Origin of the sequence: Pyxidicoccus sp. MSG2, assembly GCF_026626705.1 — a bacterium.
In the GTDB taxonomy this organism is placed as follows: Bacteria; Myxococcota; Myxococcia; order Myxococcales; family Myxococcaceae; genus Myxococcus.
In genome coordinates, this window is record NZ_JAPNKC010000001.1 from 6,688,810 (window position 1) to 6,746,480 (window position 57,671).

At 70.4% G+C, this 57,671-nt stretch carries 42 protein-coding genes and 2 pseudogenes (2 of these 44 only partly in view); 24 read left to right on the top strand and 20 right to left on the bottom strand.

Annotation, left to right across the window (positions count from 1 at the left end):
- A protein-coding gene (locus tag OV427_RS26375; RefSeq protein WP_267858938.1) for a hypothetical protein crosses the window boundary here: on the top strand, nucleotides 1-2,813 show its 3' portion. The gene continues 1,759 nt to the left of window position 1, outside the view; the window shows 2,813 of its 4,572 coding nt (coding positions 1,760-4,572); the start codon falls outside the window, past its left edge; the stop codon is at nucleotides 2,811-2,813.
- A gap of 57 nt (nucleotides 2,814-2,870) precedes the next feature.
- Here OV427_RS26375 and OV427_RS26380 read toward each other — a convergent pair whose 3' ends face one another.
- Nucleotides 2,871-4,859, bottom strand: a complete 1,989-nt coding sequence (locus tag OV427_RS26380; protein WP_267858939.1) for a lysyl oxidase family protein — start codon at nucleotides 4,857-4,859, stop codon at nucleotides 2,871-2,873.
- A gap of 821 nt (nucleotides 4,860-5,680) precedes the next feature.
- A complete protein-coding gene (locus tag OV427_RS26385) occupies nucleotides 5,681-6,094 on the bottom strand; it encodes a hypothetical protein (protein WP_267858940.1) in 414 nt (137 codons plus the stop codon).
- A gap of 252 nt (nucleotides 6,095-6,346) precedes the next feature.
- On the opposite strand from OV427_RS26385, the gene OV427_RS26390 reads away from it, so the two are divergent.
- From OV427_RS26390 to OV427_RS26400, 3 genes are all read left to right on the top strand, one after another.
- Nucleotides 6,347-7,549 carry a serine hydrolase domain-containing protein gene (locus OV427_RS26390; protein WP_267858941.1) on the top strand — a complete coding sequence of 401 codons (1,203 nt, stop codon included), beginning with the start codon at nucleotides 6,347-6,349 and terminating at the stop codon, nucleotides 7,547-7,549.
- 130 nt (nucleotides 7,550-7,679) lie between these two features.
- A complete protein-coding gene (locus OV427_RS26395) occupies nucleotides 7,680-8,600 on the top strand; it encodes a hypothetical protein (protein WP_267858942.1) in 921 nt (306 codons plus the stop codon).
- A 166-nt stretch (nucleotides 8,601-8,766) separates the two neighbouring features.
- On the top strand, nucleotides 8,767-9,882 hold the full coding sequence (locus OV427_RS26400; RefSeq protein WP_267858943.1) for a serine hydrolase domain-containing protein: 1,116 nt from the start codon (nucleotides 8,767-8,769) through the stop codon (nucleotides 9,880-9,882).
- 21 nt (nucleotides 9,883-9,903) lie between these two features.
- On the opposite strand, the gene OV427_RS26405 is transcribed toward OV427_RS26400, so the two are convergent.
- Nucleotides 9,904-11,346 carry a pyridoxal phosphate-dependent decarboxylase family protein gene (locus OV427_RS26405; protein WP_267858944.1) on the bottom strand — a complete coding sequence of 481 codons (1,443 nt, stop codon included), beginning with the start codon at nucleotides 11,344-11,346 and terminating at the stop codon, nucleotides 9,904-9,906.
- 208 nt (nucleotides 11,347-11,554) lie between these two features.
- Between OV427_RS26405 and OV427_RS26410 the strand changes: the two genes are divergently transcribed.
- Nucleotides 11,555-11,791 (top strand): SelT/SelW/SelH family protein, encoded by a 237-nt coding sequence (locus OV427_RS26410; protein ID WP_267858945.1) that lies wholly within the window; start codon nucleotides 11,555-11,557, stop codon nucleotides 11,789-11,791.
- A gap of 78 nt (nucleotides 11,792-11,869) precedes the next feature.
- On the opposite strand, the gene OV427_RS26415 is transcribed toward OV427_RS26410, so the two are convergent.
- Nucleotides 11,870-13,543, bottom strand: coding sequence for a DUF1501 domain-containing protein (locus tag OV427_RS26415; protein WP_267858946.1), 1,674 nt, complete (start codon nucleotides 13,541-13,543; stop codon nucleotides 11,870-11,872).
- Entirely contained in the window at nucleotides 13,540-15,924 is a 2,385-nt protein-coding gene (locus tag OV427_RS26420; protein WP_267858947.1) for a carbohydrate-binding domain-containing protein, read from the bottom strand. The genes OV427_RS26415 and OV427_RS26420 overlap by 4 nt, the downstream gene beginning before the upstream one ends.
- A gap of 213 nt (nucleotides 15,925-16,137) precedes the next feature.
- On the opposite strand from OV427_RS26420, the gene OV427_RS26425 reads away from it, so the two are divergent.
- From OV427_RS26425 to OV427_RS26435, 3 genes are all read left to right on the top strand, one after another.
- The gene (locus OV427_RS26425; RefSeq protein ID WP_267858948.1) at nucleotides 16,138-16,458 is read left to right on the top strand and encodes a hypothetical protein; all 321 of its coding nucleotides are present in this window, start codon (nucleotides 16,138-16,140) and stop codon (nucleotides 16,456-16,458) included.
- A gap of 90 nt (nucleotides 16,459-16,548) precedes the next feature.
- Nucleotides 16,549-17,373 carry a 2,3,4,5-tetrahydropyridine-2,6-dicarboxylate N-succinyltransferase gene (locus OV427_RS26430; RefSeq protein ID WP_267863479.1) on the top strand — a complete coding sequence of 275 codons (825 nt, stop codon included), beginning with the start codon at nucleotides 16,549-16,551 and terminating at the stop codon, nucleotides 17,371-17,373.
- A 62-nt stretch (nucleotides 17,374-17,435) separates the two neighbouring features.
- Nucleotides 17,436-18,071, top strand: coding sequence for a cupin domain-containing protein (locus OV427_RS26435; protein WP_267858949.1), 636 nt, complete (start codon nucleotides 17,436-17,438; stop codon nucleotides 18,069-18,071).
- 13 nt (nucleotides 18,072-18,084) lie between these two features.
- Here the strand turns inward: OV427_RS26435 and OV427_RS26440 are convergent, their stop codons facing one another.
- Nucleotides 18,085-19,515 (bottom strand): ankyrin repeat domain-containing protein, encoded by a 1,431-nt coding sequence (locus tag OV427_RS26440; RefSeq protein WP_267858950.1) that lies wholly within the window; start codon nucleotides 19,513-19,515, stop codon nucleotides 18,085-18,087.
- 191 nt (nucleotides 19,516-19,706) lie between these two features.
- On the opposite strand from OV427_RS26440, the gene OV427_RS26445 reads away from it, so the two are divergent.
- From OV427_RS26445 to OV427_RS26470, 6 genes are all read left to right on the top strand, one after another.
- Nucleotides 19,707-20,279, top strand: coding sequence for a hypothetical protein (locus tag OV427_RS26445; RefSeq protein WP_267858951.1), 573 nt, complete (start codon nucleotides 19,707-19,709; stop codon nucleotides 20,277-20,279).
- A gap of 109 nt (nucleotides 20,280-20,388) precedes the next feature.
- Nucleotides 20,389-21,477 carry a succinyl-diaminopimelate desuccinylase gene (gene dapE, locus OV427_RS26450; protein ID WP_267858952.1) on the top strand — a complete coding sequence of 363 codons (1,089 nt, stop codon included), beginning with the start codon at nucleotides 20,389-20,391 and terminating at the stop codon, nucleotides 21,475-21,477.
- A gap of 2 nt (nucleotides 21,478-21,479) precedes the next feature.
- Nucleotides 21,480-22,619: a sensor histidine kinase gene (locus OV427_RS26455; protein WP_267858953.1), complete on the top strand. Its 1,140-nt coding sequence runs from the start codon at nucleotides 21,480-21,482 to the stop codon at nucleotides 22,617-22,619.
- The gene (locus OV427_RS26460) at nucleotides 22,616-23,380 is read left to right on the top strand and encodes a LytR/AlgR family response regulator transcription factor (protein WP_267858954.1); all 765 of its coding nucleotides are present in this window, start codon (nucleotides 22,616-22,618) and stop codon (nucleotides 23,378-23,380) included. Before OV427_RS26455 ends, OV427_RS26460 begins: the two co-directional genes overlap by 4 nt.
- Nucleotides 23,381-23,541: 161 nt before the next feature.
- Nucleotides 23,542-24,696: a tetratricopeptide repeat protein gene (locus OV427_RS26465; protein WP_267858955.1), complete on the top strand. Its 1,155-nt coding sequence runs from the start codon at nucleotides 23,542-23,544 to the stop codon at nucleotides 24,694-24,696.
- A 124-nt stretch (nucleotides 24,697-24,820) separates the two neighbouring features.
- Nucleotides 24,821-25,240 carry a cell envelope biogenesis protein TolA gene (locus OV427_RS26470; protein ID WP_267858956.1) on the top strand — a complete coding sequence of 140 codons (420 nt, stop codon included), beginning with the start codon at nucleotides 24,821-24,823 and terminating at the stop codon, nucleotides 25,238-25,240.
- Between the two features lie 223 nt (nucleotides 25,241-25,463).
- Here OV427_RS26470 and OV427_RS26475 read toward each other — a convergent pair whose 3' ends face one another.
- Complete coding sequence (locus tag OV427_RS26475) at nucleotides 25,464-27,005, bottom strand: hypothetical protein (protein WP_267858957.1); 1,542 nt, start codon at nucleotides 27,003-27,005, stop codon at nucleotides 25,464-25,466.
- 216 nt (nucleotides 27,006-27,221) lie between these two features.
- A complete protein-coding gene (locus tag OV427_RS26480; protein WP_267858958.1) occupies nucleotides 27,222-30,797 on the bottom strand; it encodes a DEAD/DEAH box helicase in 3,576 nt (1,191 codons plus the stop codon).
- 208 nt (nucleotides 30,798-31,005) lie between these two features.
- Here OV427_RS26480 and OV427_RS26485 point away from each other — a divergent pair, with 208 nt between their 5' ends.
- Genes OV427_RS26485 through OV427_RS26500 form a run of 4 tightly spaced genes read left to right on the top strand, consistent with a single transcriptional unit; the run spans nucleotide 31,006 to nucleotide 35,529 of the window.
- On the top strand, nucleotides 31,006-32,850 hold the full coding sequence (locus OV427_RS26485) for a serine/threonine protein kinase (RefSeq protein ID WP_267858959.1): 1,845 nt from the start codon (nucleotides 31,006-31,008) through the stop codon (nucleotides 32,848-32,850).
- The gene (locus tag OV427_RS26490) at nucleotides 32,847-33,872 is read left to right on the top strand and encodes a PEGA domain-containing protein (RefSeq protein WP_267858960.1); all 1,026 of its coding nucleotides are present in this window, start codon (nucleotides 32,847-32,849) and stop codon (nucleotides 33,870-33,872) included. The genes OV427_RS26485 and OV427_RS26490 overlap by 4 nt, the downstream gene beginning before the upstream one ends.
- Nucleotides 33,873-33,897: 25 nt before the next feature.
- Entirely contained in the window at nucleotides 33,898-34,242 is a 345-nt protein-coding gene (locus OV427_RS26495; protein ID WP_267858961.1) for a hypothetical protein, read from the top strand.
- A gap of 45 nt (nucleotides 34,243-34,287) precedes the next feature.
- Nucleotides 34,288-35,529, top strand: a complete 1,242-nt coding sequence (locus OV427_RS26500; RefSeq protein WP_267858962.1) for a substrate-binding domain-containing protein — start codon at nucleotides 34,288-34,290, stop codon at nucleotides 35,527-35,529.
- A 25-nt stretch (nucleotides 35,530-35,554) separates the two neighbouring features.
- Here OV427_RS26500 and OV427_RS26505 read toward each other — a convergent pair whose 3' ends face one another.
- On the bottom strand, nucleotides 35,555-36,409 hold the full coding sequence (locus tag OV427_RS26505) for an alpha/beta fold hydrolase (protein WP_267858963.1): 855 nt from the start codon (nucleotides 36,407-36,409) through the stop codon (nucleotides 35,555-35,557).
- A gap of 238 nt (nucleotides 36,410-36,647) precedes the next feature.
- Here OV427_RS26505 and OV427_RS26510 point away from each other — a divergent pair, with 238 nt between their 5' ends.
- Together OV427_RS26510 and OV427_RS26515 are read left to right on the top strand one after the other, a co-directional pair.
- Nucleotides 36,648-37,217: a Uma2 family endonuclease gene (locus OV427_RS26510; RefSeq protein WP_267858964.1), complete on the top strand. Its 570-nt coding sequence runs from the start codon at nucleotides 36,648-36,650 to the stop codon at nucleotides 37,215-37,217.
- 327 nt (nucleotides 37,218-37,544) lie between these two features.
- Nucleotides 37,545-38,129: a Uma2 family endonuclease gene (locus tag OV427_RS26515; RefSeq protein WP_267858965.1), complete on the top strand. Its 585-nt coding sequence runs from the start codon at nucleotides 37,545-37,547 to the stop codon at nucleotides 38,127-38,129.
- Between the two features lies 1 nt (nucleotide 38,130).
- Here OV427_RS26515 and OV427_RS26520 read toward each other — a convergent pair whose 3' ends face one another.
- From OV427_RS26520 to OV427_RS26550, 7 genes are all read right to left on the bottom strand, one after another.
- The gene (locus tag OV427_RS26520; protein ID WP_267858966.1) at nucleotides 38,131-38,997 is read right to left on the bottom strand and encodes a DMT family transporter; all 867 of its coding nucleotides are present in this window, start codon (nucleotides 38,995-38,997) and stop codon (nucleotides 38,131-38,133) included.
- Complete coding sequence (locus OV427_RS26525) at nucleotides 38,997-40,259, bottom strand: hypothetical protein (protein ID WP_420718280.1); 1,263 nt, start codon at nucleotides 40,257-40,259, stop codon at nucleotides 38,997-38,999. Before OV427_RS26525 ends, OV427_RS26520 begins: the two co-directional genes overlap by 1 nt.
- Nucleotides 40,256-40,567 carry a 4a-hydroxytetrahydrobiopterin dehydratase gene (locus OV427_RS26530; protein ID WP_163994302.1) on the bottom strand — a complete coding sequence of 104 codons (312 nt, stop codon included), beginning with the start codon at nucleotides 40,565-40,567 and terminating at the stop codon, nucleotides 40,256-40,258. Before OV427_RS26530 ends, OV427_RS26525 begins: the two co-directional genes overlap by 4 nt.
- Nucleotides 40,568-40,619: 52 nt before the next feature.
- Nucleotides 40,620-41,144 carry a hypothetical protein gene (locus OV427_RS26535; protein ID WP_267858967.1) on the bottom strand — a complete coding sequence of 175 codons (525 nt, stop codon included), beginning with the start codon at nucleotides 41,142-41,144 and terminating at the stop codon, nucleotides 40,620-40,622.
- Nucleotides 41,114-42,004 (bottom strand): hypothetical protein, encoded by an 891-nt coding sequence (locus tag OV427_RS26540; protein WP_267858968.1) that lies wholly within the window; start codon nucleotides 42,002-42,004, stop codon nucleotides 41,114-41,116. The genes OV427_RS26535 and OV427_RS26540 overlap by 31 nt, the downstream gene beginning before the upstream one ends.
- On the bottom strand, nucleotides 42,004-43,494 hold the full coding sequence (glpK, locus tag OV427_RS26545; RefSeq protein ID WP_267858969.1) for a glycerol kinase GlpK: 1,491 nt from the start codon (nucleotides 43,492-43,494) through the stop codon (nucleotides 42,004-42,006). The genes OV427_RS26540 and glpK overlap by 1 nt, the downstream gene beginning before the upstream one ends.
- Before the next feature lie 170 nt (nucleotides 43,495-43,664).
- Entirely contained in the window at nucleotides 43,665-45,284 is a 1,620-nt protein-coding gene (locus tag OV427_RS26550; RefSeq protein ID WP_267858970.1) for a hypothetical protein, read from the bottom strand.
- Nucleotides 45,285-45,720: 436 nt separating this feature from the next.
- Here OV427_RS26550 and OV427_RS26555 point away from each other — a divergent pair, with 436 nt between their 5' ends.
- Nucleotides 45,721-46,686 carry an MBL fold metallo-hydrolase gene (locus OV427_RS26555; protein WP_267858971.1) on the top strand — a complete coding sequence of 322 codons (966 nt, stop codon included), beginning with the start codon at nucleotides 45,721-45,723 and terminating at the stop codon, nucleotides 46,684-46,686.
- Here the strand turns inward: OV427_RS26555 and OV427_RS26560 are convergent.
- Nucleotides 46,661-47,500 carry an AraC family transcriptional regulator gene (locus tag OV427_RS26560; protein ID WP_267858972.1) on the bottom strand — a complete coding sequence of 280 codons (840 nt, stop codon included), beginning with the start codon at nucleotides 47,498-47,500 and terminating at the stop codon, nucleotides 46,661-46,663. The genes OV427_RS26555 and OV427_RS26560 overlap by 26 nt on opposite strands.
- A gap of 151 nt (nucleotides 47,501-47,651) precedes the next feature.
- The gene (locus OV427_RS26565) at nucleotides 47,652-49,343 is read right to left on the bottom strand and encodes a hypothetical protein (protein WP_267858973.1); all 1,692 of its coding nucleotides are present in this window, start codon (nucleotides 49,341-49,343) and stop codon (nucleotides 47,652-47,654) included.
- 253 nt (nucleotides 49,344-49,596) lie between these two features.
- Between OV427_RS26565 and OV427_RS26570 the strand changes: the two genes are divergently transcribed.
- The gene (locus OV427_RS26570; protein ID WP_267858974.1) at nucleotides 49,597-51,969 is read left to right on the top strand and encodes a tetratricopeptide repeat protein; all 2,373 of its coding nucleotides are present in this window, start codon (nucleotides 49,597-49,599) and stop codon (nucleotides 51,967-51,969) included.
- Nucleotides 51,970-52,008: 39 nt separating this feature from the next.
- Here OV427_RS26570 and OV427_RS26575 read toward each other — a convergent pair.
- Both OV427_RS26575 and OV427_RS26580 read right to left on the bottom strand, forming a co-directional pair.
- Nucleotides 52,009-52,923, bottom strand: a pseudogene (locus tag OV427_RS26575) (lipocalin-like domain-containing protein); the annotation flags it as partial.
- 214 nt (nucleotides 52,924-53,137) lie between these two features.
- On the bottom strand, nucleotides 53,138-53,668 hold the full coding sequence (locus OV427_RS26580; RefSeq protein ID WP_267858975.1) for a hypothetical protein: 531 nt from the start codon (nucleotides 53,666-53,668) through the stop codon (nucleotides 53,138-53,140).
- A 387-nt stretch (nucleotides 53,669-54,055) separates the two neighbouring features.
- On the opposite strand from OV427_RS26580, the pseudogene OV427_RS26585 reads away from it, so the two are divergent.
- Together OV427_RS26585 and OV427_RS26590 are read left to right on the top strand one after the other, a co-directional pair.
- A pseudogene (locus tag OV427_RS26585) lies at nucleotides 54,056-54,576 on the top strand (hypothetical protein); the annotation flags it as partial.
- Nucleotides 54,577-54,931: 355 nt separating this feature from the next.
- Nucleotides 54,932-57,671, top strand: the 5' portion of a protein-coding gene (locus OV427_RS26590) for a DEAD/DEAH box helicase (RefSeq protein WP_267858976.1). It continues 86 nt past the right edge of the window; only the first 2,740 of its 2,826 coding nucleotides appear in the window; it begins with the start codon at nucleotides 54,932-54,934; its stop codon lies off the right edge, out of view.

Consider the following 57,671-nt stretch of genomic DNA (forward strand, 5'->3'; position numbering starts at 1 on the left):
CCAAGCGGCTCGACAAGGAGCGCCAGCTCCCCTGGCTCGACGATGCGAAGGACTTCGTCGTCGACGGGCTGATGGACCTGGCGAACGCGGCGGGGGACATCGCCGGGGACGCGCTGAACTTCGCGAAGGAGGCGCTGCTCAAGCCGGTGGATGTGGTCCTCGACCAGGTGACGGCGCCGGTCGAAGACACGCTGGCGGATGAAATCAAGAAGCTCAACAGCCCCGGCGACGCGCTGACGTTGAGCGGAAACCTCGCGGGGAAGGTCGGCCTCAAGGGCGGCCTCGATGGGGAGGTCGAGGTCGAGATGACCTCGGACGGCAAGTACCAGCTCTCCGCCGAGGTGACGGGCGACTTCGGCGTGGGTCTGGTGGCCTCGGCGTCCGTGTCGGCCGGTGGCCGCGTGGAGATGACGTTCGACACGCCGGAGGAAGCGGCGCGGGCGGCGGTCATCATGGGCAAGGGGCCGGCGGCGGTGGCCTCGGGTGGCGAGGACCAGAAGTTCATGCGCGACCACCTGACGGCGATGGAGGTGAACCTCGGCGTCCAGGCCGAGGCGGGGCTCGGCGGAAACGCGGGTCCGTTCAACGCGGAGCTGTCCGCGAGCATCGGCGCGACGCAGAGCTACCGGGTGGAGTTCGAGAACGGCAAGCCGACGCACCTGGTGAGCACGGTGGAGGTCGAGGGCTCCGCCGCGGCGTCCATCGCCGCGGGCTTCAAGGACAAGCTGGGGGGCCAGTACGGCGGCGAAGTCTCGGGGACGGTGAGCCTGGAGACCCGGATTCCGCTCGACCGGAGCAAGGTGGACGTCAACGACATGATGTCGTTCATCTCGAATCCGGTGACGGCGGCCCTCGTGGATTCGGCGGAGACGACCATCTCCATCGAGGGCACGACGGACCTGGGGAAGGAGGGCCGGTTCTTCACGACCGAGCTCAGCGGCCTGAGCGGCAAGGACCTGCAGGGCGTCGCGAAGAAGCTGATGGACGGTGACTTCAAGAAGGCGTTCGACGGCGTGCAATACGAGTCCAAGACCACCTCCGGCTCGTACAAGGACGATGAGCTGGGGTTTGGCGTGAAGCTTGGCGTGGTGGACATCGAGCTCAACGCGCGACACCGCGACATGACGGCCGAGGGCAGCGGCGGCGATGCGGGGCCCAAGGTCGAAGTGGGAGGCGAGGGCGGCGGTGGGGGCGGTACCCGGAGGAATCGCGGCAGCCAGGGGGCGTCGGGGAGCAGTGGCGCGTCGGGTGGGAGCGGCTCGACGGGCGGGAGCGGCGGCACGTCGGGAAGCAATGGCGCGCCGGCCGGGAGCAACAGTCCGACGAGCGGGAACAACGGCCCGGTGAGCGGGAGCAACAGCCCGACGGGCAGGCCGCCGGCGACCCGTCTTTCGCCCACCGAGTTCAGGCTCAATCCCGCAACGGGCCAGCTCATGCCCGTGGCGCCAGGGGACGGGGGGCCCCCGCGCACTACACGGCCCGAGCGGCCCGGTACGCCGGAGCTCACCGGGGGGCGGCCAGCAGCACCCACTTCCCCTGGCGATACGCGCGCCACGTCCGAACGTCCCGTGCCAGTGGTGAGGAACCCGGAGCTTCCCGGACGCACCACCCACGTGCGCTATGACAATGGGCAGGTCCGCATCGAGGCGGGGCCGGCCGCGACGCTCGAGGACATCCAGGCGCACATGGAGACGGCCCGCGTGCTCCAGCGGTACGAGGGCGCCAGGGGGAAGGTGCGGCAGCTCATCGACAAGGTGAAGCAGGTCCTCACCGGCATGCCGGGCTACGGGAGCCAGGGCTTCGAGTCACGGCTGGAGGTGCGGAAGCTCAACGCCATCCTCCAGGGCTTACAGGCCACCCAGCGGCAGCTCGAGACGACCATGGCCGGAGCGACCGGTGGCACGACGCCCGCGACCGGGACGCAGCGCGCGGACCTGGAGCGGCAGATTGCCAGCGTGGAGCGGCAACTCCGCACGCACGAGGCGCAGGTGTACTCGCTCGATGCGGGCCGCGGGTACGTGGCCCGGGAGGACGACACAGCAGCCCCTCCTCCGGGCACGGGAACGGGCCGGTCGACGATGAGCCCCGAGGACCGGGCCATCCGGCTTCTGAGCGGCATGGACGAGCACTACGTCTACCCGCCCGGTGAAACCACGCTGGAGCGGATGCGGGCGCCCGCGCGCGAGTGGGAGGTGATGCCGTTCTATCAGTCGAATGCGCCGCTCCAGCGGGAGACGAGAGCGTTCAACGCGGCGGTCGCGGACGTGACCCGGCTGCAGCAGGAGGCCAGCCGGGCCACGGGGCCCGAGCGGACCCGGCTGGAGGGTGAGCTGCGCGAGGCCCAGTCCCATGCACGGTCGCTCATCCGCCGCGGCGTCCGCGCGCTTACGGGTGACCACATCATGTCGAACGCCGCCATGCTGGTGCGACAGGCCGCAGGGGACCTCATCGACGTGAGGGACACGGGCAGGGCCCGCGACCTCGGCCGGGACAGCCGGCAGAACGAGGGCACCTCGATGAACGTGACGCAGTACAACCATCGACACCTGAGCGAGACCTGGTTCTACCGAAACACCCAGGCGCGCGTGCAGGAGGACGCCCGGAACCCCGAAGCCGCGGTGCAGCGGGACTCGAGGGTCTACCTCGAGGACCTGCGACAGACGAACCGACTGACGCCCGCAATCACCGCGGACTTCATCCGGCTCTACTGGAGCGGCATCGTGAACGGCACGCACGGGCGCAGCCAGGCCCACGAAGAGATGCTGATGGACTACCTCGACCACGCCGAGGCCACGAGTCGCGCCTCGCCCTGAATGCGGGTCCGGTGCGGAGGCTCCATCCGTCCGGCGGCGCGGAGGGGCTTCCTCGTTTCAGGGCAGCACGGTCACCGTGTCACCAGCGAGGCGTACCTTGACGCTGACCTCGTTGGGGAGCTTGTTGTCCTCGTCGACGATGTGGTTCTCGTCCACGCCCACGCGCACGGTGTACTCGCCGTCCGGGGTATCGGTGACGTCCAGCCACTGGCAGGGAACGTCGGCGGTGTAGACGTCCGACCAGCCGGGAGAGATACCCGTGCCCGGCAGGTACTCGGAAAACGGGCGGCCATCCGCGCAGTACTGGGTGAAGTCGATCATGTAGAAGCCCTGCTTGCGGCCCACCGCGGTGTCCTTTCCCGTGGCGTCGCGCAGGGCATAGCCGGCGAAGTCCTTCAGGTGGTGGTGCTCGTGGCACTCGTCGTAGATGAAGAGGTCCGGCCTCTTCTCCGGCGCGGGCACCACGAGCGGGCCGGTGCCCATGTTCATGATGGAGGTGGAGAAGCGCAACAGGCGCCGCTCGCCGCCCGCCGGCACGCAGCCCTCGCGCACCTCGCAGGAGTCCGCGGCGAAGGTCCTCCGCTCCACGTAGAGCGAGCGCGCGAGCACGTCCCCGTCCACCGTCAGGTCCGGCTTGCCGTTCACCGGGTCCACCGCGAGGTTGCACGTCTTCATGGGGGCCAGCGCGGGCGCGGGCTCCGTCGAGTCGGGCACCGCGCCACCGCCGAACACCACCACCCTGCCCGGGAAGCGCGTGCCGTCCGGCGGCAGGCCCACGACCAGGTCGTCATGGCCATCTCCATCCAGGTCGCCCGCGGCCGCCGCTACCAGATAGGTCGGGCCCAGGGCCGTGCGGGGGTCGAGGCGGTTGGCTCGCGGCCACGCCCACACCGGCTCCAGGGGACCGGACACGTTCTGCGTGGGGCGGAAGAGGTACACGCGCCCCACGGCGGTGACGACGAAGTCGTGGCCCGTGCTGCCCTCCGCCATGGACCCCACGGGGACGACGGCCTGGCCGAAGGTGGTGTAGAGCTGGCCGAAGAGGGGGAAGACCGCGTCGTCCATCGCCTGCCAGGTGACCTCCGGCGAATAGCCCTGGAGCGAGGCGTCGGACAGGTGCAGGCGCTGGCTGCCATTCAGGAGCATGAGCGCCTCCGGGCGGCCGTCCCCGCTCAGGTCGGGCAGCGCGTAAAAGGCCTCGGCCACGCCCGTCCACACCGGCTGCGCCGTCAGCGGCCCCTCACATGCTTGCGGGCTGCCCGCCTTGCACCCCAGGAAGAGCCCCACCGTGAAGTCATCCCCGGTCACCAGCAGGTCCTGGGCCCCGTCCCCGTTGGTGTCTCCCGCGGGGGCCAGGGTGCCGGACATCGTGCGAACAGGGGTGAAGGCCCCCTCTGGCGCCCCGGGCGTCGCCTTGTACACGGTGAGGACCCCGACGAGGGTGGAGACGGCGAGCTCGTCCTTTCCGTCCCCATCCAGGTCCAACAGTCGTGCGCCGCTGAAGCGGGTGGCGGTGGACTCGGCGGGCACGCGGAACAGCGGCTGGGCCAGCACCTGGGACAGGTCCGGCCCGCCCTTGAACACGCTGACGCCGTAGTAGGAGATCACCAGCACGTCCGAGTACGCGTCCCCGTCGATGTTGCCGGTGCTCGCGGTGAGCTTGCTGCCCGAGGCTCTCGGGCTGGGGTGCACCCACGACATCGTCGTGGTGACCGGCGTCTGGGAGAAGTCGCGCGCCTCGCCCGCGTACAGCGATACGCTCCCCGGGTCCGGCGGCGTGCGGCTGACGCATGGCGGTGACGTCACCAGCAAGTCCTTGCGCCCATCCCCGTTGACGTCGCCTACCGCCACAGTGCGGCCGAAGCACTCATTGGGGTTCAGGCCGTCTCCGGCCACCTGCCAGCGCGGGGTCTCGGAGAGGGTGGGCCCGGCGGTGCCACCGCCATCGGGCGTGCCTGCATCGGGCTGGGGGGGCGGGTCGTCCTTGCAGCCCGTCATCGCCAGTAGCAACACGACCGCGCAGAACCGTGTGTCTCGCAGCCTCATGGGTCATTCACCATCGCCACTGCCAGGAGTGCGGAAATCCTTGCCTTGTTTTGAATGCTCAATTTCTTGCCTTCTCACCTGAAAGTGGAGGAACCCACGTGACACTTCTCTCAGTGAGCCGGCGCAGGGAAAATTGATGCAGGAAATCTTTCGATTTCCGTAGAGCACAATGAATTTCAGGCCCTTGCGTGGACGTGTGAGCGGCTGAGCAAGGCGGCTGGCATACGGGACTGGCGCATCCAGTCCATGGTGCTGCTCGGCGGAGATGCGGGCCTGCGCAGCGGGGGCGCGCATCGCGTTGGAGGGGTCGGACGGGGAGTGGAGCCGATCCTGAGCGTCGGATGAGCCAACCAGCCCACGACCCTCAACACTGCCCCTATTCGTCTATACCTTCGTCATCGCGGCGCGGGGTGCGTCGCCGCGTCAGCGAGGCGTGCATGAGAGGTTCCTGACGGCTCGGCTCGGCACGCCTCATTGCGCGAACCCAAAATAGAGTTGAGTAACAAAGCCTTCCACCCCAGGAAGGCGCGCTAGGAGAGCATCTGAAGACACGTACGCTGATTCGCGGGTTGCTGCTCGTGGCAGGGCTGCTGGCGATTGGATGTGGCGGTGTCGAGACGGATGTACTGGAGCCGTCCGACCTCATGTCGCGGGAGGATGCAATCAACTATTGCGACGTCAACGAAGACTGCCTGTCTTACGAGTCATGCGTTTCCCACAGGTGCCTTCGACCCTGTAACCCGAACGGTAGTTGCCCCTCGACCTACACGTGCCGGGGGAGTGGACGTGGAGTGTAGGTGCCCTTCACCCCATGCGACGCGCTAATTGCAGAAGACGTAGCTGCTGCACTGCCCGGAGGCGAGCGTCGGGTACGTCCCGGGGATGCTCGCGGACGTGGCGGCGCACTTCGACACCGCCCACTCCTTCAACGTCTTGTAGCCGATGCACTGGAACGGCTGCGGGTCCCCGAGCCACGTAATCTGGCAGCAGTAGTGGCTGCCGAGAGTCTGCTCGGAGCCCTCGCCTTTCATGGCCTCGTCCAGCGCGCCTGCTTCGTCCTCCGTGGCGACTGACGCGGAGGCTCCGGAGATCTCCGACGGCATGAGGACCTGTGCGGACTGCGCCTCGGGGGAGTCCGAGGTGAGCGGCTCCTCCGCAGGGCCACAGGCCGCCACGAGGGCGAGGAGCGAGAGGATGGACAGCGAGTTCAGACGGGACGGGGCGCTTCGGGGCATACGGTCCTCCTGAGGAGTGGACTCACGACGACACTCACTGCATGTGAATAAATACACCCAATTCATAGACAGATGTAATTACGTTGCATGACGCAGCGAGGCGTCGCAGCGCGGTGTTGCGTCATGCCGGTGGTAAACCGGACGAAGTGCCGCCGCTGCGGACGTCCTGCTCCGCAATCGTGTGCGCCGCGCATCGTAGGGGCTCTGGAACTCCCGCCGCGCATCCACGAACTCCAGCCTGGCCAGGACACCATGACCTACAGACACTTCTTCCGCGGCCCGACACCCGCCTTCGTGGCCAGGGCGCTCTCAGCGCTGGCGCTGACTGCCGCGATGGCGCTCACCGTGCCCGCCGCTGCGGCCGCGCGCGCGCCCGCTGTCGCGCCACCGCCGTTCACCCAGGTCATCGAGCGCGAAGTGCCGGCCATCATGAAAGAAGCCCATATCCAAGGCGCGGCCGTGGGGCTGATTGTCGGAGGCAAGCTGGTCTACGCCAAGGGCTTCGGCTACGCGGACCACGCGGGCAAGGTGCCGGTGACGCCCGACACGGTGTTCGTCGCGGCCTCGCTGTCCAAGCCGATCGCCAGTTGGGTGACGATGCGTCTGGCCGAGCAGGGGCGCGTGCAGTTGGATAAGTCGGTGGCCGAGGTGCTGTCGCCGTGGCCGCTGGCGCAGAACGAGTTCGACCATCGCCTCATCACGATCCGCCGCCTGCTGTCGCACACTGCGGGCACGACCTTGGGCGGGTATCAGGGCTGGCTCGACTTCAAGGAACTGCCGAGCCTGGAGGAGTCGCTGGCCGGCGAGACCAACGGACGCGGTGCGGTGGAGTTGTTCGCGCCAGTCGGCGTGAAGTTCCAGTACTCCGGCGGCGGCTACACCCTGATGCAGTTGGCCATCGAGCGGACCACGCAGCGTAGGTATTCGGACCTGGCGCGTGAGCTGGTGTTCCGGCCGCTGGGCATGAAACACAGCAGCGTCGCCATGACGCCAGAGGTGCTGGCCGGCGCAGCGCAGGGACACGACGACGGTGGCAAGCCGGTGCCGGCGCGTTACTACGTCGAGCAGGCGCCTTCGACCCTGACCACCACCGTCCGCGACTTCGCCCGCTGGATGATTGCCGGCATGGCGAACACCGCCGGCGCGCATCCACTGACCCAGGCGCAACTGGCCCAGATGTATACACCCGCGGAACTGAGCACGCCGCGCGCGCCCGATGAGGCGGTCTACGGACTGGGCCACTTCATCGAACGCCTCGGCGACGGCAGCACCGCCGTCGGTCACGATGGACGCAACCAGGCCGGCTTCCGCGCCAAGTTCTTGATGCGTCCGCAATCCGGCGACGGCATCGTCTTCTTCAGCAACTCCCGCAGCGGCCTGGCCCTGGACCGCGTCGTCTGCCTGTGGGGCGCCGACGTGGCCAAGGTCGATCCGGTGACGACCTGCAAGAAATAGCGTTGCCGTTCCACCGGGTGCCTGAAGCTGACCCGTTTTCGCGGGGCATCTTCATGAGCGGATTGATGAGGGTGACGCGCAGGGACACGCCCTTTGGCAGCTTCGGCTGCACGCGGTAGAAGTCCCGCGCGTGAGCCCCTTGAAGACGTCGATGACGAACGACCCGCCGAGAACCTCGCCAGGCCGGGCGGCTGTCCTGTTCGCCGTGACCTCTGGCGGTGCGGTCCTCGTCGGCTGCCTCGTGGCCGCCGCTCATGCCGTCCCGGCAGTCTTGTGGGCGCGCAACGCTGGCGCCTGGATTGTCGGCGCCCTCCTGGCCACCGTGCTCGCCAGGACCGCCACACAGCGCGCGGCACGGGTCATCCTGCCGTTGGCCGTGGCGGCGATTGCGGCCACGCTCCTCAGCAGTGGGCTCTCGGGCGTGCACCGCTGGATTGGCTTCGGCCCCGTGAGACTCAACGCCGCCGAGCTGCTGCTGCCGATGACGCTCGTCGCCTGGGCGGGCGTGGCCGTAGGACGACGCCCCCTGTGGCTCTCGGTGCCGGTGCTTGCCATCATCCTGGCGCTCCAGCCCGATGCCTCGCAGGCGGTGGCGCTGGCTGGCGCCGCCATCGCGGTGCTGCTCGCCCACCCGTTGCCCCATTCCTTCAGGTTCATGGCGGCGGTCATCCCCGTGGCGGCGGCGGTGATGGCTGTCTTCCGCCCGGATCCGCTTCAGCCCGTGCCCGAGGTCGAGGGCATCATCGGCCTGGCCCTGGAGACGTCTCCGGCCCTGGCGCTGCTGGCGTTGGTGACGCTGGCCGGCGCGGTCCTGTCTCCGCTGGCAGCGGCGGGTGTCTCCCGCGCGGCGGCCCTCGGGCTCACCGTCTACCTCGCGCTCTGCGCGCTGGCGCCGTGGATGGGTGCGTTCCCCGTCCCGCTCGTGGGCATGGGAGTCAGCCCCATCCTTGGAGCGTGGTGCGGCATCGGGTTGCTGGTGGGCCTGGGCCGCTCATCGGGCCACGAGCGACACGGAGGGCAGCCCTCCAACGTTTCCGCGTCGAGCGGGTGACACGCACACTTGCAGACGGTGTTTCCTGAGCATGTCCATCGTCAATGCTCGGAGTCTCGAAGTCAGACAGAATGCTTCGCGCGAGAGTGTGCTCGCGCGACGGTCGAAGGCGCGTCTCCATCCGGATGGCGGCAACAGGACACGGCGCTCGTCTCTGGGGCGCGCGGTGTTTTCCATCGTCCTGCTCCTCGGGATGGCCGGAGCGGTCAGCGGCTGCAGTGACGACGACGAGCCCACGTCGTCGCTACACGCGGACCTGCAGGCCACTCTCGACGACGCCGTCGCCAGGGGCGTGACTCCCGGCGTCGCCCTGGTCGTCTCCTCGCGCAATGGCCAGTCCTGGTCAGGCGCGGCCGGTCTCAGCGATGTCGAGCGGAAGCTGCCAATGTCCGCGCAGGACTCCTTTCGCGCTGGCAGCATCCTCAAGACTCTCGTCGCCACCGCCGTGCTGCAGTCCGTCGAGCGGAACGTGCTCGCTCTGGACGACACCCTGACGGAGCGGCTGCCGGCGAGTGTGACGGCCCATATCGCGAACGCGGAGTCCATCACCCTGGCCATGCTGCTCGGTCACCGGTCGGGCATCCCGGAGTGGGTCACGGATGAGACGAACCAGGCCATCGTGGCCGACCCGGAGCACGTCTGGACGCTCGACGAGATTCTCGGCATCGTCGAAGCGCAGCCGCCGACCTTCGCTCCCGGAGCGTCGTACGGCTACTCGAACACCAACTACGTGCTCCTCGGCGAAATCCTCTCAGCCGCGGAAGGTCGCAGCTGGCGCGAGGTCGTCCGCGAGCGCGTCATCGCGCGAGCCGGGCTCTCGCACACGACTCTGCCCGAGCCGGGAGACACGGACTGCGCGGCGTCTTGCGCGCGGGGGTACGTCCCGTTCGACGACGAGCTGATGGACTTCACCGCCGTCGACCCTTCGATGGCCGGGGCCTCCGGCGGTCACGCCCTGGTGACGACGGCCTTCGACCTCACCACCTTCTGGAAACAGCTCCGCGCCGGTGCGCTGTTCGAGCGCGCGGACACCCTGGACGCCATGCTCTCGTTTCAACCGGCACCCGAGCCCGAGTCCCGGCTGGTTGGATATGGGCTCGGCGTGATGCAGCTCGAGTCCCAGGGGACCGTCGCCGTCGGGCACCTGGGCACCACGGCGGGCTACCAGAGCTTCATGCTCTATGTGCCGGCGACCGACCGCTACGTCACGGGGTTCACCAACGTGATGGGTGACCTGGCCGCGGTGCTCGTGCCCATCCTGGACCGCGCGTCACGCCCCTGAGCCCGTTCGTGGGCGGTGGGGTCACCGCCGCGCCGCCGTCCTCAGTGCCTCCATCAACCCATCCAGGTCCGCGTCGGTGGTGAGCGGGTTGATGAGGGTGACGCGCAGGTACACGCCCTTGGGCAGCTTCGTCTGCACGAGGTAGAAATCCCCGCGCGTCACCAGCCGCTCGCGCAGGCGCGCCTGCAATGCGTCCCACTCCTCCGCCGGCACATGCGCCGGGGTGTGGCGGAAGCAGAGGATGTTGCAGTCCGGTTGCACCGCCACCTCGAAGTCTCCAGCGGCGGCCAGGCGCTTCGCGAACCTCCGGGCCTGGTCATACGACTCCGTCACCGCGTCCGAGAACAGGCGCGTGCCCAGCACCGCGAGGCAGGCGTACACCTTCAGCGCCATCATCTCCTTGGTGCACTCCATGGTGCGCATGCCCACGTCGCTCCACGGCCGCTCGCCGTCACCGTGGAACAGGTAGCTGGCCTCCTGCGCGAAGGCCTCGAACGAGCGCGCCCCGTCGCGGAAGAGCACCGCCGTCACCAGCGCCGGCATCAGCAGGCCCTTGTGCGCGTCCCACACCACCGAGTCCGCCCGGTCGATGCCGCGCACCAGGTGCCGGTGCGTGGGGCTGAGCACCGCCGACGCCCCGTGCGCCCCGTCCACGTGGAACCACAGCCCCCGCTGCTCGCAGAAGTCCGCCACCGGCTCCAGCGGGTCGAACGCTCCCGTGGCCGTGGACCCCGCGCTCGCCACCACCGCAATCACCTTGCGCCCCGCGAGCGTGGCCGTCTTGAAGGCGGCGTCCAACGACTCCGGCCGCAGGCGGAAGTGCTCGTCCACCGCGACGGGCGTCACGCCGCCCTCGCCCCAGCCCATGATGCGCGTGGCGCGCGAGACACAGTAGTGCGCCGTCTTCGCCACCAGCACCGTGAGCGGCGGGCCCGCGTGCGCGCCCTGGTTCCACGCGTCGTAGCCCGCCTTCGCCTGCCGCGCGGCGAGCAGCGCGGTGAGGTTGCCCAGCGAGCCTCCCGAGGTGAGCACTCCATCCGTGCTCTCCGGCAGCCCCAGCCGCGCCGCCATCCACCGCAGCACGTTGCGCTCCATGGCGGTGGAGACGGGGCCCATCTCGTACACGGCCATGCCGTTGTTGAGCAGCGACGACACCGCGTCGCATAGCGCCGCCAGCGGCACCGGCGCCGTCACCTGGTGGCCCACGTAGCGCGGGTGGTGCAGGTGGTTGGAGCCCGACAGCACCCGGGCCACCAGGTCCGCGAAGTCGCCATTGGGCTCCTCCGGGAAGGCGGCGGCGAAGCGGTCCACATTCACCGCGGGCGCGGCCCAGGGCAGCACCGGCCCCTCGCCGCGCTCCGCCCCGGCGAGGTAGCCCGCCAGCGTGTCCACCAGCCGGTGTCCCTCGCGGCGGAACGTCTCTGCGTCGTACGCGGCGGCAACCCGTTCACGGAAGTCCGTCATGGCGCGCGGAACCTAGCCGCGCCACCACCACCGGGGGAATGCACCCTCCGTCCGTTTCCAGGAGTCCTGGACTCTCCCGGTAGGAGGGGCCTTGAGCGGGCACGGCGGGAAGCGAGCAGGCGGGCTGGCGTGGCGCCCGGCGGCGCACTAATTCAGGGGAGCGGGCGCACGCGCCGTGCGCCCCATGCACACGCAAAGGAGGCCCCTCATGGCCGACCCGAAGGTGTCGATTACGTACTGCAATTCCTGAGGCTACAAGCCCCGGGCCGCCCGTGCGGCGGCCGCACTGAAGGACGAGCTGGACCTGGAAGCGGAGCTGATGACAGGACCTTCGGGAAGCTACGAGGTCGCCGTGGACGGCAGGGTGGTCATCAAGAAGCAGACGCTGGCGTTCCCCACCGAGCAGGAAATCGTGGACGCCGTGTCGAAGGTGCTGGGGAGGTAGCCCGCTGACGGAAAGCCCAGGCTCGCGGCCGGCACGTCCCTCTCGGGCTTGCCGGCCGCGTCCGTCATCCACGGGGCCTCAGGGCTTCTTGATGAACTTCAGCGCCGGCCTGTCGTTGCGCCCCTTGCCCGCGGCCTTGAGCGCGGCCGGGTCCAGGCCCGACAGGTACAGCGCCGTCGAGTACAGGTGGCCCGCGTCGGTGATGAAGCTGGTGGCGCTCTTCGTGCGGCCGGGGACGAGCAGGCCGGTGTCCGGGTCATACGCCGGGTCCAGCGTGCCGTCCGGCATGAGGGGGATGCCCTCCAGGGACGTGCTGCCCACGCGGCCGAACTGCGTGTTGCCGCGCACGGTGCCACCGAGGAAGGCCGCGCTGCTGACGCGCCAGTGCTGGCAGCAGTCCTGGGCCAGGATTTCGTCGTACTTCTGCGTGTCCGTCAGGGCGGCGTTGGCGAGGATGGACTCCACGTCGCCGGAGATGGTGCGGCCCATCTCCGAGGAGAGGACGATGGTGGTGAAGTCGTAGTAGCTCTTCCCCGTCGTCCCGTACGGCGTGGACTTGAGCTTCGACACCAGCGTCTTCAGCGGCAGCCAGAGGTTGCGGCGCATGGTGTCGCGCTGGTCCGCCTGGCCCTTGTTGCTCATGATGAAGCGGCGGTCTCGGTGCGAGTCGAAGTGGCGCAGGCCCCGGTTCTCGATGAAGAAGCCGATGGACAGCCCCTTCGTCATCAGCTCGTAGGTCATCAGCGCCTGCACGTTGGTGTTGGGCGTCTCCTTCGAGCGGGCGGGGTTGCCGTTGATGGACGAGGAGTCCGTCGCCTCGTCCGCCGCGGTGACGCCGAAGTCGGCGCGCAGCGCGCTGTTGGTGAAGAGGGTGCGCGGGTCCAGGTTGATGCTGCCGCCCGCGGTGAGCGAGCGGTGGATTTCCAGCGCGGAGGCGAAGGCCTTCACCGACTCGCTGTTCTTCTCGTCGAGGAAGTTCTGCTGGAGGTTGTCGGTGAACTGGCGGATGCGCGCGTCGCGCTGGCCCTGGGCCACGCTGCCCAGCGAGGACAGGCGCTCGCGCATGGCGGCCGGCGTCTTGCCGTAGATGGTGTGCGCGTGCACCGGGCCCAGCCGCTCGTAGTAGCCGGTGCCGTCCGGGTAGGACGGAATGGACAGCTCACCGTCCGACAGCCACCGGTGCCACGACACGTGCGGCAGCAGGAAGCCGTTGCCGTAGGCCTCGCAGAAGGCCTGCATCACGGTGCGCTCGTCCGGGTTGCGCTTGCCGGACAGGGACGCGCTGTACTTGCCGTAGTGGTACTCCCACCGGCCGCCCGAGTGGAACGTGTTGCCGTTGTGGCTGGAGACCACCGACAAGTCCGGGAACAGCTCCAGCCCGTCCTGCGCGAGGTAGCCGTACTGGATGTTGCCCTGCGTCTTCGGCGGGTCCAGCGGCGAGGTGCCGTAGCTCTTGGGGCGGTAGAGGTGCTTGCTCCACGCGGGGACGGGACGCAGCTCGCCCGCGGGGATGACGCGGACGGCGTCATTGGGCGTGTGGACGGGGTTGAACATGCTGTACCCGTCCCAGCCTCCCTCCTGGAACCAGTAGATGAGGAAGTGGGGGGCGGCGGCCTCGGCGGCGGCGGCCTCGGCCAGGCCCAGCTCCTTCTTCGTGCCCGGGACACCGAAGGCCCGGAAGAAGCGGAGCCAGTCCAGGGCGCTGATGGCGGTGCCGGCGGCGGCGCCGGCGAGGAATTGGCGGCGGTTCATCGCAGGTACTCCGGTGAGGTGGCGACGGCCTTCAGCACGGCCTTCAGGTTGCCGTGGCTCTCCTGGGTGACGTCCCAGAGGCGCTTGTAGACGACGCGCTCATCCTGCGTGTGGCGCATCTCCCGGCCGAAGAAGAGGGCGAACTGGGCATTGAGGGTGCGGCGCACGAAGGCCTCCTTCTTCACCGCCTGCGTGGCGAAGGCCTCCATGCCCTGGCCCTTGTACGAGTAGACGCCCACCAGCCCGCGGTCGCTGTCGTCCAGCGGCTTCCCCTCGATGTCCGTCGTCCGGTAGTTGCCCTCGTCGTCCCACTTGAGGCGCTGGTGCGCCAGCGGCGTGAGCGTCTGGTGGCAGGCGAAGCAGATGCTGTTGGGGTCCACCGTGGAGGCGGCCGTCGCGGCGCCGCGCATGTCGAACACTTCCGAGGGCACCTCGTACAGGGCGCCCATGAAGTCCGTCATCACCCGCGCCGCGTAGTTGTAGTGCGGCAGGCCGGGCTTGTTCTTGATGAAGCCCTTCATGGTGAGCACGCCCGTCTTCCCGTGCTCCGGCGTGCGCGCCACCTGCTTGAAGCCGTCATCCACCGAGTAGTCGCCGGTGAGCAGCTCCTGGAAGGGCTTCTCCTCCAGGACGAGGTGCGTCCACATGCGCGCGGGCTCGTCCGTGTCGGGCGTGCCCTCGCTCTCCGTGCGCACCCGCATCCGCTGGAAGTAGTACGTCTGGAAGTCGGGCGACTCGAGGTACGTGTCGACCAGGTCCTCCCACGACTTCGTGCCGCTCTCCAGCGCGGTGAACTCGGCGGCGGTGGGCGGGCGGCCCGTCAAATCCTGCGCCAGCTTCACCAAGAGCAGCCTGTCCCGCTCCTTGCCACTCAAGGCCTCGTAGGAGGGCGGCAGGGTGAAGAGGAAGTCGGGGGCGCGCATCAGCCCCTCGCACAGACCGCTCCACGCCTTGGGGAGGTTGGGCTCGAAGTCGTTGAGGTCCGTCACCAGCGCGTAGCCGTCGGTGCGCTCCTGCGCGGTGGCGGCGCGGTACAGCATGCGCCGGTAGAGGGTGTCCACCTTCGCCTTCGCCGCGTCCGCGCGCTGCGTGCCGGTGGCGGCCTCCGTGGGGCCGTACACCTGGAGCGCGTCCACGTGCAGGTTGCGGTCACAGACGCCCGTCTCGCCGTAGTCGTTGGTGAAGTGCACCGACAGCACGTGGCCGCCGGCCGCCACCGCCTGCGAGTGGACGAAGTCCGCGTAGGCCGTGTTGTTGGACACGTCCCACTCCTTCACGATGACGCCGTCCACCTTGAGTTGCAGGTGCGGCAGGTCCGGGCCGCACAGGTCGCCCTTCGCCTTCACCGTGAAGCGGTACGTGTTGCTGGTGGGGAAGGGGTAGGGCTGGGCCGTGGCGAGGCTGCCCGTGGTGTAGAGGTTCCACCCGGTGCTGCCCGACTTCCCGCCGGTGCTGGCCAGAATCTGCGTGCCGGCGGGGATGGTGGTGGCGTCCGTGCGCACGGCGAGCTCCATCTCGTACTGCTTCGTCGAGGGAGCGGGCACGTCCACCAGCGGCTGCGCCAGGTCCAGCCCGGCGAAGGGGCCCGTCTTGTTGGTGGCCGCCACCAGGCACACGTCCCGGGACAAATCATCCAGGCCGAGGAAGAAGTCCGCGGAGGCCGCGCGCGCCTCGACGAAGTGGTCCTTGTAGTCCACGCCCCCGAAGACGCCCACGTTCTGCGCGAAGCGGTCCACGCCGCCGCGCACCCAGGCGTCGTTGAAGACGGACTTCACCTTCCCCTTGAGCTGGTCGAAGCCGATGAAGGGGTTGTCATACGTGGCGACGGCCGGGCCGGTGTAGGGCTGGAGGAGGGCCGGGGGGAACTCCTCGTCCGGCTTCGCCGCGGCCGGGCGTGCCTCCACCGCCGCCAACTGGCAGGTGAGGCGGGCGACGTCGGCGATCTCCTGCTTGCTCCACGCCGGCTGGGCCTTGGGCATGCGCACCGCCTCGTCCTGGGTGACGAGGCGCGAGAGCAGCGAGCCGGACGCAGGCTTCATGAAGCCTGCCGCGCGCGCGGCGTAGAAGGTCTCCACGCCCTCGTAGCTCACCTTGAAGAGGCGGGCGGTGGTGGTGGCGTGGCAGGAGATGCAGCCGGACGTCTCGCGCACCATGGCCGGGTGCACCGTGCGCGCGAAGTCCTCGGCGATGCCCTGCAGCGTCACGCTCTCGGGGACGATGCCCAGGTCGCAGTCCAGGGAGCCGTCCTGCTGCACCGGTGGGTCTTCATCGCCGGGCGTGTCGCCCTGCATGTCGAGGGAGGCCTGGCCGTAGCAGCCGGCGGTGGACAGCGCGAGCACAGCGAGGGCACGGCACCACGGGCGCAGGGGGGATGCGCGCATGAGCCCTCCGGGAGGGGGGTGGGGGGTGACCCAAGGGTCTCATGATTGTCGAGTACAGAACCAGGGGGTTGCGTCGAAAGCTCAGGAATTCCCGCAAAGTTGCTGAAAATTTTCAGTTGAAACCATGGAGGGCAGGTGGGGAGACAGGCGCAGGCCGAGTGCTCGCGGCCGGGCGGGTGGGGCCCCAGCTTGAGAGGGTGGGAGGTGACAGCCATGGCGTGGCCAGAGTCGGCGTCGCCGTACGAGCGGCGCTCCATCGTTCAGGGCATGCGGGTGCGCGACGAGGACGGGAAGAAGCTGGGGCACGTGGCCCTCATCGGTCAGGAGCACCTGTACGTGCGGCGCTGGCCCTTCAGCCCGCACTGGACGGAGGTTCCGCTGTCCCGGGTGCGGCACGTGGCGCGGGGCGAGGTGTTGCTGGAAGGACGGAGCGCCGGCCGGCAGGTGGTGGCGTCCAGGTCGCTGCACGGGGAGATTCCCACGCAGACGCATCCGCTGACGGAGCCGGCGGGGTGGGGCGAAGCCCGTCCATGAGGCTGCACCCGACGGCGCACCCGCGGGCCCTCACGCGGGTGCGGCGCGGCGCGCCAAAGTGTGCTTCAAGGAGCCGCCATGTCTTCCTCCCTGTCACCCATTGACGCGCTGTCGCAGAGGGTGTCCGCCGCGTTCGCGGATCGGACGAAGCTGAAGGATTCGGCCCACGTGGCCGCCGTGCGCGAGACGCTGGCGCGGCTGGACTCGGGCGAGCTCCGCGTGGCGGAGAAAGGCCCGGACGGGTGGAAGGTCAACGCCTGGGTGAAGGAGGCCATCCTCCTGTTCTTCGCGGTGTCGGAGATGCAGGTGATGGAGGTGGGCCCCTTCGAGTTCTACGACAAGGTGCCGCTGAAGAAGGGCCTGGAGGCGGCGGGCGTGCGCGTGGTGCCCCCGGGCACGGTGCGCTACGGCGCCTTCGTGGAGCGGGGCGCGGTGGTGATGCCCGGCTACGTCAACATCGGCGCGCGCGTAGGCGCGGGCACCATGGTGGACACCTGGGCCACGGTGGGCAGCTGCGCGCAGGTGGGCAAGCACGTGCACCTGTCCGGCGGCGTGGGGCTGGGCGGCGTGCTCGAGCCGCCCACCGCGTCTCCGGTCATCATCGAGGACGGCGCCTTCCTGGGCAGCCGCTGCATCGTGGTGGAGGGCGTGGTGGTGGAGGAGGAGGCGGTGCTGGGCGCCAACGTGGTGCTCACCGCGTCCACGCAAATCATCGACGTCACGGGCCCGGAGGAGAAGGTCTACAAGGGGAGGGTGCCCGCGCGCAGCGTGGTGATTCCGGGCATGCGGGAGAAGCAGTTCCCCGCCGGGAAATACATGGTGCCGTGCGCGCTCATCATCGGACAGCGCAAGCAGTCCACCGACCAGAAGACCAGCCTCAACGCCGCCCTGCGCGACTTCGCCGTGCCCGTCTAGGCGAGAGAAATCCAACCGGGACCGCATTCCGTAGATAGGGTGGAGTGGGGTGGAATGTGACGATGAAGCACGTGGACGACATCCTGCCTGAGTGGGCGCTGGGCACCCTGGATGCTGGGGCCCGGGAGGCCGCCGAGCGGCACCTGGCCGACTGTGCCCGGTGCCGTGCCGAGGCGGCCCGGCTGCTGCCCGTGCGTGAGGGCCTCACCGCCCTGGTCGTCCCCGTGGAGCCTCCGCCCGAGGTGCTGGCGCGGGTGATGGCGCAGATGGAAGGCCCGGGGCGGCTCGCCCGCTTCGCGGACCGCGTGGCCGCGTTCTTCGACCTGACGCGCGAGAAGGCGCTGGCGGTGCTGGAGTCCGTGAGCGACCCGTCCGCGTGGATGCCGGGGCCGGTGGACGGCTCGGAGCTGCTGCCGGTGGAGGTGGGGCCCGCGCGCGAAGGGATGCTGGCCGGCATCCTCCGGCTGAACGCGGGCGTGCGCTACCCGCGCCACACGCACCACGGCCGCGAATGGAACCTGGTGCTGGAGGGCGGCTTCCGCGAGGACGACGGCCACGAGGTGTGGCCGGGCGAGGAGCAGGAGAAGTCGGAGAGCAGCGTGCACGGCTTCACCGCGCTGGACGGCCCGGCCTGCATCTGCGCGTCCCTGCTGGAGGGCGTGACGAGCTTCGAGGAGGAAGCCGCTTCGCCCGCGTGAGCGGTGTTCCGCGTCAGGGCCGCTCGCGGAAGACGGGCAGACCCTTGCGAAGGCGGTCGAAGAGCCCGAACCTGTCGAGCCGGGCCGGCTCTTCTTCCTCTTCCGCCTCGAACACCTCGTCGACGAACAGCTCCTTCAGACGCTCGGGCACCCCTTCGCCGTAGCCCTGGCTGTACGTGTCCATGTCGAAGTGATGCTCGGCCTGGACGGACGCCATGATGCCGTGGTCGTCCTCGATGACGACGCGCGCATGGATGGTGCCAGCGGCCAGCGTGTGGTCGTTGTAATAGGCGTAGACGACGTCGCGCGCGTGGAGGTCGCCCCGGAGGTTGATCTCCCCGTCCGTGTAGAGCGCGTGGCAGCGCACGTCCCCGAGGACGTTGACCTTCGAGTCGTTGTCCTGGTCCTTCAGCACGCCGTGGACGGTGAGGTTGCCCGTGACGCCGAAGGACCTGCCGATGTCGAGGTCGCCGTCCACCTCCAGGTCGCCGTGGTGGAAGAAGGGCTGGTCCAGCCTCAGCGGGCCCGCCAGGCGCAGGGGCCGCGGCGGCACGCCGACCGCATCCCGCAGCGCCGTCAGGAGGGCCAGGGCCCGCTCGGGCTCGCCGTAGCCGTGGATTCCGCTGACGAACTCCTGCGCCGAGTCCACCTCGTGCTCGAAGGGGAACCGGTTCTTCGGCACGGCGGCGCGCAGCGCGGCGCCGTCGACGGGGATGGGCGCGAAGGGGTCCGTCTCGTTCCGGGCGTAGGGGACGCGCGGCTGGCCTCCGGCGCGCTCCAGCAGGGCGATGGTGGCCTTGAAGCCCGCGGTGCGGTTGTTGGCCTTGACCCAGGGCTGGTCTCGCTGGCGCAGCGCGATGCCGAGCGGGGTGCGGCCGAGCTTGTCGAGCGTATTCACCTCGGCGCCCCGCGCGAGCAGCAGCTCGGTGATGGGCGCGTATCCATAGGAGGCCGCGCTGTGCAGCGGAGTCCCTCCGCCGTTGTCGCGCGCGTCCACCGGAGCGCCCGCGTCGAGCAGTTCCTTGTAGAGCGCCGCGCCGCTGAGACGGAATGCCCCCGAGTGGGAGTCCTTCACGTCGGAGGGCACCGTCGCCCCCGCCGCGCGCAGCACGGCGATGAGCTCCAGGGCGTGCCGCTCGTAGGCGGTGTCCTCGTTGAGGGGGACGGCGCGGAGGAGCGGTGTCTGGGCGTGCTCGTCGCGGGCATTGGGGTCCGCGCCCGCGGCGAGCAGCACGCGCACCACGTCGAGGCTGGGGTGCGGGTCGGACTTCGAGTAGGGCGCGAGCACGGCGGAGTGCAGCGGCGTCGAGCCATACCGGCCGCGCCCGTTCACGTCGGCGCCCTGCGCCAGCAGCTCCCGCACGGCGGCCGCGCTCAGCTCCGCCTTCCAGCGGCCTTTGTCTTCGCACAGGGAGAGCAGGGCCTGGGTCGCGTTCTCGGACATGCCACTGGATTACATTGCTGTCGCACCCCTGTCACAGGGAAACAGGCGCGGTGTCACGCCGTGAGGAGCACGTGTTTCCCTCGGAGACGGAGGCTTCGGGCGTGTGCACGGGGGTTGCAGAAGGGGTGGCCGGCGCACGCGAGTGCCGGCGCACGCGCCTCCTTTCCACCGGCAGACCCAAGAAGACTTCCATGCGTCCTTCTTCCCTCATCGCCGCCTGCGGCTTCGGCCTGCTCTCCCTCGTTGCCACGGAGGCCCGCGCGGAGGACTGCGCCACCATGCTCCAGCCGCACATCGAGTGGGTGCGCACCGGCGACGTCAACAGCCGCCTCTACGACGTGAACGTGCACGCTGTGTCCATCGTCAACGTGAGCGGCGGTGGCGCCCGCGGCCTCGCGTCGTCGCTCACCGGGCAGCTCACCACCTATACCGGCTCCATCTGCCGAATCGTGGGCGGTTACTGGAGCTGCACCCCGGCGAAGATTGGCAACAGCTCGGCCAATTCCAGCCAGGTCTTCAGCGACCGGAGCTACTGGACGGGTGACTGGAGCGTGGGCTGGCAGGACTTCTCGGCGTACGCCAAGGACTCGTGGACCCTCTCCGTCTCCTCGACGGGCGTGGTGACGATGCAGTCGAACACGTGGGGCTTCACCACCTCGGTGACGCCGACGGCCTGCGCGAATGGCGTGCTGTATGGCTTCGAGACGGGCGGCACCACGTTCTGGTCCTTTACCTTCGAGGACGTGAACAACACCATCTACTGAGTCACGCCGCGCGCACGCGGGGGCCGGGTGTCCCCGCGTGTCACGCTCCGCTCACTCGGCACCGGAGCCGACTGCATTCCGGGTGGCGCGGCGGTATGGTGCCCGCCGCATGTCTTCCCTAGAACTGGCCACCCGGCTCGCTCGCACCACGCTCGAGCTGTGCCGCATCCCCAGCCCCATCACCCACGAAGGCCCCATCGCCGACCATGTCGAACGTTGGGCCCTCCAGCACTTCAAGCGCGACGAGGTGTTCCGCGTCGGGCACACGCTGCTCCTCGGACACCTGGAGGACTCGCGTCCCACGGTGGCGCTCATCGGCCACCTGGACACCGTGCCCGCGCACCCGAGCGACCAGGGCCGCGAGCCTCGCATCGAGGGTGAGCGCATCTTCGGGCTCGGCGCCTCCGACATGAAGGGCGGCCTCGCGGTGATGATGGCGCTGGCCGAGGACCTGCGCCGCGACACGCTCCCCGTCAACCTCGCCTTCCTCTTCTACGAGCGCGAGGAGGGCGCCTACGCGGAGAGCGGCCTCATTCCGCTGTTCGCCCAGCGCCCGGACCTGGCGCGGGTGAAGTTCGGCATCGCCATGGAGCCCACCGACAGCGTGGTGCAGGTGGGCTGCGTCGGCTCCATGCAGGTGACGGTGCGCTTCACCGGGCGCAGCGCGCACTCGGCGCGGCCGTGGCAGGGGGAGAACGCCATCCACAAGGCGGGGCCGTTCCTCACGGAGCTGCTCGGCCGCCAGCGCGTGGAGGTGGATGTCGCCGGCTTCCCCTTCTACGAGGTCATCAACGCCACGCTGGCCAAGGGCGGCCGCGCGCGCAACGTCATCCCCGAGGCGTTCGAGCTGAACCTCAACTACCGCTTCGCGCCGGGCAAGAGCATCGAGCAGGCGAAGGAGGACGTGCGGGCGCTCGTCGCCGGCCGCGCGGAGGTGGAGTTCACCGACGCCTCGCCCAGCGGCCCGGTGGCGGCTGGCAATCCGCTGTTCAAGAAGCTGCTGGCGCTCACGGCCCTGCCCGCGGCGTCCAAGCAGGCGTGGACCGACGTGGCCCGCTTCGGTGAGTGGGGCGTGGACGCGGTGAACTACGGGCCCGGTGAGACGGCCCAGGCCCACCAGGCCAACGAGAGCGCGCCCATCCCTCCGCTGGCCGTGGCGTACGAGAAGCTCGCCGCGTTCCTCCAGGGCGCGGGCTGAGCGTGTCCCGGCCCTCGTGGCTCTCGCGCCTGCTGCCCGGGGGCTCGCGAGCTGGCGTCCCGCGACGCTGGCTCGGGCCCGTGCTGGTGCTGGCCGGGTACACGGTGCTGGTGCTCGTCTACACCGCGCAGCTGTCCGTCTACCGCGCGTCGCGGGGCGAGCCCTCCGGCTTCGGCGAGACGTTCATCGTGGGCGCCGTCGAGTGGTACAGCTGGGCCCTCCTCACCCCGCTCATCCTCGCCGTCGCGCGGCGGGTGCGCGCCACAGGGCGGCCCTGGCCCGTGCAGCTCGCGCTCCACCTGCCACCGGGGCTCCTCTTCGCCGTGGCGCACATGGCCCTGCACGCGGTGCTGCGCCATTGGCTGCTGGCGCCCGTGGGCGGCTGGCCCGCCTCGTGGTCGTACTTCACGTACATGCTGTCGAAGACCACCGACTTCGACCTGCTCATCTACCTGTCCCTGGTGGGGCTGGACGCGGCCGTGCGCTACTCGCGGCAGGTGCGCGAGGAGGCCGTGCGCGCCTCGCAGCTCGAGGCCCAGCTCGCGCAGGCGCAGCTCCACCTGCTGCGCAGCCAGCTCCGCCCGCACTTCCTCTTCAACACCCTCCACGCCATCTCCGCCCTCATGCACCGCGACGTGGAGGCCGCGGACCGCATGGTGGGCCAGCTCAGTGAATTGCTGCGCGCCAGCCTGGAGCGCGACGGCCGCCACGAGGTGCCCCTCTCGGAGGAGCTGGAGCTGCTCGCGCCGTACCTCGACATCGAGCGCACCCGCTTCTCCGACCGGCTCCACGTGGAGGTGGACGTGGCGCCCGAAGCTCGCGACGCGTTGGTGCCGCCGCTCCTGCTCCAGCCGCTGGTGGAGAACGCCATCCGCCACGGCATCGCCCCTCGCCGGGGACCTGGACGGGTGTGGGTCCGGGCTGTCCGCTCCGGAGAGCGGCTGTCCGTGGAGGTCCGCGATGACGGCGTCGGTCCACCGTCCTCGGGATTGGAGGGACTGCGCGAGGGCATCGGGCTGGGGAGTACGCGCGCCAGGCTGGAGCGGCTCCATGGGGCCGCGCATTCGATGACGCTGGCGGCCAATGCGCCACGCGGCTTCTCCGTGTCCCTCTCGCTGCCCTACCGGAGCGTCCGGCCATGAAGGTCCGCACCCTCATCGTCGACGACGAGCCCCTGGCCCGTGAGCGGCTGCGCGCCCTGCTGGCCCCGGAGACGGACCTGCACCCGCTGGCCGAGTGTGGCGATGGGCAGGAGGCACTGTCCGTCATCGCCCGCGAGCGTCCGGCGTTGGTGTTCCTCGACGTGGAGATGCCGGAGAAGGATGGCTTCGGCGTGCTCGCGGAGACGGCAGGGGCGCCTCCGCCCGTGGTCGTCTTCGTCACGGCATGGCCGCAGCACGCGGTGCGCGCGTTCGAGGCCGCCGCCGTGGACTACCTCCTCAAGCCCTTCACGGTGGAGCGCTTCCGGCGCACCCTGGTCCGCGTGCGCGAGCGTCTGGCCTCGCCACCGGTGGACCTGAGGCAGCAGCTCCAGCACCTGCTCCAGGAATTGCGGCCCGTGGCTCCGGGCTCCGAGCGCCTGGTGGTGAAGTCCGGCGCGCAGACGCTGCTGGTGCCGGTGGAGGACATCGACTGGGTGGAGTCCGCCGGCAACTACGTCACCCTGCACGTGGGCCGGGAGGAGCACCTGCTGCGCGAGACGCTGGCGGAGCTGGAGGCCCGGCTCGCGTCGCGCAGGTTCGCGCGCGTCCATCGCTCGGCGCTCGTCAACGTGGACCGCATCCACTCGCTGTCGCCCACGCTGTCCGGGGACCACCGGTTGTTGCTGCGCGACGGGCGGGAGCTGACGCTGAGCCGGACGTACCGTGCGCGGCTGGAGCAGGTGCTCGGTCATCCGTTGTGAGGAGGTCGGGCTCGCGGGGCTGATGCCCGCTGCGTCCCGTCACCGGGGGCACGCGGCTCGTCCCTTCCTTCCGCGCCTCATCCCATGGGCGCCCTTCCCGCCGGGTGCCTCCGTAGCTTTCCGGGGGCTGGGAGGCCAGGGCGCTTCCCCGGGAGGAAGACATGGGGCGCATCATCTCTGTGGGGCTGTTGGGACTCGTCACCGCCTGCGCAGCCGGGCGAGTGGAGCAGGGGCGCGAGGGGCGCGCGGTGCAATCGCCCTCTTTCGCCGCGTCCGCCGTCTCCGTCATGCAGGCGTATGACCTGGAGAGCCGCTTCCACGAGGCCGCGGACCTGGGACGCTTCGCCATTGAACGGGCCCGGCTGCTGAAGGACGCCGCCGGTGAGGCCCGCCTCCAGGCGGAGCTGGGCCGGGTCCTCACGCGCCAGCTCCGCCATGAGCCGGGGATGAAGGAGGCCGACGTGCTCGCTGTCCTCCAGCGCGCGCGGCAGCTCGCGGAGGCCTCGGGGGACCCGCGCGCGCTGGCCGCCGCGCTGGATGCGCAGGGCATGTTCCTCTACTGGAACAAGGTCGTCGCGGGGCGAGGCGAGTGGGAACCGGTGGTCACCCTCTTCGAGCGGGCCCAGGTGCTGGCAGGGGAGGCCGGAGACACGCGCGGCGTCACCGAGGCCCTCTTCCACCTGGGCCTCACCCGGCAGTTCCAGGGCGACACCGCGGGGGCGCGCGGCTTCTTCGAGCGCTCCCTCGCGCTCGCACGGGAGTCCGGAGACGCGCTCATGCAGTCGTATGATTTGCGGCACCTGGCCGACCTCTCGGAGAAGGACGGGGACCTGGACACGGCGCTCGCGCGGCACCGGGAGTGCCTGCGCCTGCGCGAGCAGGTGGGCTTCCGCACCGGTCAGGTGTTCGCGCTCATCACCCTGGCCCAGGTGCTCACCCTGCGCGAGCCCCGGAGTGAGGAGGCGCTCGCCGCCGTGCAGCGGGCACTGCGCATGGCCGAGGAGGTGAAGGACCCGGCGAGCCTGCGCGAGTCCCACGCCGCCCTGGGCCGCGTCCACCTGCGCCGCGAGGACGCCGCGTCCGCGCTCTCGCATCTGGAGCAGGCCATGGCCAACGCCGAGGCCCACCAGGACTGGCTCACGCTGGTGGATGTGCAGCTCGACGTGGCGAGGACACATGCCCTGCGGGGCGATACGGCGCACTTCGAGGAGTGGCTCCGTCGCGCCTGGACCCTCGCGACCGCGCGCGGGCTGGACGTCGTCGTGCTCGAAGACGTGGAGCGGCTCGGTCGCGAGCACGGCATCGCGCTTCGCTGAGCGGCGCCGCGCGTGTCATTCGTCCGCTGTCGTTCATCTGTATGGGTTCGCTGCATTGCGCGTGAGGGAATGGGCGTACCCTGCCCTGGCTTCACACGCTGTCCTCTCTTCCGGAGCCGATTGCATGACGAATGAGACCCTCGTGAACTCGCAGATCACCGACGCCCTGGCGTCCACCCCCACCACTGGCACCGCCGGCACGGGAGGCACCACGCGGCGCCGTACCTCGTCGCGCCGCACCACCCGCAAGACCTCCACGCGCGCCGCCGGTGCCCGGAAGGGCGCGCGGAAGACCTCCGCGAAGCGCGCCACCACGCGTGGCAAGACGGCCGCCCGCGGCAAGACGGCCACCCGCAAGAGCGCTGCTCGCAAGAAGACCGCCCGCGTGGCGGGTCGGGGCGCTCGCAAGGCCACCACGCGGAAGACGGCCGCCGCCGGGAGGACGGCTCGCAAGACGACTGTTCGCAAGACCACCACCGTACGGGGTGGCACCCGGAAGGGCGCCGCTCGCCGCACCACCAGCCGCAAGAGCTCGCGCCGGTAACGTGCAGGAGCCGGGGGCGGGCTTTGCCCCGTCCATCCGCCGCGACCCGTTCGCACCGCTCGCGTGCAGGCGCCGGGGCCGGAGGCGGGCTTTGCCCCGTTCCGCTCCGCTCGCAGCCCGTCCGCTGGAAACACGAAGGGCCACGGGTCGCGGACACTCGCCGCGCACCGTGGCCCTCGAACGCGCGCGGGCGCCCCAGCGGCGCGCCCGGCGCTTTCAAACGTCAACGCTTGAGGCGCAGGAGGAAGATGTCCGCCCGGGCGGCGGGGCGACGGCCGGGGCCGAAGTCGCTCTCTCGGTCCGTGTGGCCGAAGAGGATGGCATCGCCTCCCGGCAGCACCGCCACGGTGGGCATGGCCTCCAGGCCGGCCAGCTCGCCCCGTGGCCTGGGCGGGTCCGACAGGAAGAGTCGGGTGGCCACCACCGCGCCGGTGGCGTCGTAGCGCAGGGCCACCGGCTGCGAGGAACCCATGCCGTCCGAGCTGGCGGCGCCGTCCTCGATGCGGTTGTAGGTGAAGCCTCCCACCACCACCTCGCCTGTGGTGTCCACCGCGAGTGAGCCCACCTGGAGCCCGTCACCGAGGTTGCGGCTCCAGCGCTCCTGGCCGCCCGACTGCGTGGAGATGAGGAAGGGGCTGTAGCGGTAGGGGTGGCCCTGGAGCTTCTTGCTCGCCCAGTCCACGGTGCCCAGGAAGGACCCGGTGGCCACCACCGCACCCTGGCCGTCCAGCCCCACCGCCGTCACGGAGCCGCGCGCGTGCTGCAGCGCCTTGGCCCACGTCAGCGCGCCGTCCGAGTAGAGCGCCAGGAAGGGGCTGCCGTCGCGGGTGGACTCCACGCGCTGGTTGCCGATGCGCACCGCGCCCACGTAGCGGCCGCCCACCGCCATCCGCCCACGGCCGTCCACCGCGAGTGTGGTCAATTCGACGGAGTCCTCCTTGCCCTCGGGCCTGCCGATGGAGAGGGAGTGCTCCGCCTTCCCGTCCGCCGAGTACGTCACCACCACCGCGCCGGAGTCGTTGAAGGCCACCAGCGCGCGGCCCTGTGCATCCACCGCGAGGTCCGCCACGGTAAGGCCAGTGCCCGCGGGCGTCGCCCAGACGAGGTTTCCATTCGCGTCCAGCCGGGCCACGAAGGCGCCGTCGCCCAGCTCGCGCGTCTCGAAGTCCAGCAGGCCCGTCACGTTGCCCGCCAGGAAGAAGCCGCCCGCGGGGTCCACGGCCACATGGGCGCGCACGTCGGCGTGCAGCTCGGCGGGTGTCTCGGGCGAGCGCACCTCGAAGGTCCGCTGCCAGCGCGTCTCGCCATCCGCCGAGCGCCGCGTCAGCACCAGGGAGACCCGGTCATCCGTCCGGGTGCGGGTTTCCAGGTCGTCGATGCCGTGGATGGCCACCGTGAAGATGTCGCCGCTGGCGTCCACCGCCGCGTCCAGCGCCAGGTCGTCCTGCGGCGTGCCCTCGCGCGCCACCCACAGCGTGGCACCCGGGCCCGGCGGGGGCGGCGGTGGCTCCGGCGTGGGTTCCGGGCGGGTGTCCGGAGGCTCCTCTTCCTGGGGTTGCTCGACAGGCGGCGGGAGGTCGCCACCGTCCTCCGGACCAGGCCCGGGCGCCGCGGAGCAGTCCTCTCCGAGCGTGTCCACGCAGTCTTCCGTGGCGGGAGGCGTGTCCACCTCACCGCTGCTGCAAGCCGTCACCAGCCCCATCCAACCCAGCACCGTCATCCCGATGACGGTCCGGGCCCAACGCCACCCCAGCCCCAGTCGCATGATGAAAACCCCCTCCGCCGAGGAGGAGGGTCCGCATGCCACACGGTGCCAGCAACAAGGGGCTCGACGTCTGCCCGCCTGCCCGCCCCGCTGCGCAACGGCCGCCGCACCCGAGTGGAACGAAGGTTCCTTCCGCCGCACCCCGCCGCGCCACAGGTGGGGCGCGCGGTTTACCCACTCCGGGCGCGCGCGGGCCGTGGGTGCCCCCGCTCCACCTCAGTGACGGGTGGGCGGCGGCTCATCCCCCGTCGGGGCCGGAGGAGCGAGCTTCTGGGCGAGGAGGGCGAGCAGCTCCTTCGTGGTGAGTCGGCCCGCCTGGTCCTTGCCTTCGAGCACGCCGGCCACCAGCGCGCGCTTGTGCTCGTGCAGCGCGAGCATCTGCTCCTCCAGGGTGCCGCGCGCCACCAGCCGGTAGACGGTGACGGGCCGCTCCTGGCCGATGCGGTGGGCGCGGTCTGACGCCTGGTCCTCCACGGCCGGGTTCCACCACGGGTCCAGGTGGATGACGCTGGTGGCGGCGGTGAGGTTGAGGCCGAAGCCGCCGGCCTTGAGGGAGATGAGGAACAGCGGCGCGGTGCCCTCCTGGAAGGCCCGCACGCGTTCTGCCCGTGCACCCTGCGGCGTCTGGCCGTCCAGGTACTCGTACCGGATGCCCTGCGCGTCCAGCACCTCGCGCACCAGCGCCAGGTGCGAGGTGAACTGGCTGAAGACGAGCGTCCGCTGCCCTTCCGCCCGCAGCTCCTCCACCAGTTCCATGAAGCGCTTCAGCTTGGAGGACTCCAGCGTGGAGGTCGGGTCGTAGAGGCGCGGGTGCGAGGCGAGCAGGCGCAGCCGGGTGAGCGCGGCGAGGACTTCGATGCGGCGCTCCTGCTCGCGCAGCTTCGCCTTGCGCGTCTCCAACTCCGAGAGCGCGGCGAGCCGGGCATCCTCGTAGAGCTGCCACTCCGCGGAGGAGAACACCACGGGCACGCGCACGTCGGTGCGCGGCGGAAGCTGCGCCTCCACCTGGGCCTTGGTGCGCCGGAGGAGGAAGGGTTGCAGCACGCGGGCCAGCGCGGGCGCGGCCGTGGGGTCGATGCCCTTCTCGATGGGCGCCGCGAAGCGCTCGCGGAAGGCCTCCCAGCTTCCGAGCAGCTCCGGGAAGACGACGGCGAAGAGGGCCCACAGCTCGCCCAGGTGGTTCTCCAGCGGCGTGCCGGAGAGGGCGAAGCGGAAGTCCGCCTCGAGCAGCCGCGCGGCGCGGAAGCGGTGCGTCGCCGCGTTCTTCAGCGTCTGGGCCTCGTCGAAGACGACGGTGGAGAAGCGCAGCGAGGACAGCCGCTCGATGTCGCGCGTGAGCAGGCCATAGCTGAGCACGAGGACGTCTTTCGGCCCCAGGCGCTCCAGCGTGCCACCCCGGTCCTCCGCGTCCGCGTAGAGGTGCATCCGCAGCGACGGAGCGAAGCGCTTCGCCTCGTCCATCCAGTTGAAGGCCACGGAGGTGGGCGCCAGCACCAGCGCGGGGCCGAGCCTGCTCCTGTCGAGCAGCACGGCCAGGGCCTGCACCGTCTTGCCCAGGCCCATGTCGTCCGCGAGCACGCCGCCCGCGTTCCACGAGGCCAGCCGCGTGAGCCAGCGGAAGCCGTCGAGCTGGTAGTCGCGCAGCTCCGTCTTCAGCGTCGCGGGGACACGGGGGCGCAATTCCTTCGCGGCGAAGATGCGCTCCACGAGCTTCTGCCACGCGACGTCCGACTCCACCTTCGCGCCCGCGGCGCCGAGCGCGCTCAGGGCCTCGGCGGCGGACGGGCCGACCTCCAGGCCGTGGCGCGAGAGGTACGCGTGGTCCGACAGCCGCTCCAGGTGCTGGCGCAGGGCGTCTTCAATCTCCACGTAGGACTGCGCGGAGACGTGGACGAAGCGCTCCTTGCGGCGGGCCGCGTCCAGCAGTCGTGCCAGCTCCACGCGCTCTCCGTCCACGGACAGCGCGCCGAGCACGCCGAACCAGTGGCGCTTGCGCTCGACGGTGACCTTGAGGGCGGCGGGCCCGCGCCCGGCGAGCAGCCGCAGGGGCGCGCCAGTCCATTCCAGCTCGGGCTTCGGCTCCAGCGCGGCGCAGACCTTGAGCAGCGTCAGCGCGCCGTGGGCGCTGGTGTAGAGGAAGGTATAGGGGAAGACCTCATCCGGACTGGCGGTGTCGAGCGGGAGCCGGGCCAGGAGCGCCTCGGCGGCCTCGCGCTCCTGGACGAAGTCGCGCACCGCATGGAAGGGCGTGGTGCCCCGCCGCACGTGGACATCGCGGGAGCCCTCACCCGGGACGAACGCTCCACTGTCGGGAAGCGGACGCGTGCGGACCTCCAGGCGCACGCCGCCGCCGTGCTGGGCCTCGAGCCGCAACACGATGAGGTTGCGCGTGGGGAGCGCCTCGCCCATGACGCTGCGGGGCATGGCCACCGGCAGGCGCTGGGAGAACCTGGACAGGCGCTCCAGGAGCGCGCCGTGGCTCTCCGGAGGGAAGGCGTTGCCGTGGCGCTGGAGCACGGAGAGGACGGCGCGGGCCTCCGCGCTGACGTCGAGCACGGTGAGCCGGCGCGAGCCCTCGTCCCACAGGAAGAGGGCTTCGTCGGGCTTCGACCTACGGACGCGCTCCAGCAGCGTGGGGGGAAGTGTCGCTCCGTCCACACCCGCGGCGACGATGACGGTGCCGTCGCGGTCCTCGGCGACGAGCCCCACCCGGGCGCGTTCGACTCGCACCAGCTCCGGGGTGTCCTCCAGGAAGATGCGCGGGTGGTTGGCGAGCTCGAAGAGCAGCTCTCGCGAGGCGGGGGCCGCGGTCTCCGGCAGCAGCGCGGCGAGGCGCGCGTCGGTGGGGGACAGCAGCGAGCCGTACTCCTGGAGGAGCCGTCGCCGGGTGAGTCGCGAGCCGGTGCTGAGCTGGCCCTTCTTGTTGCGGCGGTGGACGTAGGGGGCGAGCTCCACGCCGTAGCTCGGGATGACCTCCAGGCGCCAGGAGAGCTCCGAGCCCGCCGCCGCGCTCGGGCTCTCCTCGACGGCGCGCTCCAGGGCGCGCAGCGTGCGCTCCCAGGCGGGGCGGACCAGTTCCTCGAGCAGCTCACCGAGCTCGTCCGTCCAGGGCTGGCGCAGCCAGAGCAGGGCGGTGTCGATGGCGGCGAGCATGTGGACGCACGCCGTGGCGCCGCAGGAGCAGTCCGCCTTCACCTCCGTGGGCGAGAAGGTGAGGCGTGCCTCGGGGAGGATGAAGCCGGCCACGGCGCCGAGCGGCAGTTCCGAGCAGCGGATCTCCTTGAGCTTGAAGCCGGGCAGGACGGCGTCGTGCTGGAGGGTCTCCGGGGACAGCCAGCGCCGCGGCCGGGCGGCGACCGTGTCCGGGATGCGGGCGCGCAGCTCCACGAGGAGGCGGTGGACGGGGTGCGTGCGGGCTTCCTCGGGAGGACGCAGGCGCTCGGGGATGGAGGCGCGGGCGTCCTCGGCGGCGGCGCGCTCGTCCTCCAGGAAGCGGCAGGCGAGGCGGGGGAGCAGCTCCCGCATCTTCGGGGACGGCTGGACCTCGGAGGTCCAGCGCGCCACGGACTCCGAGCTGGCCAGCTCCACCAGCCTGCGACCGGCGATGGCCATGCGGAACTGCGGCACCAGCGGGGCCTCCACGCGCGGGCCGAGCATGACGAGGCTGAGGCGGGTGACGTGCTCGATGCCGTGCGCCCGGAGCCACGTGAGCAGTGCGCCATCCGTGTCGAAGGGAGGGCCTCCGGCCTCCTGCGAGGAGCGAGGGGAGGACGGCGCGGGCTCGGGAGGCATGCGGTGGCTGTTTCTTCAGGATGCGCCGGGGAAAGGCAAGCATCCGGGGCTGAGTGTCACGACCATGCAACGGCGACGGCTGTGAAGCTACCTCGGTAACGAGGAGGTAACGATCATGTAAACACAGCGGTCACGTACTGGCCCCCATGTGCCACGGCTCTGTAGAAGCAGCCTATTCGCGGTCTGCGAATTTTACGGAGAGGTAACAGTGTCGGCCCCGCGTGATGCATCCACCCGCGCCAATCTGCTGGGCAGATACGAGCTCGTCACCGAGCTGGGTCAAGGCGGGATGGCAAAGGTGTACCGGGCGCGTGCCGCGGGCCCGGGAGGCTTCGAGAAGACGCTGGTGGTGAAGTGCATCCTGCCGCACCTGGCGCAGGACCCCCAGTTCGTCGAGATGTTCCTGGCCGAGGCCCGGCTGGCGGCGCGGCTCAACCACCCCAACCTCGTGCAGATTTTCGACTTCGGCGAGGCGGCGGGCGCGTACTTCCTGGCGATGGAGTACATCGACGGGCCGACGCTGCGTGCGCTGCTGCGGCGGCTGGCCGCGCAGGGCCAGGCGATACCCTATCCCCTTTGTGCGCGCATCGCGTCAGCGGTGTGCGAGGGGCTCACGTTCGCGCACGAGTTCTGTGATCCGGACACGGGCGAGGCGCTGCGGATGATTCACCGCGACGTCAGCCCCGACAACATCCTGCTGTCACGCAGCGGCAACGTGAAGCTGGTGGACTTCGGCATCGCCAAGGCCACCAGCCAGGCGCCGCAGACGCAGGTGGGCACGCTCAAGGGCAAGGTGCCGTACATGGCGCCCGAGCAGCTGCGCAACGAGCCGCTGGACCCACGCACGGACGTGTACTCGCTGGGGGTGGTGCTCTACGAGATGGTGGCGGGTGCCAAGCCCTTCGAGGCCAGCAACGAAGCGGCGCTGATGCGTGCCATCCTCTTCGAGCCCTTCATTCCCGTGGACGCGCGGCGAGAAGGCGCACCCGAGGCCCTGCTGCGCATCATCCAGCGCGCCCTCGCGAAGGACCGCGAGACGCGGTACGCGGACTGCCGGCAGATGCAGGCGGACCTGGACCGGTACCTGCTGAGCTGCGGGCACCCGGTGGGCGCGCAGCACATGGCCCAGCTCATCAGCCGCGCGGGCGTGCCCGTCGGTGGGAGCCCCGTCGTGGGCACCCCTGTCTCCGGCGGGGTCAGCGTGCCCTGGGATGCGCCGCCGGGCTCCGGCCCTCCGCGGCCCGCCACCGGCCCGTCCATGCGCGCTCCGACGGAGGTCACCCCGCCGCAGCCCACCGGCCCCACCCGCCCCCTGTTCCTGACGCGAGGCCGGGGCGTGCTCCTGCTCGCCGTGGGCGTCGGCGCGCTGCTGGCGGGCGCCGTCGCCGTGGTCCTGCGCCCCAGCGGTGGGGGTGGCCCGCCCTCCGCCCCCGTGGCCGCCAACACGCCGCCCTCCACGGGCGTCCCCGCCGCGCCCGGGGCCAACGGCGCGGTGCCCTCCACGACAGGGGTGCCGGGCACGGCCCCCGCGGGCACGAACGCGGAAGGAACCGTCGTTCCGCCCACCGGCGTCGCCACGGCCGTGCAGGGCGCCACCGTGGAAGGAACCGTCGTTCCGCCCGCCGGGGCCACGGCGCAGGCCCCCGCCGAGCCGGCGGAGGTGGAACTGCAGGTGACGGTGACGCCGCGCAAGGCCCAGCTTCGCCTGGACGACCAGCCGCTGGAGGGCAACCCCTTCTCGGACACCTTCCCCCGGGATGGCCGCGTGCGCACGCTGCGCGTCTCCGCCTCCGGCTACACGACGGTGGTGAAGGAGGTGCGCCTCGACCGCGACCTGGCGCTCGACATCACCCTCTCCCGGCGCGGCCAGGAGTCGCGCCGTCCCGCCGTCGTGGAGAGCCCACCGCGCGAGCCGGCCCAGGTGCAGCCCCAGTCGCCGGACTTCGCCGAGCTGCCCGCGAAGCCGGCCCGGCGCAAGCCGCCCCGGCGCACCCTCGACCCGGACGACCCCTGGGCCGAGCAGGGCGCTACCCCTTCCTCGGAAACCCCATGACCCCCATCTCGATGTGTCATCCGAAGCGGCTCGCCCTCGTGCTCCTGGTGGCGATGGCCGCGGGCAGCGCCAGCGCCGCCCCCGCTCGCAAGGCCCCCACCCCGCGCAACCAGCAGATGGAGGAGGCGCAGCGGCGCTACGAGCGCGGCAAGGAGTTCTACGAGGAGAGCGACTTCCGCGCGGCGCTGGTGGAGTTCGAGCGCGCCTACGAGCTGGCGCCCAGCTACCGGCTCCTCTACAGCATCGCCCAGGTCCAGTATCAGCTTCAGGACTACGCGGGCGCGCTGAGCAGCTTCCAGCAGTACCTGCAGGAGGGGCAGGCGGACATCACCGCCCAGCGCCGCGAGGAGGTGCAGCGCGAGGTGGAGCGCCTGCGCTCGCGCGTGGCCTCGCTGGACATCGTCACCCAGCCGGTGGGCGCGCAGGTGTCCGTGGATGACCAGCCGGTGGGGCGCACCCCGCTGTCCGAGCCGGTGGTGGTGAGCGCCGGCCGGCGCAAGGTGACGGCCGAGCTGCCCGGTGAGCCGCCCGTCACGCGCATGGTGGACGTGGCCGGCATGGACAGCGTGCGGGTGCAGCTCGACTTCGCGCCTCCGCCCGTGCCGAAGCCCGCCCCCGTGGCGGCGCCCGTGGCCTCCGCCCCCGTGTCGGCGGCTCCCGGCCTCTCGGCCCGGGCCGAGCCGCGCGGCTTCCCCTGGAAGATGTGGACCGCCACCGGCGCGCTGGCGGTGGGCGCGGGCGTCACCGCCCTGCTCGCCAACGGTGCGGCCAGTGACTTGAAGACGCAGCGGGACACCTTCGGCGTGACGCGCGCCCAGTTGGACGACGCCAGCAGCAAGGCGAAGACGATGGCCCTCACCAGCGACATCCTCACCGGAGCCACGGTGGTGGCCGCCGGCATCTCCGCCTTCATGACCTTCTCCGGCGGCGGCTCCTCCTCCAACGCCTCTTCCGAGGCCTCCGCCCCGTCGGTGACGGTGGGCGTGGGTCCCGGCAGCGTGGGTGTTGCCGGTGCCTTCTAGCCTTCAGACTTCCAGAGCCACACCCATGCCTTTGCCTTCCTTCTCCTTCTTCCGCCGGGCGCGCCGCGTCCTGCTCGCCCCGGTGCTGCTGGCGGCCACCGGCTGCTCGCTGGCCCTGGATACCGAATCCGCGCAGTGCTCCACGGACGTGGACTGCGAGCGCTTCGGCACCTACCCCGTCTGCCAGGAGGGGGTGTGCATGCCGTCCGGGCTCGGCCCGCAGGGCTGCTTCCGCGGTGATGCGACTCGCGACGAGCAGTTCCTCAACCAGTGCACCCGCGCGGAGTGCATCCCCTTCGACAACTGCGCGCGCCTGGGGCGGTGCAATCCCGACGAGGCGCTGCCCGACCTCGTTCCCCGGCCTCCCTGAGCCGCTCCGTCCTCTTCCCGCTCCTCTTTCGAAGAACCGCCACCCATGAGACCTTCCGCCTTTTTCGGCGGCCCGGCGCGCGCGCTGGCCCTGCTCCTCGCCGCGCTCGCCGTCCCGGCCGCCCACGCGCAGACGAACACGCCCACCATCTCCTGCCCCGCCACCCAGGTGGTCTACGTGGCGGGCTCGTCGGCCGTCCGCTCCTTCCTCACGGTGGTGGCGCCGCTGCTCGCCCAGGACACGCCCGCCTACAGCATCGTCTACCAGTCCCAGGGCTCGTGCACGGGCGTCACCGCCATCTACAGCACGGACCCGACGAAGCGGGTGATGAAGGACATTCCCGCCGCGGGGACGCGGGCCGCCAACTACGCCATCCTGCTCAAGGCGGACGGCTCGGCGCAGGAGTGCTCGCTGCCGCCGGAGGGCGTGCTGGTGGACGTCGGCGTGTCGGACGTCTTCGCCTCCACGTGCAGCGTCGAGGCGCCTGCCGGCGTGCAGATTGCCGACTACGAGGGCCCCATCCAGCCGATGACCTTCGTGGTGCCGGTGAACTCCACGCAGAAGAGCGTCAGCGCGGAGGCGGCGTACATGGCCTTCGGGATGGGCGGCAACCAGGGCAAGGCCACGCCGTGGCTGGACCCCACGCTGTTCTTCGTGCGCAACGCCAGCTCCGGCACGCAGCAGATGATTGCCCGGGCCATCAGCGTGCCGGCCGACAAGTGGTGGGGCGTGGACCGCGGCGGCAGCGACGGCGTGCGCAAGAACATGAAGCTGCTGCTGGACGCGAGCTCCTCGGAGAAGGCCATTGGCATCCTGTCCACGGACGTGGCGGACGAGGAGCGCTCCAACCTGCGCATCCTCGCCTTCCAGGCCCGGGGACAGAAGTGCGGCTTCCTGCCGGACTCCACCCCGTTCGCCAAGGACAAGGCGAACGTGCGCGACGGCCACTACCCCATCTGGGGGCCGGTGCACTTCTACACGCGGGTGGAGAACGGGTTGCCCACGGCCGCCGCGGGCGCGCTGGTGAGCCGCTTCGCCGCCCCGCAGCTCGAGCAGGCGTTGCTGGAGGCCATCATCAACAAGCACCTGGTGCCCAAGTGCGCCATGAAGGTGAAGCGCACCGCGGAGATGGGCCCGCTGTCGCCCGTCACCACCGGCCTGCGCTGCGGGTGCTTCTTCGACAAGGTGGCCAACGGTGCCTCCTCCTGCACGCCGTGCGGTGGCCCCGGGGACTGCCCGTCCTCGGCACCTTCCTGCAACTACGGCTATTGCGAGCAGGGCGGCTGAGGCCGCCGGGGCAGGGGCCTTCGGGTCAGCCCCGGGCGCCGCGCGTGGCGGAGCGGGAGTCCTGCTCCGCGTGCTCCAGGTGTTCCACCAGGAGGGCGTTGACCTCCGTGGCCCGTGTCACCGTCATCGCGTGGGCGGTACCGCTCAGCTCGACGTAGCGCGCGCCGGGAATCCCCTGCGCGAGCTCGCGGCCGGAGGCGGGCGTGGCGATGCGGTCATGCTCCGCGCTCGCGACCAGCGTGGGGATGCCGGCCAGGTCGGAGAGGAACGGCCGTGCATCCGCGCGGGCCATGGTCTTCACCTGCTGCATCAGGATGGGCGGGGACTCCGCGAGGTCTCGGTCGAAGAGTGTGCCCAGCTTCTTCGCCATGGCGTCGGGGTCGACGGCCGCCAGCTCATCATGGGTGAGCACCATCTCCATGAAGGCGCGCTGACGCATGCGCCGGGTGCCGATGCGGGTCCGCAGGCCGACGCGCACCAGCCACGGTGTCAGCTTGGAGGGGGCCCTGCCATTCGCGAATGTGCAGAGGAGCGCGAGGCTCCGCACCCGTGTCTTCGCGCGCCGGGCCACGTACTGAGCGATGAGCCCGCCCATTGAGTGCCCGACGAGGTGCGCGCTCTGCCAGCCCTGGGCGTCCATCAGCGCGAGGACGTCCTCGGCCATGAGCTCGAGGGAGAGCGGTTCGGCGGAAGGAACGCTCCTTCCATATGCGCGGTTGTCGAAGCACAGGCACTGGAAGCGTGACGTCAGTGCGTCCAACTGTGGCCTCCAGCCGTTCGCTCCGACGCCCGAGCCCTGGATGAGCACGACGGGAGCTCCCTGGCCCTCCACGAACCAGCTCAGGTTGCAGCCCCGGTGCGTCGTTGCGCGTCGTTCCACGAGCCCTCCAGCGGGAGATGGAAATGACGCTGACATGGCCCGAACGAGCAAGGCGAACCCGTGGCAACGGGCACGTCATGGCAGCCAGTAGGCGACGTGAGAAGGAGGACGGGCCGGAAGTGATGTCAGACCCCTGGGGTAGGAAGTAGTGGACACGCAGTAGAGGGTGGGGTTCCACTCCAGGGAGGCAGGGTCGATGATGGAAGGGTGGGGAGTTGGCGGCCTGGGGAGTTCTGAGATGAGCAAGGAGACGAAGCGCCCGGCGACGTATGCCGACCTGGAGGCGCTGCCCGAGCACATGGTCGGGCAGATAATCGACGGCGAGCTCATCGCCATGCCGCGGCCCATGAGCCCGCACGTCATGGCGCACTCCGTGCTGCTCATGGACCTGGGCAGCGCCTTCCAGCGTGGGCGGGGCGGGCCCGGTGGCTGGTGGATCATGGATGAGCCTGAGCTGCACTTTGGCCGGGATGTCCTGGTGCCGGATATCGCGGGCTGGCGTCGTGAGCGCATGCCCTTGATGCCCCGAGTCCCATATTTCACCCAGGCGCCGGACTGGGTCTGCGAGGTGCTCTCTCCTTCCACAGCGGGCTTGGACCGCAAGCGCAAGAGGGAAATCTACGCACGCGAGGGCATCTCGCATGTGTGGCTGGTGGACCCGGGCACGCGGACGCTGGAGGTGTTCCAGTTGCAAGGCGGACGGTGGGTGGAGCGGGGCACCTGGGCGGGTGATGCTCGCGTGCGTGCCGAGCCGTTCGAAGTGCTGGAACTGGAGCTCGGGGCCTTGTGGAAAATGGAAGCGCCCTGAGCCCCGGATGAGCATGACGGGAGTTCACTGGCCCGCGACGAACCAGCTCAGGTTGCGAGCCCGGTGCATCGTCGCGCGTCGTTCCACGAGCCCCTCCTTGGGGAGATGGGGCGTGATGGCGACAAGGCTTCATCCAGCAACGCGACGCACCAGAAACAGACACGTCGTCGCAGCCAGTAGGCGACGTGAAGAGGAGGGTGGGCTGGAAGTGATGTCAGACCCCTGGGGTAGGAAGTAGTGGACACGCAGTAGAGGGTGGGGTTCCACTCCAGGGAGACAGGGTCGATGATGGAAGGGTGGGGAGTTGGCGGCCTGGGGAGTTCCGAGATGAGCAAGGAGACGAAGCGCCCGGCGACGTATGCCGACCTGGAGGCTTTGCCCGAGAACGTGGTCGGGCAGATCATCGACGGCGAGCTCATCGTCATGCCGCGTCCGGCAGGTCAGCATGGGGCGGCGCACACAGCGCTGATTGGTGAGCTGTACACACCCTTCCAGCGAGGAAATGGCGGCCCCGGAGGGTGGTGGTTCATGACCGAGCCGGAGTTGCATTTTGGCGACGACGTCCTCGTTCCAGACATCGCGGGTTGGCGCATCGACCGAATGCCGGAGGACCTGTCGGCCCCCTTTTTCACCCTTGCCCCAGCCTGGGTCTGCGAGGTGCTGTCTCCGTCCACCGCGAAGCTGGACCGCCATCGCAAGAGTGAGATCTACGCGCGCGAAGGCGTAGGGCACGTGTGGCTGTTGGACCCAGTCTCTCGGACGCTGGAAGTGTTCCAGTTGAGGGACGCACAGTGGGTGCGGCGCGGAACCTGGTCAGGCGAGGTCAGTGTCCGGGCCGAGCCCTTCGAGGCGCTCGAACTGGAGCTGGCGAGACTGTGGCCGCGAATGCCTCAGCCTCCTCGGCCTCCGTGACTCACGCCCTCGCCACGGGCGCACGGGGCGCCGCCTTCGCGGAGAGCGCCAGCAGCACGCCCACCAGCAGCGCTGCTCCCGCCACCACCAGGCGCGGTGTCACTGTCTCACCGAGCAGCAACACGCCACCCACCGCCGCCAGCACCGGCACACAGAGCTGCACGATGGCGGCCCGTGTCGCCGTCAGGTGTGGCAGCGCCGCGTACCACAGGCTGTAGCCCACGCCCGACGCCAGCGCTCCCGAGGCCACCGCCAGTGCGACGCCGTGCCCCGTCGCATGTGGCGTCCCCTGCACCAGCAGCCCCACGCCCGACAGGGCCACCGTCAGGGGCACGGAGCGCAGGAAGTTGTCCGCCGTCGCGGCCAGCGGATTGCGGTTGCCCCGCCCTCGCAGCGAGTACACGCCCCACGCCATCCCCGCGCCCGCCATCAGCGCCGCGCCCACCGGGTCCGGCGCGGACACTCCGGGCGCCGTCAGCCCCACCAGCCCGCCCAGCGCCAGCACCAACCCCGCCACCTCGCGCCCCTTCGGACGCTCACCGCGCGCCAGCCCCGTGCCCAGCATCGTCGCCTGCACACAGCCGAACAGCAGCAGCGCCCCCACGCCCGCCGGAATGCGCACGTACGCCAGCGAGAAGCCCGCCGCGTACACGAAGAGCGCCAGCGCCGAGGGCCACGAGCCGCCCGTGTGCCGCCCACCCCTCGCCCACAGCAGCACCGCCAGCACCACCGCGCCGGACACCAGCCGCACCCCGGTGAAGGACGCCGCGTCGATGAGCCGGCCGCCTCCCGCCAGCGCCGCGCGGCACAGCAGCGAGTTGGCCGCGAAGCCCAGCAGCGCCAGCACCGTGAGCAGTCCCGTCCGCATCACCGCCAGAATCCCACGGACAGGCCCACGTTGGTGTACCGGCGCGCCAGGTCGAAGGACGCGGTGAGCGCCCAGTCCTCCCAGTAGCGCAGGACGAACACCTCGAAGCCGCCCGTGAAGTGCGGCCGCGCCGGCCTGCCGTCAAAGGGCGAGGGCTCCGCATAGACGCCCGCGCGCAGGCGAATCATGCCCGGCACCGTGTCGTGCTCCACGCCAATGCGGGGCGCGAACTCGGAGGCGTGGCCCACCGGCTGCTCCTCCCCCGTGGAGGCGAACGAGCGCAGCGGCACCGCGTTGTCCACGCCGGAGAAGAGGTCCACCTGCGCGCTGAGGAGCCACCGCCCCGCGGGCGCACCCTTCGGCTCCTCCTCCGGCACCGGCAGCGCGTCGCCCTCCACAATCAGTTGCCGCCGCGCCGCTGGAGACAGGCGGTTGTAGCGCTCGGAGCCCTCTCCGAAGCGCCAGCTCGCCCCGAGTGACAGCACCGCGGGCGCCACCACCGCGCCGAAGAGCGTGCGCCCCGCCAGCACCGGCGCCTGCCCGTCCTCCTCGCGCAGGTCCGCCACCACCTCCGGCCTCACCGTCACGCCCAGTCGCCACGCGCGCCCGTGGGGCCGGTACAGCATGTCCACCTCCACGCCCGTGTCGCCGTAGCGAATCTCGTCACCACCCGAGGAGAGGCGGAAGGACGCCTGCACCGCGAAGAGCCCCAGCGCGAGGATGAAGTCGTCCTGCCCGAAGGCCACCGCCCCCGCCAGCACCGACTGCGTCAGTGAAACGCGGATGCGCTCGCTGTCCCCGTTGCACGCGGCCGTGGCGCAGTAGGACACCGCGCTGTTGCGCAGCGCGAAGCCGATGCCGAAGCGCTTGTATTGCAGCAGCAGCCCGCCCAGCAGTTGCCGGCTGTCCTCGGACTCGTCCGGCCGCCCGTCGTTGTCCAAATCCCGCTTGCGCCCGCCCACGAAGGGCAGGTCCAGCCAGGTCAGCGTGACGCCCAGGTCCCAGTCCTTCTCCAGCGAGGCGCTCCGGTGCGCCAGCGCCGCCAGGTTGCTGGGGAAGCCCGCGGCGCCCTCGGCGATGCCCACGTACGCGCCGCCCAGCGCCACCACGCGCGCCGAGCCCAGCAGCGCGCCGGGGTTGAAGTACAGCCGCTCCGGGCGCGGCGCCTGGGGCTCTTCGTCCTGCGCCCACGCCGCCGGAGCCCCGCACAGCACCGCGGCGCAGAGCAGGACCCACCCATACGTGCGTGCCCCGGTGCTCACTTCGCCCGCACCACCTCCGCGAAGAGGCGGTCGGCCTCGGCGGCCAGGCCGGTGTCGCGGAAGGTGAGGCCCCCGGCGTCGTGGGTGACGAGCGCCAGCGTCACCTTCCTCCAGCGGATGTCGATGTCCGGGTGGTGGTTCTCCTTCTCCGCCGCCTGCGCCACCTTCTCCACGAAGGCGATGCCGGCGAGGAAGGAGGGCGCCTCGTACGTGCGGCGAATCATCCCGCCCTCGTGCTTCCACTCGGGATGCTGGGAGAGGAAGGACTGGAGCGCCTCGGGAGCGAGCAGCGTGCGGTCATAGGCCATGACCGCTTTCTACCCGCTCCCGCGCCCGAGGGAAGCCGTCAGTGCCGCGCCGTCAGCGGGTGGACGACCGCGGGTACACCACCAGACCCGCCCCATCAGAAGCCTTCACCCAGATGAAGTGTTCATGGATGTGGGGCTGCTCGCTCCCTGTCGGCGAGGGCGTCATCTCCAGCACCACCCGCCCGGTTTCAGTGTTCCAGCGCGGTGCCACGTAGGCTCCGGAGTTGCCCAGCGCTGCCATCTGCGGCAGAGAGGGGCCCGGGCGCAGCGGGGGCGGGATGCTGGGGAACTGTCCTTCCAGCGACAACGAGCCGGTCTCCGCCAGCCGGTCGCCGGTGACGGCGAAGCGGCGGAGTATCTCCAGCAGCAGCGGCGACGAGGTGTCGAAGGTCCGGGTCCACACCACGCCTTCCTCGTACCCCACGGGCTCGCCCGACACGTCCTGGCAGGGCTCGCCCGGCACGGAGACGTAGCCTCCCGCGGTGCCGGGCTGGAACGGACAGGCCTGGGTCCGCGGCTCGAAGGTCCTCGGGTCCTGAATCATGCTCACCACGAGCAGCCGGGGGCCCGCGCGCACCAGAACCCGCCCACGGAGTCGTTGCCGAAGTAGCGCGTGCCTCCCCCCGAACGCACCCACGCCGCCGTGGGCCCGGTGGCGATGCCCCCGGCCTCGGTGAAGGTGTAGCGGTGCAGCAGCGAATCGCTCAGCAGCACCAGCTCATCCGGAGTGGCGAGCCGAGCGTGGGGACCCGGGTACTGGGAGTTGGTCGGGCTCGCGCCGGCAGGGTAGGGCGCGGTGCCGGCGGGCTCGAGCGCACCGGTGCCCGTGTCGACGTAGCGGCGCACCGTGTCCCCGTCCACCGTCCACACCACGTCTCCCGCCACCGCCGCGGTGACCGGCCGGGTGCTGAGGGACTGGGGCTCCGTGTCCGACTCCCGCCAGGCCTGGTTGCCACACACCCAGGTGCCCTTCGTGGTGCGGTCCAGGTTCAGGCACGACGCGGAGAAGGGGACGCGCGCCAGCTCGGGTTCGCCACGGCGGTCCTTCACGATGAAGACGCCGAACTGGTGGAGGCTGCCCACCGGCGCGAAGGAGACGATGACGTGGTGGCGCCCCTCCACCGTGCCCGCGAAGCGGATGGTGGCCAACCTTCCACCCGGGTCCAGCACCGCCGTGGCGGGCACGGGCCGGTTCTCCGGGTCCTTGACCTCCACGGTGACGGACTCCGGCGCCCGCACCACCCCGTCCGCGTTGCAGGCCTTGACCAGGTCGGCGAGGACGTCGAAGGCCACCTCCTCGCCCACGCCGAAGACGCGCGTAGCCGTCCGCGGCGGTGCAGTGCCTCCCAAGCACTGCACGGGCTCACCCGGGCAGCCGGTGCCACCGCCCAGCGCGAGCAGGGCGGCCAGAAGGCCCATCCAGCGCGGGGCCTTCATCACGCCCGCTCCACCGCTCGCTTCCACTTGGCCAGGTGCCGCTCGCGCACGTCGCCCTTCATCTTCGGCTTGAACACCTTGTCCGCCTTCCACGCGCGGCGGATGGCGTCCGGGCTGTCCCAGACGCCCGCGCCCAGGCCGCCGAGGAACGCGGCGCCCAGGCTGGTCGTCTCCAGATTGCGCGGCCGCACCACCGGCACGCCGAGGATGTCCGCCTGGTACTGCATGAGGAGGTTGTTGGCCGCCGCGCCGCCGTCCACCTTGAAGACGGGGATGTCCCGCCCGCTGTCGCGGCGCATGGCGTCCGCGAGGTCATGCAGCTGCAGGGCGATGCCCTCCAGCAGCGCGCGTGCGAGGTGGGCCACGGTGGTGGAGCGGTCGATGCCGGCGAAGAGGCCGCGCGCCTCGGGACGCCAGTGCGGCGCGCCCAGGCCCGCCAGCGCGGGGACGAACACCACGTCCCCGGAGTCCTTCACCGTGGCTGCGAGCGCCTCGATGTCCGGCGCGCGCTTGATGACCTTGAGCCCGTCGCGCATCCACTGCACCGCGGCGCCGGCGATGAAGCTGCTGCCCTCCAGCGCGTACGTGGTGGTGCCGGTGCCGCCCAGCCGCCACGCCACCGTGGTGAGCAGCCCGGAGTTGGAGCGCACCGGCGTGGTGCCGGTGTTCATCAAGAGGAAGGCGCCGGTGCCGTACGTGCACTTGGACTCACCGGGCTCGAAGCAGGCCTGCCCGAAGAGGGCCGCCTGCTGGTCTCCGGCCATGCCCGCCACGGGCACGCCGTCCGGCAGGCTGCGCATGCCGCGCGTGGTGCCATACACCTCCGCGGAGCCGCGAATCTGCGGCAGGCACGCGGCCGGCACCGACAGCAGCGAGCGCATGTCGTCGCTCCACTGCAGCGTGGTGAGGTCCATCAGCAGCGTGCGGCTGGCGTTGGACACGTCGGTGACGTGCGCGGAGCCGCCGGTGAGCTTGTAGACGAGCCACGTGTCGATGGTGCCGAAGCACACGTCGCCCTTCTCCGCGCGGGCGCGCGCGCCCTTCAGGTGCTCGAAGAACCAGGTGAGCTTCGTGCCGGAGAAGTACGGGTCCACGACGAGCCCCGTCACCTCGCGCACGCGCGGCTCCACGCCCTTCTCCTTGAACCGCCGGCACATCTCCGACGTGCGTCGGTCCTGCCAGACAATCGCCTTCGCCAGCGGCTTGCCGGTGCCGCGCATCCACAGGCCGGTCGTCTCACGCTGGTTGGTGATGCCCACCGCGGAGATGTCACGGCCGTTGAGGCCCGCGTCCTTCAGCGCGCGGGCGATGCACCACTCGCTGGTGGCCCAGATTTCGTCCAGGTCGTGCTCCACCCAAGAGGGCTTGGGGAAGTGCTGGGTGAACTCCTTGTAGGAGCGGCCCACCACCTGGAGCTTCGAGTCGAGGATGGAGACGTGGGTTCCGGTGGTGCCCTGGTCCAGGGCCAGCACGTACTTCGCCTTCGGCATGGGGTGAGTCCTCCCAACGGCAGACGGCCAGATGGGAGGAACCTACTCCAGCCTGGGGGCCGGACAGGCGAGGTTCCTGTCCGGCGGTGGCGGGTAGCCGACGGGGCGACGGTTGCCGAAGAAGCGGCGCACCCTCCAGGGCCTGCTGGCGGCCCTGGAGGCAGGCCCCCTCACTTGCCGGTGTAGATGCCGATGGCGCCCCGGCGGACGATGTTGCCCGCCGAGTCCCGGGAGGCGCTGAAGGCCACCAGCACCTTGCGGGTGTTCCCGCTGCCCGCAATCCGGATGTCCCAGACGGGCAGGCCGGAGAGGCTGCCCAGTACGCTGTTGTGGCTGACGAAGCTGCCCTCGGCGTGCATCCGCATCAGGCCGCGGCCCCAGCGGTGGCCAATCCACAGGCTGCCGTCGCGCGGGTCCCGTTCGATGGAGGAGATGAAGTGGTCCTGCGCGCCGTCCAGGTAGTACGCCGTCACCTGTCCCGCGTCGTTCATCTTCGCCAGGCCCCACGCGAAGCTGGAGAACCACACCGTGCCATCCGGCATGAGCACCAGGTCGCTGACGAGGTCGTCCTTGCGCTGCTCGCGGGTGGGAATCTGCGGCTCGGCCACCGCGTCCGGCCAGAGGTCGATGCGGTTGGCCTTGTACTTCTTCTCCTCTGACTGCTTGCGCGCCATCTCGAAGTTCCACGGCGCGCCGGTGCCGACGTGGCCCACCGCGTTGGTCATGATTTTGAAGCGCGAGCTGCGGATGTGCGTGCCCATCCAGACGTCGCCGTCGGGCCGCACCGCCACGCCCCACACGTCCCCCGCGAGCCGGTGGTCCTCGCTGGTGTTGTCGTCGCTCATGGCGATGGCCGGGTGGACGTGCTCCATGACGCCGAACTTGCAGCGCTGGCGCGTCTCGCGGCCCGTCTCGTTCCCCTGCGCGTCCTTGTAGATGTAGACCCACTCGTTGGCGGCGCGAACCGCCGGGTCCTGGCACTCCGTGCCGCCCTCGTAGTTCGGCTCACCCCAGGCCAGGCCGTGGTTGGAGGCGAACCAGAGGCTGTTGCGCTGCTTGTCCCAGAGGATGCGATTCACGGAGCAGAGCTTCTCGCGGTGGCCGTAGCCGGGCACCGTGTGCTCCACCGAGTGGATGTCGTAGTGCACCACGCGCAGCGTGCCGTCGTCCTGGAGCAGCACGCGGTCCGCGTCGCCGCTCTTGTAGATGGCGGGGTCTTCGTACTCACCGGGGACCTTGTAGAACTCGCTCTCGCAGTTGGGGCGGCCCTCGTAGCCGACCCAGACGGTGCCCGCGGGGCCGCCCGTCACCGCCGTCACCTTGAGGTAGCGCTTCTCCGGCGCGGGGTCCTTGCCCTTCCACGGCGCCCACGGCTTCAGGCCGTCCGCCATGGTGTAGCAGCGGAAGGTGGCCGCGCCCGGACGCAGCAGGCACAGGCCGTCCTCGCCGCCGGCCACCCAGAGGTTGCCGCCCTCGTCCTCGGTGACGCCGAGCACCTCGCGCGGCGCGCCCTCGGCGGCGCCGTAGAAGCGCCAGTCCTTCGCGCTCGGCGGCACGTTTTCGCCGCCGTTCGGATTGCCCGTGCCGCCATCCGGCGTGCCGGAGTCGGGTGTGCCGGAGTCCGGCGTGCCCGAGTCGGGCGTCCCCGCATCGGGCTCCTCCTTCGGAGGCGGGTCCTCTTCTTCCTTCGGAGGCGGGTCTTCCTCGTCGGGAGGCGGGTCCTCCTCGTCGGGAGGCGGAGTCGAGTCGTCCCCGGGACTCTCGTCGGGATTCCCCGAAGGGTCCTCCACGGCGGGACGGGTCTCCGGTGTGCCGCCTCCGTCGCACGCCACCCACAACGCTGCTCCCAGCAACCCCGCCCACCACCTGCTTCGTCCAAGCCAGCGCATACCCGGGTCTGCCTCCAACGTCCGACGGCGGACGTTCCACTCATAGCCACTGAGCCCAGAGGCAAGCGGGGTGCCAGGGCTTGACGCGGGGTGAAGGGCGCTACACGCCGCAGCGAGAGAAGCGCGCGGGGTGGAGTAGGGCGCCGCGTTTCCCACGCGAGGAAGTCCCGCGCCTGACCCGGCGGGGCTGGAGGTCCGTCCACCGGGCGCGCGGCCGTTGGCGGATGGGAACAAATCCACGGCGGATGCGCGCAAGCGCGCCATGAGCCCGGAAGGCATCTTCCGCCTCGCTCGCCGGGACATGTGGTCCCGGCACTTCGACACGAGGACTGGGAACATGGCCTTCACGATGAAGCAGGTGGTGCTGTCGCTGGGTGCGGTGCTGGTGGTGGGGTGCGCGGGCTCGAGGGCAAACCTCGCGGACGCGGACGTGGCCCGGTACACGAGCGACGCGAGCGCGTTCGACACGCACTCGTTCTTCTATGACACGGGCGCGGAGGTGGTGGTCTTCGACGCGCAGTTCACCGAGGCACAGGCGGAGAAGGTGCTCGCCGCCATCCGGGCGAAGACGGGCAACCCCATCCGCTACGTGGTGGTGACGCATCCGAATCCGGACAAGTTCAACGGCGTGGGCGTCTTCCAGCGCGAGGGCGCGAAGGTGGTGGCGAGCGAGGCCACCGCCGCGGCCATCCCCGCCGTCCACGCGTACAAGAAGTACTTCTGGGTGAACGTGGTGAAGGCCTTCACGGAGGAGACGTACCCCGCGCAGGCGAAGGTGGACGTCACCTTCAGCGGCACGTACGCGCTGCCGCTGGAGGGCGGGGCGAAGGTGGAGCTGTCCGAGCTGAAGCACGCGGGCGTCACCACGACGCAGACGGTGGCGTACGTACCGGGCCGCAAGGCGCTCATCGTCGGGGACCTGGTGCACCACAAGGCGCACGCGTGGCTGGAGGGCGGCCTGCGCGACGGCAAGGCGGTGCCGGACGTGGACGCGTGGAAGGCGGCGCTGGACGAGCTGGCCGCGTGGCCCGACGCCACGGTGTACGGCGGACGTGGCGAGGCCGCGCCGGTGGCGGAAGCCATCGCCGCTGAGAAGCGCTACCTGGACGGCATGGTGACGCTGGTGAATGCGTACGCGGCGGAGCTGGGGGGCCGCAAGGCGGAGCTGTGTGGTGACGCGGCGGCTCCGCACTACGCGGAGCTGGAGCAGCGCGCGGCGGCGGCCTTCCCCGAGTACACGCTGAAGTACATGGTGGGCTACGGCGTGTACGGGCTGGTCAACCGCCTCGCCTGCGGCGGGTAGCGGGGGCGGCCCGGGGCGGCAGCGTCACGCCCCGGGCGACGCGCTGGCGGAAGTCGCGGGGACGCTCGCCGGTGAAGGCTGTGAAGGCGTGGGTGAAGGCGGCGAGGCTCTCGAAGCCCACCGCGTAGGCCGTCTGGGTGACGCGGGCGCCGTCCTCGGCCAGCAGCTCCATGGCGCGCAGCATGCGGGCGTCGTGGAGGAAGCGGCGCCACGAGGTGCCGGCCTCGTCCTCGAAGCGGCGCGCGAGGGTGCGCTGGGACAATCCCGCCGCCTTCGCCGCGCCCGCGAGGGTGGCGGGGCCGGTGAGCCGGGACAGCGTGTATGTCATTGCCTTCTCAAGCTCCGGCGTGCGGGCGCGAGGCAGCCTCCACTCGCGAGGTTCCGCGGCCCACTCGGCGAGCAGGTGGGCGAGCGCGGAGAAGAAGCTCTCCGCCACCGCGTCGCGGGGTGGGCGCTCCGGTCCCCAGCGGGTGGAGTAGTGCAGCATCTCCCGCGCGAGCGGCGGCAGGACGAAGACGCGGCACTCCCCCTCCGGCGCGGCGGGCACGCGCGAGGGCTCCAGGTACACGGTGCACAGCGTGGCGGGCTGTGTGGCGCGCACGCGGTGGCGGGTGCCTCCCGCGAGCCAGGCGGCGCGCTGCGGCGGCAGCAGCCACTGCGCGTGCGCCACCTCCAGGTGGAGCGCGCCCCGTGCCGCATAGAGGAGCTGGTGCCGGCGATGCGCGTGCCAGCCAGATGCGAAGGGCGTCAGCTCATCGGTGAGGCAAAAGGCGGACGCGGGCACCGCATCCACGTCCACCAGGGGCTTGGGCAACCGGTCCTCCCTCCTCGCGCGTCGAGTCCCGCGGGACGCACGCGGCCGAACAGGCCGGGAGTATATGTGGCCCCGCTCGTGCTCGGACGGTGAGCACCCCCGGCCTTCATCGCCATCGAAGGCCAGGGGTGCAGCGGCAACCGGCCGCCGCTCAACGCCTGCGGTAGTAGCTGTTCTCGCAGCCGTTGGCCCGGGTGGCGAAGACCGTCCTGCTGGCGGCGCCAGAGCTCCACTTCGACTGGAACGCCTGGCAGCGGGCCTCCGGGTACTGGTAGCAGGTCAGCGGGAAGATGCAGTCCATGATGTCCCGGATGTGGTTCTCCATGGCCGTGGTGAAGCCGACCGCCGCCGCCGGGTTGCGCCCCGCCGCGCCCATGATGTCGCCGCCGGGCTGCGCCACGTTGACGGAGATGCGCCCGCCGTTGGTGTGGCCGAGGTAGCACCCCGTGTTGCCCGTGCAGCCCAGGCCGATGTTGTACTTCGTCACCGACGCGGGGATGCACGTGCGCCCGCCGTAGTACGCCAGGTCCGGGCTGCTCAGCCCTCCCAACCAGAGGCACTGCGGGCTGCTCCCGCTCGCCTCGTGGGCCTGGCACGTCGCCGTGTCGTAGGTCCAGCAGGCCGCGTTCGGGTCCGCCGCCATCGCGGTGATGAGCTGGGTCACCGTCAGCGACGAGCTGCACCATGACGAGCAGCCGGGCGCGTCCGTGTTGGGAGGCCGCGTCGTGAGCAGCGTCGCCCTCGCGTCCCACGGCACGATGTATTCCTCGGTGAGCTGGCCGATGCCGTGGCCCAGGAGCTCGTGCTGGAGGATGCCGCGGGAGAAGTCGTAATCCCACGCGCCGGAGGATGGACGCGGCAGCTCGCCGCTGAAGCTCGTGGCGCCGTAGGAGCCATACGAGCCCGTCTTGACGGAAATCTGCGCGTCGATGTTCGCGCAGTACAGGAAGCCCTTGGCCGCGCGCGGGTCCGTCGCCGGGTTCTCCACCGCGACGTAGAAGTTCATCTGTCCGTAGTACGCGTCGTACGGCACCGTCTGGTCGAGCGGCGCCGTCGGCCGACCCCCGGGCGCGGGCGGGCCACTCGGGTCCTCGAGGACGCGGCGGAGGTTGTCCTTGAGCGCGGTGAGCGACGCGTCTGCCGTGTAGTCCGTCCAGAAGGAGCCCGTCGGTCCGGCGGCCCCCGTCTCCTGGACGATGACGTTGAAGTAGTTGCGCGGGTTCCACGCCGTCTTCTCGGTGCCCACCACCTTGCAGCGGTCGGGGCAGAGGACGTTCGTCGTCGGGGACGGGTACCACTCCTTCGTCTCCTCCACCGTGCCGTTCAGCATGAACATCACGTCGTCCTTCTTGCCGGGGAAGGCGAGCGACTGAATCGAGTCGGCGGTGAACATCCGGCCGTGCTCGTAGCGGGAGTTGTTGACGACGAGCTGCGCGCTCCCGCTCCAGCCGCCGTACTTCGAGGTCAGCTCCAGGTAGTAATAGCGCCCGTGCTGGAGCGGCGCGCCGAGCGCGAAGTTGAACCAGTCCTGCTGGAAGCTGCCCAGCGTGAGGGCGAGCGGGTGGGTGCGCGAGAAGACCTCATTGAGGCAGCCGTCGAGGACGCGGATGCGCAGCCAGTCGTCCTGCTTCGTCGCGTACACGGGGCCGGCGAAGCGCAGCCAGACGTCGTCCAGGCGGTCCACGTGGTTCATGAAGAGCTGCAGGACGGGCCGGTCCGGAGTGAAGCCGACATAGGTCCGCGAGTTGTCGGGGCTGGCGTTGTAGTTGGTCCGGCTCACCGGCGCGGCCACGCTCAGCATCGGCATCATCAGGACACATGCCACCGCGAGGAAACGACGCATGGAATGACTCCTCCTTCAGGGGTGCCCACCCTGAACGAGTCCCCCGGATTTCCTTCAGCGCGATTCACTCGGTGAAACAGCGCGCTCCAGCTCGGCCAGGAGTCAGCCATGACTCGGAGGCGGCAACAACACTCCGGGGACGTGCGGCACCTGGCGGCCCGTGGATGGGCACGGACCGCGCTCGTGGCTAGAGTGTCGGCCCATTTTGTCGGCGCGTGCTCGCACCCGCATTCCAACACCCGGAATCTTCTCCATGCGCTTGCTTCACACCCTCCTGCTCCTGTTGGCCGTGCCCGCCTGTGTGACGGGCCGTGCCGCCCGCGACTTCGTGAATCCGTGCGACGGCTTCGATGCCGCCGCCTGCGCCCGCTTCGTCGCGGCCGTGCGCGGCGCCGACACGGCGCAGCTCTCCGTCGAGCAGCAGGTGGTCCGCGCCTGTCTGGCCGGTGATGTCGAGGCCTGCCACCTCCACGCGAACACCCTCATGCGGAAGGACCGGACGGAGCACGAGGAGGAGGCTCGCAGCGGCTTCATGCTCGCGAGCCGCCTCTGCGAGGAGGGCCATGCGCCTGCCTGCCTCAGCGCGGGCAGCTCGCCGCTGTGCGACGTCGCCGCGGACTGCGCCGCGCTGCTCGGACGCGCGTGCGACGCGGGCGAGGGCCGGGCCTGTACCTTCATGGCCCACCAAGGCGTGGAGGAGGCGCGGCAGGTGGCGCTGCTCGGCCAGGCCTGCTCCGCGACCCGCCCGGATGCGCTCGCGTGCTACTCGCTCGGGAGCTGGTACCGGAGCCGCGAGCCCTCGGCCCCGGAGCGCGCGAAGGCCGCACCCCTGCTCGAGCAGGCCTGCAGCCTCGGAGTGCCCTCCGCCTGCCACGAGCTCGCGAAGCTGCTGCTCGAGTCGCCCGAGGGCGCCGGGCGGGCCGCGTCGCTCCTGGCGCGCGCGTGCGCGGCGGGCGAGGAGGCCGCGTGTGGCGAGGCCTTCCTCGAGCCCTGCCGCCGGGGAGAGGCGGTGGCGTGCCGCCGTCTCGGCGCGGTCCAGGTGAAGGACGAGGAGTCGATGAACAGTCGCACCCAGGTGCTCGAAGCGGCCTGCTCCCGCGACGTGGCCGAGGCGTGTGCCGCGCTGGCCCGGCAGGGACGCGGAGGGTGGGACCGCGCCTGCGAGCTGGGGGATGCGAGGGCCTGCATCGAGGCGGCGCGGAAGCTCCGCGTGGAGGGACCCAGAGCCTCGACGGAGTGGGAGCAGCCCGGCCTCGCGCTCCTCGAGAAGGGCTGTGCCTCCGAGCACCCGTCGCGGGCCGACGCCTGCGTGGAGCTCTCGGGCCTGCTCCTCGAGGGGGAACGGACCGCCGACCCGAAGCGCGCCGTGGAGTTGCTCACGCGCGGCTGCCAGGCGGGACACGCGCGCTCGTGCGAGGCGCTCGGAAGCGCCTGGTGGTCCGCCCGAGGTGTCGAGCGCGACCGGATGAAGGGGCTCGAGTACCTCGCACGGCACTGCGAGCTCCAGCCCGCCAGCTGCGATGACGCCCTCGTGGACTTCCGCACCCACTCCCAGTCGTGCGAGGAGGGCTCCGCGCGCGGGTGCTTCGAGCTGGGCCGGCTCCTCGATGCGCATGACGAGGTGCTGAAGGCGGAGGATTGGGCGGCGGTCAGCAAGGCCTTCCAGCGGGCGTGTGAGCTGGGCGAGGCCGAGGGGTGCATGGCGCTGGCCCAGGCCTCCGTCGAGGGGCGCGGGCAGGACCGCTCGCTGGCCGGCGTCATCCAGGCCCATGCGCGCGCGTGCAGGCTCGGCGACGTGGAGGGGTGCGCCGAGGAGAAGGCGCTCGCGACCATCCAGGCGGGGTGCGCGGCGAACACGCCCGCCGGGTGCCGGAAGCTCGCCGATTTCCTGCTCGACACGCCGGCGAGTCCCGCCGACCAGGAGCGCGGGCTGAAGCTCCTGGAGCGCTTCTGCCAACAGGGTGAGTCCCAGGCGTGCCTGCGCCTGGCGGAGTTGTTCGAGTCGGACACGCAGGGCTTCGAACCCGACCTCCACCGCTCCCTGGGATACAGGGACCAGGCTCTGAAGAAGGGCGCCGGGCCCTCCTTCAAGTCCATGCTGAAGGACCTGCAGGCCCGGCGCACCCGCTGTGACGCAGGGGATGCGGAGGCGTGCGGCACGCTGGCCGAGGACTACCTCAAGTCGTTGTTCTGGGTGAGCAATCCGGCCACGTCCACGTCTCCCGACTGGGCGCATGCGAAGGCGGTGCTCGAGAAGTCCTGCACCCCGGGCCGCGCGGAGTCCTGCCTGACGCTGGCCCGCGTGCTGCTCACCGGCGCGCGCTCTGTCCGCGAGCCCACCCGGGGCGTGGCGTTGCTGGAGGCCCACTGCACGCAGGCTCCGGGTGCCTGCGAGCCCATGCTCGAGGCGCTCACGCGTGGGGAGCTGCCCGGCGCCTCTCCCCAGCAGACGCTCGGTCTGTTGCGCAAGGCGTGCGACGCCGGAGGAGGCAAGGCCTGCTTCCTGCTCGGTACCGCCCAGGAGGAAGGGCGGCTCGGCCTGAAGCCAGACGCGCCCTCCGCGACGGAGTCGTTCCGGAAGGGCTGCGACGCGCGCGAGACCAGCGCCTGCGCGCGCGTGCGGTAGCAGCTCGCGCGCGGCGCACCGCTTCCAGCGGGACGCCGGTTACTTCACCGGGCTGCCCGTGGCGGCCTCGGCTTCCGGTGTCCCGCGCGCGTGTGTCCCAGCGCGCCGCGGGGCATGCGTGTCCGCGTACCCCGTCAGCTCCACGTAGCCACGGCCCGTGAGCGGCTTCCCTTCACGCGTGCCCTCCAGGCTCACGGCGCCTTCCCAATACAGCACGCTGACGGGCAGCTCCTGGTCCGCCAGCTTCGGCGTCACCGTGACATCCAGCCCCAACTTCTCCACACGCAGCCGCCAGCGTGACGGGTACTGGCCTCCGCTGCGCGGGCTCTTCCACGTGTCCAGCACTTCGATTCGCACGTCCTCGCGAGACACCCGTGCCGGCTCGCTCGACGCCGCGCCCGGCGGAGGCACCCACGTGCCCGAGCTGAACCGGTCCGACGTGCCGTCCTTGCGGCGGAGCTGGTAGTACATCAGCTCGCTGCCGTCGGAGAGCTGCAGCGAGAACCAGTCCCAGCCCACCTGGTCCGCGCCGAGCGCGCTGGTGCTCCACTCGCGGTCCATCCAGCTCTCGCCCTTCACCTCGTACGTCCGCCCGTCCACCCGCACCGTGCCCCGCGAGGGCATCCGCGTCATCGAGTAGTAGTAGGACGCGTTGCCCCGCTCCGGCCCCTTCTGGCTCAGGCCCCTGTCTCCCTGGAGCACCGGCGGCTTGCCCGGCTCCAGCAGCAGCTCCAGCGCGACTTCATCCGTCTCCGCGTGCAGTCGCACAGGCCACGTGGCCTCGCCCACGCTGGCGGCCTCCCAGTCTTCCAGCCACACCTTGAAGGGCTTTGCGCTCGCCCCGGCCAGTTCCAGCGCGGAGCGGCTGAAGCGCTCCGAGGCATGGAACCGCCCGCCCGCCACGTCCGAGACGGTGAAGTGCCCCAGGTACACCTGCCGCGCGCCCTGAGCCGCAACGGGAGACGCGCGCTCAGATGATGCGTGAACACGCATCTAATGAGCTTCAGGGAGTGAGGTGAAGGCTCGGGACGGTTGAAGCCATGGGGCGGATGCGGAAGTCGCACCTCGGGCGGAGCGAATCGGGCAATCGTGGTCCGTCCCTTGTCACTTCGGCAGAGCGCAGGTGGCTCACTTCTGGCGAGCGTTCAAGTGACGCTGGGATAGGGCCCTAACGAACAATGTAGGCAGATGCTCGCTGAGGCGTTTCTTTATAGTTGTAGCTGCCATACTCGGAATAGGCCCTGCTCGCGACGACGTTTGGAAAATCCGCCTCGAACTGGCGCCGCGATATCGCATAGGTGGCTTGGCCAGACACCTCAACCACGAAGATGTCATCGGGCGCGAGCGGCTCGATGAGCCTCCTAATGAAGGTCAAGCGCGTTGATGACCAGCGCGCGCCGATGCGCCCGCTCGTCAGGGCTGCGCTCACCGGGGGCCCCTGCTGGCCAGACAGGGGCCTGGTCTCAGCCATTTGCAGTTCGTGGTAGAGTCGAAGCTGCTCCGCCGTGAAGCGCTCCTCGGCAATGGCGTCATCGACCTCGAAGGGGTCTCCAAGAATCTGCAACTCAAGTGCATGAGGCACGTTTCGTTGCGGATGGATGACGAAGGCCATGCCCTCGGGCGCTTCCCGGAAATCGAGATGCAGCAGGTCTTTCCCCGTTCGCTCAATCACGCGAGCGATTCGGAATGCTTCGTACATGAACGCTCTCCGAGTTCTTGGTCGTGAGCCCCGAAGATAGCGCGGGCAACCCTTCATAGCTCTTCGACGCGTGGACACCCTCCCCATGAGCCTGAGGCGACCGCTCGCCCGCGCACGGGAGAAGAGGTGCTCCCGGAGCACGACAGCCAAGCTTCCATGAGGGACTCTGCACCCTTCAGGGCGTGTCGTGCCCCCGCCGGCCTTGCCACCTGCCTTGTCCCTTGCACACAACAGGGCTCCCCGCTGTGCACCGCTAGATGACGAGACTGCCATGCCGTCGGCGCTACCTCTTCCACGGGCCCAAGCTTTAACCTCACTTCCTGACGCTCATTAGACCACGCAGCGAATGGAGAAGATTCGCAGCCCTCAAGGCAACGACGCGGAGGCATGAAGCAAGAAGCAACGGAGGTGCCGGTGCACCTCTTGGAAGAAACGCATCTGCTCAAGGAGATGGAGGCGAAGCTGCGGCGGGAGGCCGAGGTGGGCAAGAGCTTCGGGAAGGTGGACCCAGACAGCGCGCAGGCCGTGCCCACGCCCGGGTCGGCCGGTACACGGCGACCTACAAGACGCGGCAATGCCCCGTCGAAATTGAGCGCAGCCTGTAGCGGCAGGTGGGGGTGAGGGGCGGCCCCTCGGTGGACACCGTCAGCAGGCGTGCCGGGTGCGTGGCCGACGGCTGGTTTCCCGAGGCCGCGGTGCCCATGGAAGCGGCCAATGGGCCTGCCTCGCAGGGACGCCCCCACGCGGCCGGTGGACGTCGTCTGGCGCATGGCCACCGCCTGCCTCACCCCCCTGACGCGCAGGGCGAAGCGCTGGGCGCCATCCGCTATGGACGGATGCATCAGGGCAGCAGCAACGTGGATGCCACCTGCAAGTCGCTGGTCGCCCTGCGCATGAAGCGCCCGGGGGCGCGATGGAAGGAGGAGCCCGGTCAGCGCATCCTGGACCTGCGTGCGCTGGTGCTCTCGGACAGTTTGCCGCGATGAACACCACGCTCGCGCCGCTGCATGCCGAGGTGCAGCGCGCCGCGTGCTCTGAATGAGCGCCAGACCCGCTTCACCACGCACACCAGCTTGTCCATGTTCTGAGTAGCGGCGTCCGTGCCGCCGGCCCGTGGGCAGCTCAGACACCGTCGAAAAGGAACGTTCATTCCAGGCATGCCACGTCTTGCCATCAGGGTCGATACCACCCCAGGGGTATGGGCAGGTTTGTGGTGAAAGGGTTCATTTGAAATGCTGGTGCCCAGTGAATCCTGACCCTCGTTTGCCTCCCCGTCGCTGGTTCATCGATTCGGATGAGCTGCGCATCGACCTGAGCAACCTTCCGCGCGAGCTCGCCTCACGTGTCGCGCTCCGCGAGGATGAGTGGAAGTCCCGAGGGTGGCGCGATGAGCGCCACGCGCGCTTCTCTATGAGCCAGTGGGTAGCGCTTGGCCGGCCCGTGGAGGGCGGCGCGGACGAAGATGAGCGCACCAGCCTCCAAGAGGAGTGGGTCACCCTCCAGCACCTGTTGATGGACCTGCTGGACCTGGACCGCCAGGACGTGCGTTGCGAGGTGGTGGGCAGTCCCGGTGGTGCGGGCGCCAGGTACCGCATCCGGGTGGAGGGCGAACCGATTCCCGAGGCCCCGTCAGCCCTGCCCTGGTTCATCGCCCCGGAGGAGGGCGTCGCGCATCCGCTGACCCCGACGGCGGCCTGGGCATGCACCGAGGCTCGCCTCGCAACGCATGCCTCACGGTACGAGCAGCTTGCCCGGGTAGCGAAGCTGAGGAATGGGCTGGACGAGACCTGCCGGTTGCTCACGGGGAGGCTGCACTTCAAGCCCGAGGGCTACCTCCAGCGGTTCGAGCCGCAACCTGTCGCCCGGGTAGGGCTGCGCTGGGCGCGTGACGAAAACAACGCGAGGGCTGTCTCCCTCCAGCCTTACGCCGTCAGACCGGATGGAACGCACCTGCCGCTGCCGCTTGAGAGCGTCCAGCCCAGTGGAATCGCTGGCAATGACCCCAACCGCCCCCTGGTGCTCCCTGAGGGGGCCACCGAGGTGCTGGAGCGCCTGCGTCCCTTGCAGCACAGGCTCTCTGGGGATGTCGCGCGGGAGTTCGCCGACCCGTCGCGCCTCATTCCCGAAGGTCGGAACGCGGACCAGTTCCTGGACCTCTCGGAGTACTCGGAGCGTGTGGTCGGCTTCGAGGTGCTGCGGGGGCGACAGCCCGCCGAGCGTTCGGAGGGCTCGGGGCTGGATTGGTTCGTCTCAGTGGACGACAAGAGCGGCGCATTCTCGCTGGAGCTCCAGGTGGAGCCCGCGGATGGGAGTGGCGCGAACACCCTCCGGGTGTCCTCAAGGGACGACGCCCTGGATTTGCTGAAGCGCAATGACGCCGCGCTCAAGCTGGGCGACGGGGCCCCTGTTTCCTTCAAGGGCGTTCAGTTCCCTGCGAGCGAGGCACTGGCCAACCAGCTCCGTACCGCGCTCAAATTGCCCGAGGCGCCGACAGACGAGGCCCCAGGGAGCGGCCAGGGCCCCAAGAAGGGTGGCCGGATAGGCGCCATCGTTGGGGAGCCTGGTGCCGCGGTACCTGCTTCCGTGGATGCTTTCGAGGAGCAGCGAGTCCCCCTGTCGCGCCTTGCAGAGGTCTTGCGCCCGGGAGTGGCGCTCAAGCCGCACCAGGATGAGGGGCTCGGGTGGCTGTGGCGCCATGCCGCGTCCGGTTCTCCTGGTGTCCTCCTCGCCGACGACATGGGCCTGGGCAAGACGTTGCAGGTCGCATGCTTCCTGACGCTGCGGATGCTGGAGACGCAGGGCCCCCGTCGCCCCCACCTCGTCGTCTGCCCGACCATCCTGCTCGACAACTGGCGGGTGGAACTGGAGCGCTTCTTCAAGGATGACATCTGGCCGGAGACCTACATCCTCCACGGCGCTGGCGTGCAGGCGGTGTCTCGCGACGGAGCGCTGAACACCGCCTTCCTGGAGCGGCAGGACCTCATCCTGACGAACTACGAGACACTGGGGGCCAACCAGCGCTCGCTCCTGAAGATGGACTTCGACGTCGTCGTATTCGACGAGGCCCACAACCTCAAGAACCCCGACACGCTGCGCTCGCGCGCGGCTCGCGCACTCAAGCGCTCCTTCGCCATTGCGTTGACGGGCACCCCCGTGGAGAACGAGCTGGCCGACCTCTGGGCCATCTACGACGCCATCCAGAGCCGTGCGCCCCGTGTCTTCGACACCCGGAAAGACTTCCGTGAGAAGTGCCAGGGGGAAGGCGGGATTCGGTCGCTCCGCGAGACGCTGGGCTACCCCGGCTCGCGCTGCACGCTGCTCCGCCGGGAGAAGGCGGAGGCGCTCAAGGACCTGCCTCCCAAGGTGGCGCGGCAGGACTCCGTGGAGATGACACCCTTCCAGGCCGAGCAGGAGCGGCTCATCTCCGCGCAGGTGCCGAAGCGCGGCGCGCTGTGGGCTCTGGCCGCGCTCCAGAAGCTCTACCAGCACCCGGCGCTCCTCGACGACTCACGGAGCCTGGGCTCCAGGACCGCGCTGGAGGAGAGCCCCAAGACACGGCTGTGCCTGACGCTGCTCGAACAGATTGCGCAGCGTGGCTCAGGGACTGGCGCCGAGAAAGCCCTGGTGTTCGTCCTCTCCCGCGCCATGCAGGACCTGCTCGCCCAGCTCATCGGTGAGCGCTTCGGCCTCCGGCGGGTTCCCATCATCAACGGGGATCCGGAGAACCGCAGGTTGGCGCTGACGCACATCGGCGAGTTCTCCCGTGCCAGTGGCTTCCAGGTCCTCCTGCTGAGTCCGCTGGCAGCGGGGGCGGGGCTCAACATCGTGGCGGCCAACCACGTCATCCACTACGGGCGCTGGTGGAATCCGGCGAAGGAGGACCAAGCCACGGACCGGGCGCACCGCATCGGTCAGACGCGTCCCGTCCACGTCTACTACCCGTTGCTGCACCGCCCGGGGGAACCAGACGCGGGCTTCGACATGCGGCTGCACGAACTCGTGG

Bases quoted from the DNA above. Each gene is read 5' to 3' on its own strand.
- OV427_RS26480 (WP_267858958.1), bottom strand. From the start codon at position 30,797: ATGCCTCCCGAGCCCGCGCCGTCCTCCCCTCGCTCCTCGCAGGAGGCC.
- OV427_RS26470 (WP_267858956.1), top strand. From the start codon at position 24,821: ATGACGAATGAGACCCTCGTGAACTCGCAGATCACCGACGCCCTGGCG.
- OV427_RS26530 (WP_163994302.1), bottom strand. From the start codon at position 40,567: ATGGCCTATGACCGCACGCTGCTCGCTCCCGAGGCGCTCCAGTCCTTC.
- OV427_RS26425 (WP_267858948.1), top strand. From the start codon at position 16,138: ATGGCGTGGCCAGAGTCGGCGTCGCCGTACGAGCGGCGCTCCATCGTT.
- OV427_RS26520 (WP_267858966.1), bottom strand. From the start codon at position 38,997: ATGCGGACGGGACTGCTCACGGTGCTGGCGCTGCTGGGCTTCGCGGCC.
- OV427_RS26495 (WP_267858961.1), top strand. From the start codon at position 33,898: ATGCCTTTGCCTTCCTTCTCCTTCTTCCGCCGGGCGCGCCGCGTCCTG.
- OV427_RS26565 (WP_267858973.1), bottom strand. From the start codon at position 49,343: ATGCGTCGTTTCCTCGCGGTGGCATGTGTCCTGATGATGCCGATGCTG.
- OV427_RS26460 (WP_267858954.1), top strand. From the start codon at position 22,616: ATGAAGGTCCGCACCCTCATCGTCGACGACGAGCCCCTGGCCCGTGAG.
- OV427_RS26510 (WP_267858964.1), top strand. From the start codon at position 36,648: ATGAGCAAGGAGACGAAGCGCCCGGCGACGTATGCCGACCTGGAGGCG.
- OV427_RS26465 (WP_267858955.1), top strand. From the start codon at position 23,542: ATGGGGCGCATCATCTCTGTGGGGCTGTTGGGACTCGTCACCGCCTGC.
- OV427_RS26555 (WP_267858971.1), top strand. From the start codon at position 45,721: ATGGCCTTCACGATGAAGCAGGTGGTGCTGTCGCTGGGTGCGGTGCTG.
- dapE (WP_267858952.1), top strand. From the start codon at position 20,389: ATGTCTTCCCTAGAACTGGCCACCCGGCTCGCTCGCACCACGCTCGAG.
- OV427_RS26435 (WP_267858949.1), top strand. From the start codon at position 17,436: ATGAAGCACGTGGACGACATCCTGCCTGAGTGGGCGCTGGGCACCCTG.
- OV427_RS26405 (WP_267858944.1), bottom strand. From the start codon at position 11,346: ATGACGGACTTCCGTGAACGGGTTGCCGCCGCGTACGACGCAGAGACG.
- OV427_RS26540 (WP_267858968.1), bottom strand. From the start codon at position 42,004: ATGAAGGCCCCGCGCTGGATGGGCCTTCTGGCCGCCCTGCTCGCGCTG.
- OV427_RS26570 (WP_267858974.1), top strand. From the start codon at position 49,597: ATGCGCTTGCTTCACACCCTCCTGCTCCTGTTGGCCGTGCCCGCCTGT.
- glpK (WP_267858969.1), bottom strand. From the start codon at position 43,494: ATGCCGAAGGCGAAGTACGTGCTGGCCCTGGACCAGGGCACCACCGGA.
- OV427_RS26415 (WP_267858946.1), bottom strand. From the start codon at position 13,543: ATGAACCGCCGCCAATTCCTCGCCGGCGCCGCCGCCGGCACCGCCATC.
- OV427_RS26390 (WP_267858941.1), top strand. From the start codon at position 6,347: ATGACCTACAGACACTTCTTCCGCGGCCCGACACCCGCCTTCGTGGCC.
- OV427_RS26380 (WP_267858939.1), bottom strand. From the start codon at position 4,859: ATGAGGCTGCGAGACACACGGTTCTGCGCGGTCGTGTTGCTACTGGCG.
- OV427_RS26475 (WP_267858957.1), bottom strand. From the start codon at position 27,005: ATGCGACTGGGGCTGGGGTGGCGTTGGGCCCGGACCGTCATCGGGATG.
- OV427_RS26385 (WP_267858940.1), bottom strand. From the start codon at position 6,094: ATGCCCCGAAGCGCCCCGTCCCGTCTGAACTCGCTGTCCATCCTCTCG.
- OV427_RS26490 (WP_267858960.1), top strand. From the start codon at position 32,847: ATGACCCCCATCTCGATGTGTCATCCGAAGCGGCTCGCCCTCGTGCTC.
- OV427_RS26440 (WP_267858950.1), bottom strand. From the start codon at position 19,515: ATGTCCGAGAACGCGACCCAGGCCCTGCTCTCCCTGTGCGAAGACAAA.
- OV427_RS26445 (WP_267858951.1), top strand. From the start codon at position 19,707: ATGCGTCCTTCTTCCCTCATCGCCGCCTGCGGCTTCGGCCTGCTCTCC.
- OV427_RS26420 (WP_267858947.1), bottom strand. From the start codon at position 15,924: ATGCGCGCATCCCCCCTGCGCCCGTGGTGCCGTGCCCTCGCTGTGCTC.
- OV427_RS26580 (WP_267858975.1), bottom strand. From the start codon at position 53,668: ATGTACGAAGCATTCCGAATCGCTCGCGTGATTGAGCGAACGGGGAAA.
- OV427_RS26500 (WP_267858962.1), top strand. From the start codon at position 34,288: ATGAGACCTTCCGCCTTTTTCGGCGGCCCGGCGCGCGCGCTGGCCCTG.
- OV427_RS26515 (WP_267858965.1), top strand. From the start codon at position 37,545: ATGAGCAAGGAGACGAAGCGCCCGGCGACGTATGCCGACCTGGAGGCT.